Genomic DNA, 47127 nt, shown 5'->3' with positions numbered 1-47127 from the left:
GGGCCGCACCCCCCTCGGCCGAGGGGGGTGCGGCCCGTCCTGTGCCGCCGGCGGTCAGCCGGCGGCCCTGCTCACTTACGGATGAGCGAGCGCAGCACGTACTGCATGATGCCGCCGTTGCGGTAGTAGTCCGCCTCGCCGGGGGTGTCGATGCGGACGACCGCGTCGAACTCGACACCGCTGTCCGCGGTCACCTTGACGGTGCGCGGCGTGGTGCCCTCGTTCAGCTCGGTGACGCCGGTGACCGAGAAGGTCTCCTCACCGGTCAGGCCGAGGGACTCGGCGGTCTGGCCCTCCGGGAACTGCAGCGGCAGGACGCCCATGCCGATGAGGTTCGAGCGGTGGATGCGCTCGTAGGACTCGGCGACGACGGCCTTGACGCCGAGCAGCGCGGTGCCCTTGGCCGCCCAGTCACGGGACGAGCCGGAGCCGTACTCCTTGCCGGCCAGGATGACCAGCGGGGTGCCGGCGGCCTGGTAGTTCTGCGAGGCGTCGTAGATGAACGAGACCGGCGCGCCGTCCTGCGTGAAGTCGCGGGTGTAGCCGCCCTCGGTGCCCGGCGCGATCTGGTTGCGCAGGCGGATGTTGGCGAAGGTGCCGCGGATCATGACCTCGTGGTTACCACGGCGCGAGCCGTAGGAGTTGAAGTCACGACGCTCGACGCCGTGCTCGGTGAGGTACTGGCCGGCCGGGGTGTCGGCCTTGATCGCACCGGCCGGGGAGATGTGGTCGGTGGTGACCGAGTCGCCCAGCTTGGCCAGCACCCGGGCGCCGGAGATGTCGGAGACCGGGGTGGTCTCCATCGTCATGCCCTCGAAGTACGGGGGCTTGCGCACGTAGGTGGACTGCGGGTCCCACTCGAAGGTGTTGCCGGTCGGGATCGACAGCGCCTGCCACTGGGCGTCGCCCGCGAAGACGTCCTGGTAGGACTTGTTGAACATGTCCTCGCCGATGGCGTTGGCCACGACGTCGTTGACCTCGGCCTCGGTCGGCCAGATGTCCTTCAGGAAGACCGGGTTGCCCTCGGTGTCCGTGCCGAGCGCGTCCTTGGTGACGTTCACCTTCATGGAACCCGCGAGGGCGTACGCGACGACCAGCGGCGGGGACGCCAGGTAGTTCATCTTGACGTCGGGGTTGATCCGGCCCTCGAAGTTGCGGTTGCCGGAGAGCACCGAGGTGACGGCCAGGTCGTGCTCGTTGACGGCCTTGGAGACCTCCTCCGGCAGCGGGCCGGAGTTGCCGATGCAGGTGGTGCAGCCGTAGCCGACCAGGTTGAAGCCGACCTTGTCGAGGTACGGGGTCAGACCGGCCTTGTCGAAGTAGTCGGTGACGACCTTCGAGCCCGGGGCGAGCGTGGTCTTGACCCACGGCTTGCGGGTCAGGCCCTTCTCCACGGCCTTCTTCGCGACGAGCGCGGCGGCGACCATGACGTACGGGTTCGAGGTGTTGGTGCAGGAGGTGATGGCCGCGACCGTCACCGCACCGTGGTCGATCTCGTAGGTCGAGCCGTCGGGGGCGGTGACCGTGGTGAGACGGGTCGGCACACCGTTGCTGGAGGCCGGGGCGTCGGAGGCCGGGAAGGACTCCTTGCCCGCCTCGTCGTCGTCCTCGACGTAGTTGCGCACGTCCTGCGCGAACTTCTCGGCGGCGTTGGCGAGGACGATGCGGTCCTGCGGACGCTTCGGGCCGGCGATCGACGGGACGACCGTCGCCAGGTCCAGCTCCAGCTTCTCGGAGAAGTCGGGCTCGGCGGCCGGGTCGAGCCAGAGGCCCTGCTCCTTGGCGTACGCCTCGACGAGCGCGACCTGCTGCTCGTCGCGGCCGGTCAGGCGCAGGTACTTCAGGGTCTCGTCGTCGATCGGGAAGATCGCGGCGGTGGAGCCGAACTCCGGCGACATGTTGCCGATGGTGGCGCGGTTGGCCAGCGAGGTGGCGGCGACGCCCTCGCCGTAGAACTCGACGAACTTGCCGACGACACCGTGCTTGCGCAGCATCTCGGTGATGGTCAGCACGAGGTCGGTGGCGGTGGTGCCCGGCTTGAGCTCACCGGTCAGCTTGAAGCCGACGACGCGCGGGATGAGCATGGAGACCGGCTGGCCGAGCATCGCGGCCTCGGCCTCGATGCCGCCGACGCCCCAGCCCAGCACACCGAGGCCGTTGACCATGGTGGTGTGCGAGTCGGTGCCGACGAGGGTGTCGGGGTAGGCCTGGCCGCCTCGGACCATGACCGTACGCGCGAGGTGCTCGATGTTCACCTGGTGGACGATGCCGGTGCCGGGCGGGACGACCTTGAACTCGTCGAAGGCGGTCTGGCCCCAGCGCAGGAACTGGTAGCGCTCCTTGTTGCGGCCGTACTCCAGCTCGACGTTCTGGCCGAAGGCGTCCTTCGTGCCGAACTTGTCGGCGATGACGGAGTGGTCGATGACCAGCTCGGCCGGCGCCAGCGGGTTGATCTTCGCGGGGTCGCCGCCGAGCTCCTTGACGGCCTCACGCATGGTGGCGAGGTCGACCACACAGGGCACGCCGGTGAAGTCCTGCATGATCACGCGGGCCGGCGTGAACTGGATCTCCTGGCTGGGCTGGGCCTGCGAGTCCCAGCCGCCGAGCGCCCGGATGTGGTCGGCGGTGATGTTCGCGCCGTCCTCGGTGCGGAGCAGGTTCTCCAGCAGCACCTTCAGGCTGTACGGAAGACGGGCGGACCCCTCGACCTTGTCCAGCCTGAAGATCTCGTACGACTCGTCGCCCACCTGCAGCGTGCTGCGGGCGTCGAAGCTGTTCGCCGACACGACAGTCTCCTTCATGCATGAATTCGCGCGTACCCCCGCAATCCTGCCGTCACAGGTTCTTGCCCATCCGCTAAGGTGTGCCTAAGTTAGGTACGCCTTACTGGAGCGGCAGCGGTACGTCTCTCGCCAGATATCTCGATGTCGAGATAACTCTAGTACATCGTTGCGGCCGGGTCATGCCCTGACCGGTGTCGTCCCGTCTCGCCGAATCGAGTCGCTTTCCCGGCGAACCGAGTCGTTTCGGGGTGCTGCCCCAGCGAACCTGGTCGCGCAGCCCAGTCACGCCACCTCCAGGGTTCCGGCACTCCCCCTCAGGCGATCCGGTCCGAGGCGCCTGCGATCTCAGCCGAGCCGGCCGGCATCTCGACTGATCCGGCTCCGCCTCGTCCGACCTCCTGTCGTTGCGAGAAGCAGCACTGCCACCTGTAAGGAGTAGGAGTGGGCGCACCGCCCGACCGCTCGGCGCCCACCGGCCGAGAGAACGCCGGGCCCAGCAGGAAGAGAATCACTCGCGTACTAGTACCTCGCGCACCAGTGTCTCGTGTACGAGTGATCATTCCTTCTCGTGGAGGTACCCGTGAACATCGACGAGTGCGTCGTCTTCGCCCTCGGCAAGGCGTATCAACAGGTGCACGGCGAGCTCAAGCGCCGCCTCGCCCCGGCGGGCCTGACCGTGCCGCAGTACTCCGTACTGGCCGGGCTGTGGGAGCAGGACCACCGCACCTCTGCCCAGCTGCGCGAGCGACTGGTGATGGACAGCGCGACCATCGTCGGTGTCCTGGACCGCCTGGAGCGCGCCGAGTTGGTCAGCCGGGCCCCGGTCGCCACGGACCGCCGTCTGGTGCGGGTGGCCCTCACCGCGAAGGGTGCCGCGCTGCGCGAGGAGGTGGAGCGCATCGTCGACGGACTCAACACGGAGATCCTGCAGCCGTTCCGCGCGGACGAGGTGACACCGCTGCGCGCTGCGCTGCGCACGATAGCGAAGGGAGGCCGGTGAACAAGCAGGCCCCGCAAGCCAGGGGACGTGTCCACCCGGCCTGGGGCATGCTCGCCCTGGTCCTGCTCGGCCTGTTGACGGCACAGGGCACCCGCATCGCCTTCGGCGCCTTTGTTCCCGCCTGGCGGGACGGGCTGCACGCGGGCCTCGGCACCATCAGCCTGATCGGCATGGTGAGTTACCTGTTCTATGGGCTCACCCAACCGCTCGTTGGCACCCTGACCGGACGCTTCGGGCCGCGCGCGGTACTGTCCGCCGGCGTCTTCATCGCCGGCGCCGGCCTGCTTCTGGCCTCGGCCTCCACCTCCGTCCCCGCCCTGCTCGTCCTGTACGGCGTCGTCACCACGCTCGGCTTCAGCGCGGCCTCTGGTGTGACGGCCGGGCTCGTGGTCCGGCAGTGGTTCATCGCCCGGCGCGGCCTCGCCGTCGGCCTGGTCGAATCGGGCTTCGGGGCAGGGCAGTTCGTCTTCACGCCCCTCTCGCTCTTCCTGATCGACGTCTACGGCTGGCGCACCACCCTCGTCGTCGAGGGCGTGCTGCTGGTGGCGTTCGTGGGCCCGGTCACCGCCCTCCTGCTGCGGTCGACTCCCAGTGACGCGGGACATGAGCCGTATGGCGGACCGGACACGGAAGACGTGCAGCAGCAACAGAAGTCGAGCAAGGGGCAGATGGGGGCGGTGCTGCGGTCCCGGCTACTGTGAGGTCTGCTCGCACCCTTCTTCGTGTGCGGTGTGACGACGACCGGCCTGATGGACACGCACCTGATCTCCATCGCCCACGACCACGGTTCCTCAACTGCCTTGACCAGTACGGCAGTCAGCCTGCTCGCCGCCGCCAACGTTGCAGGTAGGCACGCGGCGCCGCCGGGCGGTCCTGCCGACGCTGTTGCCTTGCCGAGTTCGGCGCCGTCGCACATGGTCAGATGGGCGCCTCCACCGTTCGGGACCGAGAGGTGGGCGGCGTCCGCCGAGCAGGGTCATCCCCGGCACCCGATCCCAAGGGGCCCGATCTGCAGCGGGATGTGCTGCGCCGACGACGCTTGTTCGTTGTCATCGAAGGTGGGCGATCAATAGGCCCGCGTCGCCGGAGTGTGAGCGGCACAGGGTGCTGATGTGTCAGGGGTGGCGGGGGCCCGTGCGGTGGCGGGATCCGTGCGGTGGCGGGGATCCGTGCGGTGGTGGGAGCCCGTACGGTGGTGGGGACCCGTGCGGTGGCGGGAACCCGCGGCTGCGGCGACGCAGCCGGACCTTGGAATGCTTGACCTGGGACAGGAGCGGTGATGGTGGCCATGCGGGCGGTTCCGCTGGTGGGCGGGCCGGTGGAGTTACGGGGTGCGCTGGACCTGGAGGTCACGGAGGCGGGGGTGATGCCGCGCCGGTTGCCCGAGTGGACCAAGGAGCAGTACCAGGACCCGTCGGTCTACGGGGTGACCCTGATGCCTTCGGGCGTGCGGCTGGTGTTCCGTACCGATGCGTGTGCGCTCGAGTTCGAGGTGCTGACCTCTACCGGGCAACTCGACACCGACCCCCGGCCCCGCCCGACCGGGATGCTGGAACTGCTGGTGGACGGTGCCCCGGCCGGGCGCCGGCAAGCGCCCGTGGGCAATGTGCTGCGGATGGCGACCCCCGGGGCCGTGCAGCGGCTGATCCCGGGCGAGCCGGGGACCGTACGGTTCACCGGGCTGCCGGCCGGTATGAAGCACATCGAGCTGTGGCTGCCGCAGCAGACCCCCACGGAACTGGTGGCACTGCGCGCTGACGGCGAGGTGCTGGCGCCGCTGCCGGACGGGCGGCGCCGCTGGGTGCACCACGGCAGTTCCGTCAGCCACTGCATCGAAGCGGACGGCCCGACCGGCACCTGGCCGGTGGTGGCGGCTGCGCTCGGGGGCGTGGAGGTGATCAACCTCAGTCAGGCGGGCAACGAGCTGCTGGACCCCTATGTGGCCCGGACGATCCGCGACATGCCCGCCGACCTGATCAGCCTCAAGACAGGCATCAACATCGTGGGCCTGGCCGCCTTCCGGCTGCGGACGTTCGGCCCTGCGGTGCACGGATTCCTGGACACGATCCGGGACGGGCACCCGGACACCCCACTGCTGCTGATCTCGCCAGTGAGCTGTCCGGCCCTGGAGGAGACCCCCGGCCCGAGCGCGACGGGCCCGGACGGGCAGGTCACCGCCCTGGGCGACCCGGCCGATGTGGCCGCTGGGGCGCTGTCACTGACGGTGGTCCGTACCGAGCTGGCCCGGATCGTGGCGGCCCGGCAGGCACACGATCCCCACCTGCACTATCTCGACGGACGCGAGCTGCTCGGCCCGGACGAGGCGGACGACCTGGCCGACGGCCTGCACCCTGTCGCCGCCGCATACCGCCGGATGGGCAAACGCTTCGCCGCCCATGCCTTCGCGACCGAGGGTCCGTTCCGCTGACCGACGGGGGCTCGCTCCGCACCTGGAGGCGGGCGGTGGGGCGTCACCGTGGAGGACGCGTCCGGACGTGTGGAGTTCGCGTCGGGTGACCGGGGTGACCGCGCGCCGCTTGAGTTCCCGATGGGCCCAGGTGAGGTGCATGCGTGCGGGGTCGGCCGTCGCCTCGGCCGCCAGGTAGCTGCAGTGCAGCTTCGAGGCCAGGGGGTCGGTCCGGTCCAGGGTCTCGTGGAGCGCGCCCAGTTGCCTTTCCTCCTCCGGCGTACACGGGCGGTCGACGACCGCGATCAGGTCGAGATCGCTGCGGCCTTGCTGGTAGTCGCCACTGGCGAGGGAGCCGTGCGCCCGGAGCGCCCGGAGCGGGAGCCGGGGCGGAGGGCGGCCAGAAAGCGGTCCAGGAGGCGGGCCGGCCGTTGCCTGGTCGGTGGCCCGCCTCGGACGGGACGGGACCGGGGAGTCGGGCGGGATCGGAGAGCCGGGCAGGACCGGGGAGCCGGGCAGGACCGGGGAGCCGGGCGGGACCGGGGAGCCGGGCAGGATCGGAGAGCCGGGCAGGACCGGGGAGCCGGGCGGGACCGGGGAGCCGGGCAGGATCGGAGAGCCGGGCAGGACCGGGGTGGAGGTCAAGAGCCGACAGTCCGGCCCCGGTCCGGAGGCGGCGGCAGCGGGCGTCCCCGCGCACCGCACCTCCCCGGCCGATGTGCGGAATTCCGCACGCGGACGGACCTCCGGTTCCTACGCTGACGCCGTGACGGCCACTCCGGAACCCGCGCCCCCCTGTCCGTCCCCGCCCGCCGCCACCGCCCCACCGCCTGCCGACCCGCCCCTCTGGCGCGACCGGCGGTTCGTCCTGCTGGCCTCCGCCCGCACCCTCTCGGTCCTCGGGAACGGCTTCGCCCGGGTGGCGCTGTCCTTCGCGGTGCTGGCACTGCCGGGTGCGGGCCCCGGGCAGCTGTCGCTGGTGCTGGCCTGTCAGGCGGTGCCACAGCTGGTGTTCATCCTCGCGGGCGGGGTGATTGCGGACCGGATGTCGCGCTCCCGGCTGATGATCGCCTCCGATCTGGTCGGCGCCGCCGCCTACGCCGGTCTCGCCGCCATGGTGCTGACCGGCCATGCCCCCTTGATGGCGCTCTGCGCACTGGCGGCGCTGGCGGGAACGGCGACCGCGCTGTTCTCCCCGGCGATGGACGGTGTCATTCCGCTGCTCGTCCCCGCCAAGCGGCTGCAGCAGGCGAACGGGCTGCTGCGGGTCGGTATGAACAGCTCGATGCTGCTGGGACTCGCGCTGTCCGGTGTAACCGTCGCCGTCGTCGGCGCGGGCTGGGCCCTGGCGCTCAACGCCGCGTCGTTCGTGGTGAGCGCGCTGCTGATCCGAGGCCTCCGGCTGCCCGCGCGGGCCCGTACGGGGTCGTCGGGGTGGGCCGATCTGCGGGACGGCTGGCGGGAGTTCGCCGGACGGCAGTGGCTGTGGGTGGTCGTCGCGCAGTACTCGGTCGTCGTCGCCGCGCTCAACGCCAATGCCGGAGTGCTGGGGCCGCTGATGGCCGAGAACGAGCTGGGCGGGGCACGGTCCTGGTCGCTGATCGTCGCCGCGCAGGCACTGGGCACCATCACGGGCGCCGGGCTGGCCGCCCGTATCCGGGTGCGCCGACCGGTGCTGATCGCCGTGCTGTCCACCTTCCCGCTGGCCCTCCCGATCGCGCTGCTCGCCGTGCGGGCGCCGGTACCGTGGATCGCGCTCGCCATGTTCGGCTCGGGCATCGCCGCCGACATCTTCGGTGTGCTGTGGGCGACCACCATCCAGCGGGAGGTCCCGGAGGCGGCGCTGTCCCGCGTCAGCTCGTACGACTGGTTCGGCTCGCTGGCCTTCGCGCCGCTCGGCCTGCTGATCGCCGGCCCGGTCGCGGCACGGATCGGCGTCGGCCAGGCCCTCGCCGGCTGCGCCGCGCTGATCGTCCTCGCCTCGGCTGCCGCCCTGCTCTCCCCTCAGGTACGCGGCGTCCGCGCGCCGGCGCCGGCGCCGGCGCCGGAGGCCGAGGCGGAGGCGGCGCCTCCGCCGGAGGCGGCGGGCGAGGAGAGCGGCGCGCGCGCAGCCGAGCGGCCCCGCTGAAGTCCGGTGCGGTGGGGCTGCGTCCCGACCGCTGCGGTGGGGCTGCGTCCCGAAGGGGCGCGGGGAACTGCGCGACCGGCCACAACACCGCCGAACCGCAGGCCGGGACCTCCCGGCACCTCCCGCGGAGCGCTTGGCGCAGCCGCGAAGCGACGGAACGCGCCGAGCGGTCAAGCGGCGAAGAGGCGAAGAGGCTGAGCGTCGGAACGGCGGGACGGCGAAGCGACGGAACGGCCGAGCATCGGAACGACGAAGCGGCGGAACGACGGAACGGCCAAGCAGCCGAGCCCCGACCGTCCTACCTACCCATGCCCGCGCCGCCTCACCGTCCCGCGAGCCCCACCCGCACCACCGTCACGATCTCCTCGTCGGAGAGCCCCAGTTTGCGGGCCTCGGCGATCAGCCGCTCGGCGGTTTCCCCGAGGCGGGCGCGGGCGGGGGCGGCGGCACCGATGACCACCGCACCGCGGCCGCGGCGGAGTTCGATCAGCCCCTCCTCCCTGAGGCGCTGATAGCCGCGCAGCACGGTATGGACGTTCACACCGAGGGACGCGGCGAGTTCGCGGGCGGCCGGCAGCCGCTCCCCGGTGTTCACCGTGCCGTCGGCGATGGCGCCGCGGACCGAGGCCGCGATCTGGTCGCCGAGCGGGACGGACGACCCGGAGTCGACCCGGAAGAGCACCTCAGCCTCCTTGCCGCATATGCGCGCGGTCCGCATACGTATTGAGCAGCGCGGCGGCCGTCGCGGCATCGTCGACCGTCACCGCGAACTCCCTGCCGTTGGTCAGCCGTACCACGATGCCCTCCCCCGAGCGCAGTACGAGGCCGCTGGCACCGGACCGGATGCGGTAACCCCAGCCGCCGAACTCGGCGAAGCAGGAGATCCGGCGGCTGCGGGCCTCGGCGATGCGGTCCACGGGGATGCGCCGCAGACGGAAACGACCGGGCAGCAGCGTCGGCGACAGGGCCAGCCCACGCCGGTCCACGGTCACCCGTACGGAGGCCAGGGGCAGTACCGCGGCACCGCCCAACAGCAGTCCGGCGGCGGAGAGCCAGCCGGCGAGGGCGCCCACGACGAGTCCGGCGCCGAGCAGCAGGACACCCAGCACGATCAGCGGGGATGAGCTGATGGTGCGTGACCAGCCGGCGGTCGTACCGGCGGGGAGGTCGAGCCGGGGCGTCGCACCGCGTGCCCGCCGGGGCTGCGGGGGTGCCGCCCCGGCGAGCAGCCGCCCGACTGCGCCCGCGAGCAGCGCCACACCGAGGCCCACGGCCAGTTGCCACCGCGGTCCCCGGACGGCCGAGGCGTCACCGACGCCGGCGTTGGCGAGCAGAATCCCGCAGAGGGAGTGACCGAGCCCGGCGGCGGTGGCGAAGCAGCCGGCGATCAGCCACGGCACGTCGGGGACCGGGACCCGCACCTGGAAGAGCAGGCCGAAGACGCAGCCGAGGACGAGGAGCACGGCGAGGGACTCGGTCAGAAAGCCCTGAACCGAGGAGAAGCCGTCCGCGCGTGCACCTCGGAAGTGGGTGGCCAGCGGATCAGGCAACCGGTCGGCCACCCCCACATAAATACCGACGAAAGCCACGGTCACGACAACGAAGGGAACGGCGGCGAGCCAGGTCCGCGCGGAGCCGCCCGAGGGTACATCTGCGGACGAAACGGAACGTAATGCACTCTTCATGACTACCTCTCAGTTGTTCGCATAGTAGTAGAACAACTCGACACGTCGCAATGCGGCATCCATCTCATATCTGAGATACGGTCACCCCATGGCAGACGACTACCTCGTACGCATCGGCAGGCTCATCCGTGACGCCCGGCAGCACCGTTGCTGGACACAGACGCAGCTTGCGGAGGCTCTGGGCACCAGCCAGAGTGCGGTCAACCGCATCGAACGCGGGAATCAGAACATCAGTCTTGAGATGATCGCCCGTATCGGCGAGGCCCTCGACAGCGAAATCGTCTCGCTCGGCTATGCCGGGCCGATGCATCTGCGGGTGGTCGGCGGACGCCGGCTGTCCGGCAGCATCGACGTGAAGACGAGCAAGAACGCCTGTGTGGCGCTGCTGTGCGCCACGCTGCTGAATGCGGGACGCACAACGCTGCGCCGGGTGGCCCGCATTGAGGAGGTCTACCGCATCCTCGAAGTGCTGGGCAGCATCGGCGTCCGGACCCGGTGGATCAACGACGGCAACGACCTGGAGATCGTCCCGCCCGCGGAGCTCGACCTCCACTCGATGGACACCGAGGCGGCCCGCCGCACCCGCAGCGTCATCATGTTCCTCGGCCCGCTGCTGCACCGGATGGACCACTTCAAGCTGCCGTACGCGGGCGGTTGCGATCTCGGCACCCGGACCGTGACCCCGCACATGACCGCGCTGCGCCACTTCGGTCTGGAGATCACCGCGACCGACGGCACCTACATCGCCGAGGTGGACCGCAGCGTCGCCCCCAAGCGCGCAATCGTGCTGACCGAGCGCGGCGACACCGTCACCGAGAACGCACTGCTGGCCGCCGCCCGGCACGACGGCATCACGGTCATCCGCAACGCCTCCTCCAACTACATGGTCCAGGATCTCTGCTTCTTCCTGGAGGAGTTGGGCGTCCGGGTCGACGGCATCGGCACCACCACACTCACCGTCCACGGCGCCGCACACATCGAACGCGATGTGGACTTCGCACCGTCCGAGGACCCGGTCGAGGCAATGAGCCTGCTCGCAGCGGCAGTTGTCACCGAGTCCGAGCTGACGATCCGCCGGGTCCCGGTCGAGTTCCTGGAGATCGAACTGGCCGTCCTGGAAGAGATGGGCCTGGATCACGAGCGCAGCGCGGAGTACGCCGCCGACAACGGCCGCACCCGGCTCATCGATCTGACGGTCCGCCCCTCCAAGCTCCAGGCCCCGCTCGACAAGATCCACCCGATGCCCTTCCCGGGCCTCAACATCGACAACGTCCCCTTCTTCGCGGCCATCGCGGCCAGCGCCCAGGGGCAGACCCTCATCCACGACTGGGTCTACGACAACCGCGCCATCTACCTGACGGACCTCAACCGCCTCGGCGCCCAGGTCAAACTGCTCGACCCGCACCGCGTCCTGGTGGACGGCCCGACCCGCTGGCGCTCCTCGGAAATGATGTGCCCCCCGGCCCTGCGCCCGGCCGTCGTCGTCCTCCTGGCCATGATGGCCGCCGAGGGCACCTCCGTGCTGCGCAACGTCTATGTCATCAACCGCGGTTACGAGGACCTGGCGGAGCGCCTCAACTCGATCGGGGCACAGATCGAGATCTTCCGGGACATCTGAGGGGCGGGTGCCGCCGCGCCCTGCCTGACCTGCGTGAATACGGGCCAGGAGGGCGTGCGGCGGCATGTCTGGGACTTCTCTGGGACTTTGCGCCAGGACCGAGCGTCTGCCGGTCGGCTTGCGGCTACGCGAAGACCGCGTCGATGGCGGCGCCGCCGCGTGCACCGGCGCGGGGCAGGAAGTGCGCGTACTTCCGAAGCGTGAAGCCGGGGTCAGAGTGCCCGAGCCACCTGGCCAGGGAGACGACCGACTCGCCGGCCTCCAACTGCTCGGAGGCGTAGAAGTGACGCAGGGCGTGATAACCGTGCTCCCGGGAGGGCTCCCAGGCTCGGGATCCGTCCGGTGCGCTCTCCTCCAGCGCGGCGATCACGCTGGCCTCGGCCAGGGCGGGCTTCCAGACGTAGGAGTTGAAGTAGTTCCGATTGATCGCCTTATGCTCGCGGCCCGTCACCAGGAGGTCGTACGTCCTGGGCCGACGTTGCTTGGCTTCTATCAGGGTCTGCGGCGGGCGCGGATCGTCCCACGGCATGGTGACCGGCACGGGTGCGAGGAACTCCACATGCTGCCGTAGTGCCTTGGGCACGTTTGAGGGCAGGGGCACCTCGCGGACCTTGCGCCCCTTGGGAAGCGCGAAGCACAGCTTCGTCCGCACCATCTTGACCTGACGCCGGACATGGACGATCTCCGCGTCGAAGTCGATGTCCTCCATCGACAGGCCGAACGCCTCTCCCTGCCGCAGGCCGAGTCCAGCACCAATCTCGACAAGCGCGCGGTAGCGGTCCGGGATGCCTGCGCGTACGGCCAGCACGCGTGACGTTTGGGAGGCTGGGGGTGAGCCGCAGTCCGTGGATAATGGAGTCGCGCAGGGCGACGTTGCGCAGGCTGCTGTTCTGCTTGCTCAGGGAAACGCGTCGCGGCAGCTCGGAGCGCCGAGCCAAATGCGGCACGACTGTCGCGATCGCGACGCGCAATACCAAGATCCGCCCCATCCACGCCGCTGTCCTCGGCGGGCGATCGTGAGTTTAGCGACCGATGTAGAGGAACCGTATATAGCGCACGAACGACAGTCCGTGCTGCCGGAGTTTGGCAGCCTCGACGGAGTCGCTCAGTGTCCCGTGGAGCGCGCTGTTCTGCTGGAGCGCGACCGTGCGCCGGCTGAAGTGCTGCCGCTGCTGTCGGGCCTGATCGCCTGCAAGGGAGTTTTCTCGGGTGAGTCGTTCCTGTCCGTCCTCCATCTGCTTCCGTGCCTTCACACGCAACGCATCGGTCTCGGAATCCACATCCTTACGCCGGGCGGTGAGCTGGGTCCGCCGGCGGGCGACGCCCTGTTCGATCGGCTGTCGCTCTGACGCACTGAGGGAGGTCGGTTGCCGTGCTTCAGCGGAGGCGACCAGGCGTTTGCGCCAGACATCGAGGGCTATGGCCTTGGCCTCGCCGATGCCGTGGACGTCGATGACCCGGCCGCTGCTCAGCACGAGCACGGCACCGGTGCTGTTGTAGTGGGTGTTCTGCACGGGCCGGTAGCCCGTGAAGTCGGCTGCTGTCCGGATGCCCGCCGCCGCCAGACGCGAGGCGAGTTTCGGCCCGATGCCGGTCGGCGGGGACTGAGCGATCAGCCGTCGGCCGAGCTGATCCCGCACATACGCCGACTGCTTGTCGGTAAGTGCCTTGGCCAGGGCTCTACGGAGTTCTTCCGCAAGTCCGTCGATCTTCCTGTCTATGTCGCGCTGATTGCGGACCTTGCGCTTCTCGGCCTCTTTGAGCTCGGCATGGTACTGAGCGGTGAGCTTGTCCTGGGCTCGCGGGAAGGCAGCGGTCCGCTTCGCCTCCGCCGCGTCGAACTTCGCCCGGTCCTTGTGCAGCTTCTCTGCTGCCTTGACCGGGTCATCGAGCTGGGCCAGTTCATTCGTCAGCTTGGCAAGGGCGGCCCGTGCATGTGTCCGCTCCGCGCGGCGGCTCCGAGCGAACGTGGTGAGCGCAACAGCAGCGAGAGCGGGCACCCCCGGCTCGATCGGTGACGCCGAGAACCCTACGACGACCATCAGGACGGTCGCGATCAGCATGAGCGGACAGAGCACGGCAGTGGCGACATCCAGCGACGTCCGGGTACGGAAGCCGTCCGGGGCAGTGGCCGAGGGCGCGGTCGGGGTCGGGGCGGCCTGTGGAGAGACGTGCCCAGTCATCCATCCGGGCAGTCCGCCTGTACCAGGAGCAGCGGTTGCAGCGCCGCGAGCCGGTGCCGCTGAGGTCGTCGCGGCGATCCGTTGCTTGGGGACGGCCAGGGCAAGCGGAGGCAGCACGTCCAACGGCTGGAAGGCCAAGGACTGCACTTGGTCGGCGAGTCCGCTCACCGTGCGATCGGGGTGGGCCAGCAGCGTCTGCAGTCTCGTGGAACCACCAGGACTCTTGAAATCTTCCTCGGTGAGCAGCAGGAACTCACCACTCGGCTCGTGCAGCCGGTTCCACAGGGCAGGGTCGGAGGCGATCGCCTTGAGCGACAAGAAGATGACCCAGGCGGAGAATCGGTCCAGCGCCGCCCCGAAGTCATCATTCCCGCGCATGGGCGACTGATAGTTGCGGTGCCCCCGCTCAGTGCTGCCCATTCCGGCCAGTGCCGGGACGTACATGCCGTCGTAGTCGACCAGGCGCAAGGTGTCATCGCCTGCGACGAGCAGGTTGCCGTGCTGAAGGTCGCCGTGGGCTATCTCGTGGGTGGCCAGATCACGGGTCAGGGCCTCGAACCGGTCGGCCATACGGTCGACGGCGAACCGGTGGGCATAGTTGTCGTCGAGCCAGGACGACAGGGTGACGGCCTCGGCCCATTCCATCTTCAGGACCGGATAGCGATCCCGCCCGACACTGATGGCGGAGGGAAGGTACTCGAATCCAAGATTCCACGGTTGCGAGAGTTCGGCCGGCTCCAGCCGCGCGAGTCGGGAGCTGATGGCCTGATAGCGGCGTTCCTGGTCCGGGACGTGGCGTGTGAAGCATTTGATCGCGTAACGCCGACCCGAGTCGGCCGAGGTCAGCGAGAAGACGCTCGCGAATGCGCCGGAGATGGCGCGAGGCAGACCGAGCTTGGTCAGGTCGGGCTGTGCGCCTTTGAGTTCGGGATGCTGGAAGCACAGCTGTGTGTGCTGCAGCGCTTCCGCGTACTCGGCACCGCTCGGAAATTGTCTCTGCGGACCGGTGGCCGGGCCCACGTTCACCGCCCCTCGAAATCGATCCGTACGAGCGCCACGTCGTCGTTGCGTAATTGCCGACGGTCCCGCAGACCATTCAGCCAGTTCTTGAACCCGTCCAGGTCGTCGGGTCCGGCGAATTCCAGCAACTGGTTTACAGCGTCTTCCTGATCCGGAACTGACAAGAGCCACGCGGCCAGGGCGTCCGTCATCAGGAGCAGCCGGTCGCCAGGACTGCACCGGCCTTCGGTGAACCGCGTGCGGCGAGCCAGCAATGCCACGTCGTGGTTGCGACTGCCGAAGAGATCGGGAGTTGTGCCGAATTCCTCCACGGTCGCCACCGGGAACGCCTGTACCAGACGGTTGTCGTGCAGGTGGAACAGGCAGCTGTCCCCGAGCGCGGCAGCGCGCCATCGCCAGGCCGGTTCAGCCGTGTCGGCGTCGGAATCGGCATCCGGGTCGACGCGCACGGTGAGGAGGGTCGCGTAGGCGCCCTCTGCGAGCTTGGTGTGCTCGTACCACTTCAACGGGCGCCCTTCCTCGTGGCGCGCCTGCGTGTACTGCCCGAGCCAGGGCTCCCACTGAGAAACCGCCGACGACGCGAACTCCTCGAAGGCGGTGCCGCCTGCCAACAGGTCCGGCAGTTCCATGGCACGTTCGGCCGCCGCGCAGGCCAGCAGACTGGCCCAGTCCTTGGCGAGTGCACTCTCCGTCGCCCCGTCGCAGACGCCCGCGGTGAGCGGCTCCCGCAGCATGTAGTCGTGTGGGCGGCTGGGAAGCACGGCGACGGCGTCTTCGCATTCCGCCTCCGTGCTTCCCTGCTTGGGAGCCACGAGGTGCGTGACATACACGCATGATGTGGAAGTCGTCACCGCAGTTCAGTGGCCCGGGTGCCGATGTCGAGGAACTGCACGACCGTGGTGATGTCCGCGTTGTAGACGAAGCCGCGGGTGGTCTCGCTGACCCGCTGGCCCTGTGAGGCGGCGTAAGAACGCATGTGGCTGGGCAGCGGGCTCGACATGGCGAACAGTGTCCGAGCATAGCTGTCGGGCAGGCCGTCAGCCGTGTCGGGGAAAGCGGTGGGGGTTCCGCCCGCGGCGGATACGTGCAAGTTGAACAGCAGCGCCGCTCCGTCGGCGGTGGCGTGCGAGGTGACGGCCTCGGCAGCCGCGGTGGGGTCGCCGTCGGTGGACTCGCCGTCCGTCAGGTTGATGACGATGGGCGGGAAACTGGCCGGGTAACGCTCGGTCCACCCCGCGACGAGGCTCTCAGCGTACTGAAGCGCGCGGTTCATCGGGGTTCCGCCGTGGGCGATCGGGTCCATCCACAGTGGGAAGTTGACCACGGTCTCCACCAGGCCACCGGCACCGTCGGGCACCTTCTTGCTTCGCTCATCGACGCGGGCCGGGTTGTCCGCCACCTCGCTGAGGGGGACGATGTCACGGCCCGCGAGCGATCCCGCGAACGCCGAGCCCACGGTAGCGCCGTAGCCGATGACCGCGACGTGGAAGTAGTCGCGTACGCCTTCCTCTTTTGCGCACTTGACCGAGAGCTCAGTGAGCAGCCGGTTAATGGCGTCAGCAACGACATCGGCCTTCTGCTGAGGGACTTCACCGCCGATGGGATCACTCATGGAGGTCGACTGATCGACGAGGAAGATGATGCTGGTCGGATTGCTGCGGCTGATCTCTGCCGTGTACGGCACGTTGGGCTCCCGGCGGACTGCGAAGAAGTCGGACGTCGGAGAAGCTCAAACGACATGCTGACGTGCCGGTGTCTGTCGCCGTCGCGCAGGCCAAGTCACTGAGATCCCCCAACTCCATGATAGTGCGCAGACATTGGCGTATGGGGCGTACTCAAAGTGCTCTCGAAGAAATCCCGCGCATTGCCCTCATGGGCCGCTGAGCCGATCCGTCACTCGCTCCGCACGGCCGGCCCATACGTGCCACGCAGGCAGCCGCACGCCGTTCGGCAGCAGTGCCGCGTGGGTGAGGGCCAGCCTCAGATGGCGTGCGTCATCCATGTCGGCGGACGCACCGTGGTCCAGCCGGACCTGGGCAGCGCCCGTGCCCCGGCGAACGTCGAAGTCGTAGGGATAGCCGTCAGTCGTGACGTTTCTGTCGAGCAGGACGCCGGAAATCCCATCGGCCAGTAGGAGTTGGAGCCGATCGCCGACAAGCTCATCCTGTCGGTCGGAGTTCACGCCGAACGAAGGCAGCGCGGCTTTAGCCTCGGCCGCGTCCAGCAGCGCACGCGGCATCCCCGCACGGACCGACCAGAAATCACGGTCGCCGAAAACAATGAGATGCGAACGGGCACGGGTGATGGCCACGTTCCACAGGTTGACCTCGCGGCACAGCCAGTTGACCGCGCTGGGGCGCATTCTTGCGCCCGCAACAAGCGACAAAAGGATCACATCCTGCTGTCCACCCTGGAACGTGTGCACCGTGCCAACTCGTACGCGCGCCTCGTGCTTCCAGCGCTCGGCGATCAGGTCTTTCTGGGCCCGGAAGGGGGTGACGACCCCTACCGTCGAGCCTTCAGGCAGCCGCATGAGCAACCGCTCCACCGAGAGATGGACGCGATCCGCCTCCTCGTAATTCATCCAGGACCCCGTGCCACCTCTGCGCGCCGTTCCTGCGACATCGAGCCACTGAACCGCGTCGACTCCTTCGAGACGTCGCAACGACCTGGGTTCGGTGAGGACGGTCAGCCGGTCGCCATAACAACGCCGGTTCGAGATCCCGACGATGTCCGGATGGCAACGGAAGTGCTCGTCCAGCAACAGGGTTTCCCCGGTCGCGTGGGCACCCGCGTGGAACGAGGAGTAACGGCGGTGTTCGAGCCTGTGCTCGTCGAGCCAGCTCGCCCGCAGCCTCGCCCCGCGGTGCGCCGCAGCCTCCTGCCGAGGCTGGAGTGTGGTGATGTGCTGCAACTGCATGGGGTCGCCGATCACCAGGGCGCGCCGTGCGCGGAAGAGCAGAGGCAGCACATCCGGCGTGGAGCACTGGCTCGCTTCATCGACGATGACCAGGTCGAAGAGGGCAGCGCGGTCCCGGAATCGCCGGGCGGACCTGGCGGTGACGGCCCAGCCGGACACCTGCGGCAATATCCGCTCCAAGGACGACCACTGCCGCGGTGACCGTGACTTCACGGCTTCGACGCGGTCGTGGATGGCCGCGCGCGCGGAACTTGCCTGTTCCGCCACCGACGCCTGCAGCAGTGCTACCGCCGTCTCCCGGACCCGTCGATCGGCCTCCCGGAGCATCGTGAGGAGTTGGGCGTCGTCCGCTGCCGCGTCGGCTTCGGTGCCTTTCCGTCGCCAGGCGAACTCGGCTTCCGCGAAAGAGAGCAGGTCAGCGAAGCCCTGACGCCCTGCTGCCGGTACGGACAGCGGGGCGAGACCGCGAAGGCATCGGCTCCGCAGCCACCCTCCGAAGATTCCGAGGCGGATTGCCGTGCGAGCCCGGCGCAGCCACCGGCCGAGAGAGACATCGTCGCCCAGGGCCGTAGCGAATGCCTGCGGGGTGCCGTGGTGTTGTTCGGCGTAGGAGAGACGCAGCCGGCCGAGGTCCGCGAGTTCCCGCTCCCGGCGCGTGATGTCAGCAAGCTGGCGACGCAGCGTCTCTTGCACCCGGAGGTGGTTCCGCAGTTCGCCCCGGTGCGTCTGGGAAGTCTGACGGGGATGGACGCTGCGGGTCAGCTGCTCCAGTGTCCGCAACTCATGCTCGACGGCTGCCTGGTTGCCCGTGCGCACGAGAAGTCCCGGCACCAGTGCTTCGCAACGCTCCCAGACCTCGTCGACTGCCTTGTTGTTGGTCGATGCGACGAGCACGGTCTGGCCGGCTGCTCTGGCTGTTGCGATGGCGTTGACGATGAGCTGGCTCTTCCCGGTGCCGGGCGGGCCGGTGGCGACAGTGAGCCTGCGGACCATAGCGGCCCGGATGACCGCCTCCTGTCCTTCGTTCAGTTCCAGCGGAGCGACGAGCTGCACGTCCTGCTCCGCGCTCTCGTCCGCTCCTGGACCTCCGCGCCCCGTGAATGCCCCGAGCGCGGTGCCGGCGAACTGCCCGACACTGTTCTGCAGCGTGCTGTAGTCCTTCATGAGCTGTGCGGTGGCGGCCGAGTCCGGCCGTGCGGCGAAGACCATTGCCACATTGCGGGCCCCCTCATGCGCGGCGTACAGCGAGCTGCCGTCGCCGAGAGCTCCAGGATCGAGGTGCTCCGTGTCGGACAGTCCTAGTTCCTGCAACAGACTCCGCAGGTCGCGGACCATGTCCTCCCGGAAGCCCGGCCGCCAGTTGGGCTGGTAGGCGGCCAGCAACTCCTTGCCTTCGTCCTTGCCCAATCGATCGAGGACGAGTTTGGGATGCAGCACGATCGGCCCTGTCGGCGTGACCACACTGCGTGCCTGCGGATCGCGTTCGACCTCGATCTGACGCATGGCGAGCGGGGCGCACACCTGCCGCTTGCCGTCATAGAGGACAGCGACGGGATATCCGTACCAGAGGTCGGCGCCGTCCTCACGGACACGCTCTGCGAGGTCCGCGACGCGTTCCGGCGCTTGTACCGTGGCTTCCGTGCCGGAGAGCAGGACTTCTTCCCCTGCGGACCAGACCGCACGTGGAGGATCGCTGCCCACTAGGGGGAGCAGTTGGTCGGTGGAGTTCTCCGCTTCCAAACAGTGCTGGTAGTACGTCAGCAGTGGGGCCCAATCGGCCTCCGTGAAGGCGGAGTCGTCGTGTACTTCCTCAGTGGACTTGACCGGTGCCGGCGTCACCTCTCCGGTTCCGTCGGTGACTGCGATGAGCCCGGCAGGCAACGACTTGAGGGCAGGGATCTGCCGCCCGGCGGCGGCACGAGCCAGATAGATGTCGCCGGTCACGTGAAGACTGGACTGAGTCGGCGTCTGCCGACGTCCGTCAGGTGCTCTCTGCAAGTCACGGCTGATGTGCCGGAACAGATCGTTCGCCGAGACCTGCCCGTCACCGTCCAGGTCCGCTTGTCCTGAGTGCAGACCCTCGACTATCGCTTTGGTGAACTGCGAGGGCTGGTCCGCATCGGCGGTGAAAGCCTGCTCCCAGTGCTGCGACGCGGTGATGACGTGCACGCCACCGGCCTCAACGACCGGTGCGGTGGCCGAGTGCGAGGCCCCCTTGCTGCGGAAGCCCTGCACCGCACTGCCGCTGAAACAGCAGTCGAGCAGCAGGACTTTGCGCCGAGCGGCGCATTTCTCCAACTGGTCGGTCACATAGGAGGCTTCGAGGGCAGTCTGCTGAATCCGCTCTGCCTCGGTGTCCGTGGTGACGTAGTAGAGCTGCCCGTCCTCACGGTCGTACGTCCCGTGGCCGCTGAGATAGAGCACAACCAGTTCGTCCGGCTCGCGCTCGCTCAGAAAACGCTCTACCGCCTGCTTGATCGCCGCCTTCGACGAGTCCTCAACCCGCACGCACTTTTCGTAGCCTCCAACCGCAGGCATCTCCAAGACCTGGCTCAGGTAGTGAACGTCCGCGCGCACGGAGGGCAGGGAAGGGAAGTCCACGTCCTCGTAGAGAGCGGTGCCCACGAGTAAGGCATGCTTGCGGCTCATCGTTCGCCCCCCGGACCGGTGCCCGGCCCGTCGCCCTGGCCGTCCCGCATCGCTTTCACCTCACGGCCGGATACTCCGCCCTGGAACTCCGTGACGGTGCCGTCGGAATGCACGACGCGCACCTTGCGGCTTTTGCGGACCTCGACCCATGCCTTGATGGCGGTCCCCGCCAACGCGAAGCTTCCTGTGGTGAGGACGAGTACGACCTCCGGAGTGAGCAGCTCCGGCCCTTTCGCGCCCTCCGTGTTTCGCGGCGCTTCAGGCGCGACGAAGCGCACCTGGGCGTCATCCAGCCGATGCAGAACCTCACGAAGCTCTCGCGCTTCAACCTCCGCGTGCCGCGGATCGGCGCCGAACACCTGGATCCGTGCGGACTCGACCTCGTTAAGCATGTTTCCCCTCGGAACGTCAACTCGCCTACCAGGAGGCGCATTACGAGCTTGGCTGATTTACCGTCACCCTAGTGGGATCCTCGTCCGCAGCGACCCGGGCGACCAGCGTCTGCGTCGTGTGCCCTCGTCGGGCACACGAAGGATTCGGTAGAGCGGCTCACCCAGGTCCGCCCACCTCTCCAGGGCGCCCCGGTCCACCAGGTGAATTCCGTAGCGTGGGCCACTTGCTCGCGCGGCTGCCGTAAAATCTCCGGTGGTGACGATCACTGCGAAATGGGCACCGTGGTCGTGGCGGTACGTGCCGTTGACCCGCTGCACATCCTGGTCCCCGACCTTCCGGTCCGGTCGCAGCCGTTTGCACTGCACGACGACCCGTCGCTGCGAACTATCGACGACGAGCACGTCGGCGCCCTTGTCCCCCGCTCTGCCCACATGTTCCGCGGTCAGTCCGTCCCGGCGCAGCAAGGAGCAGCATGCCAACTCGAATGCCTGGGGGTCCAGGGCATCGAGATGCGCCAGCGAATAGCGCACGGGACCCGTGGGAAGCACCGAGCGCCCGGTCCATCTCTGTACGGCCAGCCGCCCCGGCTTAAGGCCCAGCCCCACTGCCACGGCGGTCAGCACCATGCCCGTCCACGCCGGCCGCTCCTCGGCCGCCTGCCACAGACCAGTGACCCCAGCCAGGGTGCCCACACCCCACGCCCACCAGGGAACCGCAGCCCATCCTCCTTGGCTCCGCCTGCGCCGCATCAGGCGGCCGACCCGAAGAGCGCCCACACACCGAAGGCCAGACCGAACAGCGCGAGGCCCGCCAGGTCGGTGATCGTGACCAAAGTGAAGGCATGGTCTCGGCAGCGCGCGAACAGCCCCCTGCGCCTGCGGCGACACGGCCGGTGGAAGGCTGTCGGCCCCCCGCAACGCGACACTAGCGCGACCCCGCCGATCACCAGTAATGCCATGACAAGCAGCATCGGACCCCCCGTTCCCCGACCTAGCCTTCATGAATATCGGGAATGCCCCCGCCCCGACCAGTACGTCTTCGGCCGAACCAGCAGGAGAGCAGGGGGCGTGTGGGTGCGCTGGGAGCGGACTTCCCCTCGTGTGTCCCTCTGCGCGCCCCCGGGCTGACGACTGCGGCTTCGTGGAACTAGGAAAACCAGTCGCTCGACCAGCTCCTGCGCCTTCGCCCGCCGAGCGCGTGCGATAGGCCGTTCGTTGTAGGGCGTCGGACTGCGCTTTCGATCTGTTGCTTCCGCCGTCCTCCCTCTTTCGCCGCGTCGGAGATTCCACGGGCGCCACCTGAGTACCGGCATCTGCGAACGCGGGGTCGTCGGGATGGTACCCATGCCGAAGGCAGAAGTGGCCAGCCTCCGCCACCTCCACGCGGACATCCGCATCCCTCCTGCTGACCGCCAGAAGCCCTCGGTCACGCAGGGCATAGGCCGAGCGCCAACCCCCTGATGCCCAGGCTCCAGGTTTCACTCCGGCAGCGTGAAACAGCCGAAAGATCGTCTGCACAGGTCAGCGCCCCACAGCCACCCATCGCAGCAGGTCACAGGGCCGCCTGGTCCCTTCCGGGACATCTGAGGGCAGGAGCCGCCGCAGCCCGTACGACCTGCACGAACGCGGGTCTGGAAGGGTGCGGCGGCCCCGGCGCATTACGGCCGTGCAGGGGAACGGACCGAGTCCGTGTTTGAGGGTGCCCGTACCCCCTCCGTCGCGAGGGCACGGGCACGGCCAGAGCGCGAACCGCATCCCCCCGCTACGTTGCCGCAACGACAGTGCCCGCACCTGGGCGGAACCCGTTGTCACGGCTGCGTGTCAACGCTCGGTTGGGACGGGTGCCACGGGGCTTCGGGGTGGGTGGGACGTGCGTCGGCGGAGACCCTGAGGGCGTACACGTTCCTGTCCTCGTCGTTGAGGCGAGAGCCGAGGTAGTGATGGCCGGTCATATGGCACCGGGCTGCCAGGTCGAGTGGAGCAGCCGGATCGGTCGCGATGACATGCACGACAGTATGTGGTGTGGCTTGGGCGATCTCGGCGCGCAGCCGCAAGAGGAGGGCGACGCAGAGCAGTCCGGTGCCGTCGACGGTGATGTCCGGTACGGGTACGGGTACGGGTGTGGGTACGGGGTCCGGGGGCGAGCCGGTCATGCGCGTGTCATTCCGGTCAGCGGCATCGGCGTGCTCCGGTCCGGCCCTGGGGCGCTGCGCGCCAGAGCGCCTGCGGAGACCCTCTCCGCTCCGGCTTCGGCGAGCTGCCGGAGCCGATCGAGGGGCATCTTTCCGGAGGCTTCAAGGACTACTCCGGAACCGGGGGCGGTCTCTTCCCCGACCTGCGCGACCTGCCTGATTCCGGCCACACTCATGGTGTCGAGTTCTCCTTCTCGATGGGCTCGTTCGGGCGGGTTACGCGGTGGCGCGGGCTGCCGGGGCCATCCGGGCGAGGGCGGTGCGCAGCGCGGCGTTGAACCGGTCGGGGCGCTCCTGGTGCGGCATATGGCCGGCGCCCGCGATCACGCTGACCTCGGCACCGGGCGTGAGAGCGGCGCAGGTCCGGGGCACTTCCACGGGGATCGCGGTGTCCAGCTCACCGTGGAGGTAGTGGATCGGCACCTGCAGCCCGGGCAGCGCCGGGCGCGGGTCGTAGCCGACGGCCGTGGCCTGGTGCTCGTCGATGTAGACGCCGGAGTCCAGGATCTGACGGACCGTCCAGTCGATGAGCGCGGGCGCGGTGCCCGGTGCGTACCACCCCGGCACCCAGCCCGCGACCGTACCGGCCCGGTCGCGGCGCAGATGGGCCACGAGCTCCGCCTGGGTCTCCGTCGACGGCCAGTACCCCGGCGCGCCCACCGGAACGACACCGCCGGTCAACTCGGGGCACCGCAGGCCCAGTTCAGTGCCGAAGACCCCGCCGATCGACGAGCCGACGACCACCGGCCGGTCCAGCCGCAGCGCGCCGATCAGCGCCATCAGGTCGCTGACCACCCCGGCGGTGGTGTTGCCGCGGGCGGGGCGGGCCGACCGGCCGCAGCCCCGCCAGTCGACGGTGACGACCCGGTGGTCCCGGGTGAAATCGGGCAGCTGGGCGCCCCAGGTCCGGCCGCTGGTGCCCCAGCCGTGCAGGAACAGCAGCGCCGGTCCTGTCCCCTCGTCCTCGTAGTGGAGCGTGGTGTCGTTGATGTCCAGGCTGGGCACAGTGGTTCCCCTCTGCCTCGTGGGCCGTTGCGGGCCACGCGGTTCGTGATGCCCCCAGCCAACCGCGGTCTCCCCCGCCGGACAATGAGCCATCCGCGCCTACACTGATCGCGAACGGTGATCAATGCCGGTCTCGACGAACAGGGGGACCCGGGGGCCATGGAGCTGCGTCAGCTGCGCTACTTCCTCACCGTGGCGGAGGAACTGCACTTCGGCCGGGCCGCCGAGCGGCTGCACATCGTGCAGTCCGCGGTCAGCCAGCAGCTCCGCCGGCTCGAACGCGAACTGGGTGCCGAGCTGTTCGCCCGCTCCACCCGCGTCGTCCGGCTCACCGAGGCCGGCAACCGGCTCCTCCCGTACGCCAGGGAGATGCTCGCCCTCCAGGCACGCGCCCGGGAGGCCATCGACGAACTGCGCGCCGAACAGGCCGCGACGGTGCGCCTCGGCACCAGCTCCGGGCTGGGTGGCTGGCTGGACCTCGTACTCACCGCGCTCCCCCGGCACTCCGGCCACGCCCAGTTGGAACTCGTCACCGGCAGCACCGAGGAGCGCCTGGCGCAGGTGCGTGCCGGTGACCTGGACGCCGCCCTGCTGCGCGGTGAACGGACCGACCCTGGGCTGGAGTTCCTGCCGCTGTGGCAGGACGCACTGATGGCGGCGCTGCCCGCGGGCCACGAGCTGGCCGCGCGGGAGACCGTCGAACTGGCCCGGCTCGCGGAACTGCCGCTGCGGCTCTCCCCGCGCTCCCGCAATCCCGCGCTCCACGATCTGATGATGCGCTCCTGCCGGGCGGCCGGCTATGTGCCCGTCCTGGGCCCGGAGTTCACCAACGACCAGGACACCCTCGCCGCCATCGGCCACGGCAAACCGTCCTGGACGGTCTTCTACGCCCCGCACGCCGACCAGCTCCCCGTTCCCGGCGTGGTGTTCCGTCCTCTGAGCGGGCCGGCGCCGGTCATGCGGACCTACCTTGCGGTGCGGAGCGGTCCGCCCCGGGCCGCGCTGCGTGCCCTGATCGAAGCCTGCTACGAGGCAGCCGACGGCGGCACGGAGGGCGCGGCTCGCCGCTTGCCCGGGAGGTAACCGGTGCCGGCCCTTGATTTGCCCGCTTCCGGCCTTCCTGGGGATCCCTGGCGGTAGGGAATGCCCTGCCCTGCCCACCTCAGCCGTTGCGAGGTTATGAGATGCGTAGACTCCTGTGCGCGCTTTAACCATCCGACGCCGGCCTCTTGACCGACCGCCACCGCACGTATCGCGACCAGGTCAGCCATGTGCTGGAAAGCCTCGGCTACAGCATCCCGGAATGGCACTGCTAGTGAAAGCGCATGAGCGGTCACTGGCCCTCACCGAGTGCCCTTCTTCGGGAGTGGCCTACGGGTGAGCCGTCAGTGGAGCGCGGGAACCGCCCCCGCCACGTCGGTCGGTTCGGACTGGAAGGCCAGGAGAATCAGCCCGGAGACTTGGAGGGCGGCGTGCCATTCGTCCTGGTGCAGGTCCGGGAAATCCGCAAGCACGGAGGTAGGTACGGAACAGCCGTCGGCGCTGAGCAGTACTTGCCCGAGCGAGCAGCCCGAGCGGCTCAGGCATATGCGCACCGTCGGCTGCGGTGGTTCTGTGGACCGTACGGCGATGTGCCGGGCGGCCTCCTGGTTGTCGGGTGTCTCGGACGCGAAGTCCAGGAGTGTGGTGCGTAGTTGGGCGGTGAGTTCGTCCTGCGGTGGGTCGTGTTCCGCGATCGCGGTCAGCGACCGGCAGAAGCGCTCTCTGCCCGGCGTTCGGCGCGGCCTCGGGAGGAGTTGAGGGTGCGGTACGGCATCCCTGCGCACGGGTTCGGGCTCCGACTCGAGCACCGTGAGGATCAGCTTGCAGACCAGTAGCGCGGCTTCCCACTCGTCCTGGCGCAGCGCCGGGTACCTCTCGTGCACCTGTGCCGGGAGAGCGCTCCCGTCCGCCTTCCAGAGCAGGTCCGGCAGCGCCACGTCATAGTCGGCGAGTCGCAGACCGAGGCTCCGTCCCCAGGTGTGGTCCGCGCTGCCGAGGGTGACCGAGCCGACGAGGGAACGCTCGCCCAGTGTCTCCTCGGCCAGGCCGGACAGCGCGTTCTCCACTTCGGTACGGAGGTCGGCCTCGGGTACGTGCCGCTCCCCTCCGATGCGCAGCAGGGCAGCGCGCAGGCGTCCGCGCGGCGATCGCGGATTCATCGTCCCCTCCAGGCGTGTGCGTCCGGTGCCGGTCCTGGCCGCGTCCCGTGAGCCTATTCGCCTCGCGTCGGCCGCCCTTGCCCTTGCCCTTGTTGCGAATGAGTCGCAAGAGCTACTCCATGGCAATTAACCTGCTCGCAGTACGCGAGAGGAGTAGGGCATGCGTGGGACACCCGTGGTGCTGGGCATTGAGTCGTCCTGTGACGAGACGGGCGCCGGGCTGGTGCAGAACGGCCGGCTGCTGGGGCATGCGGTGGCGTCGAGCATGGACGAGCATGCGCGGTTCGGTGGCGTGGTGCCGGAGATCGCGGCCCGCGCCCACGTCCACGCATTCACTCCGGTCGTGCAGCGGGCGCTGGAGGAGGCCGGGATGCGGATGTCCGACGTCGATGCGGTCGCGGTGACGACCGGTCCGGGGCTGTCGGGTGCGCTTCAGGTGGGGCTCGCGGGGGCGAAGGGGCTGGCGTATGCACTCGGGGTGCCGTTGTACGGGGTGCACCATCTGGCGGGCCATGTCGCGGCCGACACGCTGGAGCACGGGCCGCTGCCCGACCCCTGTGTGGTGCTGATCGTCTCCGGGGGTCACACCTCCCTGCTCCTCGTCCGCGACCTGGCCCGCGATCCGATCGTGCATCTCGGCGACACCCTGGACGACGCCGCCGGCGAGTGCTTCGACAAGGTCGCCCGGGTCTTCGGGCTGCCGTACCCCGGCGGCCCGGCCATCGACCGGACGGCGCGCGAGGGTGACGCCCGCGCCGTGAGCTTTCCCAGGCCGCTGACCGGCCCGCGCGATGATCCGTACGGCTTCTCCTTCTCGGGTCTGAAGACGGCGGCCGCGCGGTGGGCGGAGCGGCACCGCGGTCAGGTCCTGCCGGTGGCGGACGGGGCGGCCTCGTTGCAGGAGGCGGTCGCCGATGTGCTGACCCGTAAGGCGATCGCCGCCTGCACCGCCAACGGGGTCGGCACTCTCGTCGTGGTGGGCGGGGTGGCCGCCAACTCCCGTGTCCGGAGCCTGGCGGAGGAGCGGTGTGCCGCTGCCGGCATCGCGCTGCGGGTGCCGCCGCTGCGGCTGTGCACGGACAACGGCGCGATGATCGCCGCCATCGGCGACCTCCTGGTCCGGGCAGGCGCCGAGCCGGCCCCGCTCGATGTCTCGATCGACCCCTCGGCGCCCCTGGAGTACGCCGCGCTGCACCCCGTCGGCCGCACCGCCGCGCCGGTGTCCTGACGGCTGACAGGGGCGGGCCGGACCGTTTATGAGGCGGCGCGGGGCGGTCGGTCCGGCTGGGCAAGGAACGGTGTCGGCCCCACCTCGTCCCCGGCGCCTACGCCCATCCCCCCAACGCCTACACCCCTCACCTCGTCCGGACGAGGTCCGGCGCGCGGAGGTCAGAAGTGCGCCCGTATCGCCGAGGTGTGCGCGCGGACCGGCCCGGACCGGACGCCGGCGCCGGTCAGGCCGGAACACGGGTGACTGCTCCGGCCGTTGCGGCGAGTTCGGGCAGGGTGCCGACGAACGTCGGGAGCAGCCGGAGGAAGACGGACCAGGCTTCGACGTCCGTGCCCAGATGTTCCTGGACGAGCGCCGCGGCCCGCTCCCGCAAGGGCCGCCACTTCTCTTCGGGGAACCGGTCGTCGGGGTGCCCGTATCGGTAGCGGTGCAGGAGGTCGAGGGCCGCCCCGGCGGGGGCCGTGTGGTCGAGGAGGTCCTCCAGGGTGAGCGATCCGTTCCGCAGGGCGGCATCGGTCCAGCTTCCCCAGCGCTCGGGGTCGTCACCCAGCCCCGCCAGCAGCAGCTCGCGGGGGCAGTCCGGGCGCTCCGTCACGAGGGCGTTCACCAGGCCCGTGGAGAGCGGGCCGGTGCGGTGCGCCGCCACCAGGGCCGGCCAGGGCGGCTCCATGCCCTCGCTGAGGAGCCGGTTCAGCCGTATGTCGGGCCGGTCGCCCGGCCCGGTGAGATACGCCACCAGCCGCTCCGGCGCCGCCTCCTCGGCGAGCCGGGCCCGCAGTTGCTCCAGGCCGTCGGGGACGTCCAGCAGTTTCTCCGTCCTGCGGCGGAGGGTGACCGGGAGGCGGTTCATGGCCAGGATCTCCCGTACGGCGTCCGACCCGCCGCGCTCCCACACAGCGATCAGCAGCCGCAGCCGGCTGGCCGGCAGATACAGCCGCAGCCGGCCGAGGATCCGGCGGGCCACATTCAGATCGCCGGATTCCAGGCCGGTCAGCAGCCGGTCGCGGTCCTGGCTGATGACCAAAGCGTCCAGCTCGGCGAGCAGCTCCTGGGAAACCGGGCGGGTGCCGCCGCCGCGCAGCCGCCCGGCGAGCAGGCGCGCCCGTTCGGAGCGGTCGAGGAAGTGTTCGCGGAACAACTCGGCGTCCACCGCCGGTTCGTCGAGATCGAGGAGGTATTCCCGCTTGTCCTCGCGGAGATGTCCGGCGGCCATCGCCAACTGGGCGGGAAGGCCGTGGGCGGCCGCCACCGCGTCGCGGACCGCGGGGGGCGGGTTCCCGTCCAGGAGGAATTGCTGGACGGCCAGCGGATCGAAATACGGGACGACGGCGATCTGGACCTCCTCCGGGGCACACTCGAACATCGCGAGGAAGGCCGCCCGGGATTTCTCGGGGGTCTCGCCCGGCGGGAACTGCGCCTTCCGCGGCCGTGGCCAGCTGGTGCAGCGCCTTTTGCGGGAGCCCGGGTCGGTGACGTCCGCGACCAGGGCGGCGACGCTGTTACGGGGGAAGCGCCGCATCCGGTCGTAGTACGTCAGCCAGTTGACGGGGTCCGCACCGAGTGGGGCCACCAGATCGGCGACGGCCTTGCGGGTCGGTTCGTGGTCGTACGGCAGCGCGCGCAGGATGGCCGCCGCCGGTGTCAGCTCGGTCAGGACCTGGTCCAGGGACAGCCGGCCCTCGCCGATGCTGCGCTTGAGGAGGTGGCTCAGCGGGATGTCGTCCGTCGCGGCTTCCGCGAGGATCTCGAAGGGGAGTTCGGCGGCCTGCCAGGCGGTCTGATAGGCGTTGTGGCGGAAGCTCTCCCACACCAGGTCGGCGGGGCAGCCCTCCCACCCGGCGAGCCGGAGCAGCCCCGGGCCGTAGTTGCCGGAGTACTCCGGTCCCTTTCCCAGGGGCAGTCGTTCGTGTTCGCGCCGGATCAGGTCCCAGTCGAGGCCGTCGGGCCGCACCGCGGGGCCGTCCCCGTAGCGGAGCTCCAGCAGCGTGCGGAGGTGGTCGGGGTCGGCCCACTCCCCGGCCGGCCGGTGCGCCCTCAGGAGGGACTCCGGGTCAGGGGCGTCGATGGCCTGCCGCAACAGATCCGGCAGCCATGGGTGCCCGAATTTCAGCGCCGGCAGGTCCTCGGACAGCTCCAGGAGCTGGGTGAACGGTTCGGTGCTGCCCCAGAGCTCCAGGAGGCTGAGGCAGGCGTCCACGACGACCGGCGGGGGCAGATGCACGCCGAACACGGCCAGACCGACGACGTTCACCCCGGGGAATCCGCTGGTGAGGAGGGGGACGAGCGAGTAGCCGACGGGCTCGTTGCACAGGACCGGGAACAAGCCGTCGTCGTCGTACCAGCGCGGATCCGTGAGGTCGGCAGCCTGCAGCAGCGTCTCCGGCAGCCCGGGGACGTGGTGCATTGCGCGCCGGCGATCCTCCTCGTCGTCGCGGAACACCGCGTACCACAGCGCCCGGCCGACGGCCGGATCGCCGAGCTCGGCCGCCCCCAGGAGCCATTCCCCGGGCTCGATGAACAGCGCGGCCCGCATCTGCGCTGCGTCCCCGCCCAACAGCTCCTCGACCATCCCCTCCGGGAGCCCGAACCGGTCGGCGAGAACGGCCAGGAGCTCGGGGCGCAGCCGCTCGGCAAGCTCATCGGCGGTGGCCGGATCGGCGAGGCTCAGCGCGCGGCGGAGCGCGAAGCGCGTGGTGTGGTTCACGGGTGGTTCCCTTCACGAGCGGCGGCCGGGCCGATGGTCGGTACGCGCACACCGGCCGTACCCGAGCGATCGTCACATGGACCACTGACAACGCCGCCCCCTGCCGCAATCGCTGACGCCTCCGCAGCAGGAACCCGCGGCCCTGCTGTCCGTTCTTGGACTTGGATCTGACCACACGTCATCAGACGATGCGTCATCAATCTGATGGGTGCCACGAGTTCGGGCCTGCCCTCGCGCGTCGGGGAGCTGCCGACGCGCGAGCGGAACAGGTTTCGGCATCCGCCCCGTGGCTGTCGCCGTCGCCTCCAAAAACCTGGGGGATCAGGGCAGGCTCGGCACCCGGCCCCGTGCACACCGAGGTCGCCGCCGCCGCGTCGTCAGAGCGGCGCCTCCGGCGTGAGCACCACGAACTCCGCGCCCGACGGGTCCATGCAGACGGCGAGGCGGCCGACGCCCTCGGCGGTTTCCGGGCCCATCGACAGAGTGCCGCCGTTGCCCGTCGCCAGGCCGACGGTGGCATCGCAGTCCCGGGAGCCGAACACCGGGTGCCAGTACGGCGTACCGCCGGGGCCGAGCAGATCCGCCGGGACACCCATCAGGCCGCCGTGCATCCGCTCCTCGCCGCAGCCCGCGGGCGTCAGCAGGGTGTAGGTGCCCCCGCCGCCGGGGAGCGGCATGTCCTGGGTGCTCCAGCCGAAGACGGACTTGTAGAAGGTCTGCGCGGCGGCCGGATCGGTGGTGTAGAGCTCGGTCCAGACCAGCGTGCCCGTCCCGTCCGCGGCCTCGAAGCCCGGGTAGGAGGCCGGTTCCCAGACGGCGAACTCCGCCCCCTGCGGGTCCGTGAGCTGGGCGAACCGCCCGTCGCCCGCACCGGCTCCGGCCGGCGCCACACGGACCGTGCCGCCCGCCCGCTCCACCGCCTTGGCCGTGGCATCCGCGTCGGGGGTGTGGAAGTAGACCGTCCAGGCGGAGCGGGCGCCGTCCCCGGTGAGCGGGCCGACCGCGCCGACGGCCTTGCCGTCCAGCCGGAAGAGGGTGTATTCGCCGGAGTCCCGGCCGCCGTGCGGTTCGGCCTGCCAGCCGAACACGGCCCGGTAGAAGGCCGTTGCGACCTCGACATCCGGGGCACCGAGATCGAGCCAGCACGGGGAGCCGGGAACGAAGTCAGTAGTGATCATGGCGAGTCCCTTCGCGGATCCTCTCTGATGTCAGCCTGACATCCGGCACCGGCCCTCGCCCGTCGGCCGGAATTCGGCGTCCGTGCCCGCGCTTGCTAGCCTGACGCGCGCTCGTCAAGAACACCTGGCGAGTGCATCATCAAACGGATGCGCGTATGGGTACGCGCACAGAGCGGCCGCCCACCGGGGCGGCCGTCACACGGGGGAGAAATAGCTATGCAGTTTCGCCATGTCCGCGCTGTCGCCGCGTGTGCACTGGTGGTCGTCGCGCTGACCGGTGCCCGGCATTCGCACGGCGGGGGCTGCGGCAGCAGCCACAGCTCCAGCACCAGCGGCGGCTCCAGCACCAGTTCCAGCGGCGGCTACAGCAGCAGCGACGGCGGCTACAGCAGCTCCGGCAGCACCACCAGCAGCGGCACCACGACGGGCGGTTCGCCGACCGCCGGGTCCACCACGCCGCCCGAGTCGGACATCCGGATCACCGACTGCCAGGTCGACAGCGCGGCCGGGACGCTGAGCGCCAAGCTGAGCGTGACCAACGGCAACTCACAGGGCACGGCGACCTACAACGGCACCGTGCGGTTCACCGACGAGACCGGCGCCACCTTCGGCTCGGCGCAGATCTCCGTCAGCGGTGTGGCCGCCGGCCAGACCCGGCCCGCCTCGGTCTCCGGCACCTTCATCACGAACCCCAACGACCAGGGGCCGAAGTCGGGCCAGTGCAAGCTGGGCCAGGTCTGGAAGTCCAACACCTGAGGCGCACAACGGGCGGACACCGTCGCGGAGTTCAGGACCGCGCCCGGTACAGCTCCTTGGCGATGATCGAGCGCTGCACCTCCGTGGCGCCCTCGTAGATGCGCGGCGCGCGGACCTCGCGGTAGAGGTGCTCCAGCAGATGGCCGCGGCGCAGTGCGCGGGCGCCGTGGATCTGCACGGCGGCATCGACGACGTACTGGGCGGTCTCGGTCGCCAGCAGCTTGGCCATGGCCGAGCGGCGGGCGAGGTCCGGGGCCCCCGCGTCGTACGCGGAGGCCGCCGCGTAGACCAGGAGGCGGGCGGACTCGACCCGGGTGGCCATCTCGGCGAGCTGGTGGCCGACGGACTGGAGGTCCTTGAGGGGCCCGCCGAACGCGGTGCGCGCGCCCGCATGCGTCAGCGCCGCGTCCAGCGCGGCCTGCGCCATACCGACCGCGAAGGCGCCGACGCTCGGCCGGAAGAGATTCAGGGTGGCCATCGCGACGGCGAAGCCGCCATCCACCTCGCCCAGCACATCCGCCCTGGTCACCGGCGTGCCGTCGAAGACCAGTGTGCCGATCGGATGCGGGCTGAGCATGTCCAGGTGCGCGCCGGTCAGGCCGGGACGGTCGGCGGGGACGAGGAAGGCGGTGACACCGCGCGCCCCCGCCGCGCCTCCCGTCCGGGCGAAGACGGTGGCGAAGTCGGCCTCGGGGGCGTTGGAGATCCAGCACTTCTCGCCGGTGAGCCGCCAGCCGTCCGGGCCGTCCGGCTCGGCGGCCAGGGACAGCGCGGCGGCGTCCGAGCCCGCGCCCGGCTCGCTCAGCGCGAAGGACGCGACCGCCCGGCCGGCGGCCACCTCCGGCAGCCAGCGGGCGCGCTGGGCCACGGTCCCGGACTGCACCACCGGATAGGCGCCCAGGCCCTGCAGCGCCAGCGCGGTCTCCGCCTCCGTGCACTCCTGGGCGAGGGATTCCCGCAGCAGACACAGGTCCAGGGCGCGCAGCGCGCCCTCGGCGGGGAACAGACGGCGCAGCAGGCCCAGTTCACCGAGGGCGGCGATCAGCGGGCGGTTGACCCGGCCCTCCTCGCCCTTCTCCGCCAGCGGGCTCAGCCGTTCGGCCGTCAGCGCGCGCAGTTCGGCGCACCATTCCTGCTCGTCCGGTCCCAGCGCGAATACGGTCACGAGGCGGCTCCCTGGTAGCGGTCCTCTATCGCGGTCTGTTGACTGCCGTCACGAACACGTTACGCTGACGACGGATCCGAACGGCAGTCCTCGACCGCAGAACGAGCAGCCAACCGAGCAGTCCCCGACCGGTTTCCGCACCGGCCTCCACAGTCCCCCATTCCTCTCCCGGCCGCCCGTCGGCCACCCCCGGCCCACCGGACACGCCCTAGGGGGCACCCGTCATGGAGCTACGGTCCTCGGCCCATACCGACACCTTCGCGCGCGACCGGCTGCCGCCCCGCGACCATTGGCCGCACCTCACCGATCTGGGCTATCCCGACCGGCTGAACTGCGGCGCCGAGCTGCTGGACGGCACCATCACACGGCTCGGCGCCGACCGGCCCGCGGTCCGCGACGCGAGCGGACCGGTCTGGACGTACGGGCAGCTGCGCGCGCAGGTGGACGCGATCGCCCATGCGCTCACCGACCGGCTGGGGGTGCTGCCGGGCAACCGCGTCCTGCTGCGCGGCCCCACCACGCCCTGGCTGGCGGCCTGCTGGCTCGCCGTGATGAAGGCGGGGGCGGTCGCGGTGACGGTGCTGGCCGCCCAGCGCCCCGAGGAGCTCGCCACGATCTGTGCGATCGCGCAGGTGCGGTATGCGCTGTGCGAGGTGCGGGCCGTCGACGATCTCGTCAAGGCCGAGGTCCCGGGGCTGCGGATCACCACGTTCGGCGGGGACGGTCCGGGCGATCTGCGGCAGCTCGCCCGGCCGGGCGGCGCGCCGTACCCGGCCGTGGCGACCGCGGCCGATGATGTCGCGCTGATCGCCTTCACCTCGGGTACCACCGGGCGCCCCAAGGGCTGTATGCACTTCCACCGCGATGTGCTGGCCATCGCCGACACCTTCTCGGCGCAGGTGCTGCGCCCGGAGCCGGACGATGTGTTCGCCGGCAGTCCGCCGCTCGGCTTCACCTTCGGCCTCGGCGGACTGGTCATCTTCCCGCTGCGGGCGGGCGCCTCGGCCTTTCTCGCCGACTGGGGCGGGCCGGAACAGCTGCTCGGCGATATCGCGGCGCACCGGATCTCGGTGCTGTTCACCGCGCCGACCGCCTATCGCGCGATGCTGCCCAGGCTCGCCGGGCACGACGTCTCCTCGCTGCGCCGGTGTGTGTCGGCCGGGGAGAACCTGCCCGCCGCGACCTGGCAGGCCTGGAACGAGGCGACCGGTCTGCGGATCATCAACGGCATCGGCGCCACCGAGCTGCTGCACATCTTCATCTCGGCCGCCGACGACGCGATCCGGCCCGGGATGACGGGGCTGCCGGTCCCGGGCTTCGAGGCGCGGGTGGTGGGCGCGGACGGCGCACCCCTGCCGGACGGCGCTCCGGGGCTGCTGGCCGTCCGCGGGCCGACCGGCTGCCGCTATCTGGCGGACGCCCGGCAGACGGAGTACGTACGGGACGGCTGGAACATCACCGGCGACACCTATGTCCGTGAGCCCGACGGCTACTTCCGCTATGTGGCCCGCGCGGACGACATGATCATCTCGGCCGGGTACAACATCGCGGGTCCCGAGGTGGAGGACGCGCTGCTGCGGCACCCCGATGTGACCGAGGCGGCGGTGGTCGGACGGACAGACGAGGACCGCGGGCAGGTGGTCGTCGCCCATGTCGTGCTGCGGGCCGGCGTCCCCCCGGGCGACGACACCGTCGCCGCGCTGCGGGCCTTCACCAAGACCCGCATCGCGCCCTACAAATGCCCGCGCGAGATCGTCTTCCACACCGCGCTGCCGCGGACCCCGACCGGCAAGCTCCAGCGCTTCCGGCTGCGGGGACCCCATCTAGAGTGACCCGGTGAACGACCAGCAAACGCAGCGCACCCCACGGTCCCTGATCGTCACGTTCTACGGCGCCTACGGCCGCGGCGGACCCGACGCACCGGGAGGCACGGCCGCTCCGGTGCCGGTGGCCGCCCTGATCCGGCTGCTCGGTGCACTCGGGGTCGATCCGCCGTCGGTGCGCTCCGCGGTCTCCCGGCTCAAGCGGCGCGGGCTGCTGGTCCCCGCGCGGACGGCCACCGGCGCGGCCGCGTACGGCCTGTCCGACGCGGCCCGCCAGCTGCTGGAGGACGGCGACCGGCGGATCTTCGGCCGGCCCGCGGCGCGGCTGTCCGACGGCTGGGTGCTGGCCGTCTTCTCCGTGCCCGAGGAGGAGCGGCACAAGCGGCATCTGCTGCGCTCCCGGCTGGCCCGGCTCGGTTTCGGCACCGCCGCGCCGGGTGTGTGGATCGCCCCCGCGCAGCTCTACGAGGAGACCCGGCACACCCTGGAGCGACTGCAACTGGACCCGTACGTCGATCTGTTCACCGGTACCCACGCCGGCTTCGCCCCCACGGCCGACGCGGTCGCGCGCTGGTGGGACCTGGACGCCATCGCCGCACAGCACCGCGCCTTCCTCGAAGAGCAGGAGCCGGTCCTCCAGCGGTGGTCGCGGCGCCGCTCGGTACCCCCCGAAGCGGCCTACCGCGACTATCTGCTGGCGCTGGACGCCTGGCGCCGGCTGCCCTACGCGGATCCCGGACTGCCCTCTCCCCTCCTGCCGGAGGACTGGCCGGGCGGCCGCGCGGCGGAGGTGTTCGGCCGACTGCACACCGAACTCCGGGCCGCCGGGGCCCGCTACGCGCACGAGGCGATGACCGGGGCGTAGCGCCCCCGCCCACCGGTCTCAGCGGCGGCGCTGCTGGGCCCCCACCGTGACGCCCGAGCGCGGCCGGGCGGCGGCGATCACGGAGACCACGTCCTTGAAGGAGCCGCACATCCGGGTGCCGGCGACCGCGGCGAGCTCGCCGAACGTGCCGACGCCGTAGGTCACCGCGACCGGCTCCATGCGCGCGGTGACCGCCATCCTCATGTCCCCCACGGTGTCCCCCACATACGCGCTCTGCCACGCCGCGACACCGAGCCGGCCGGCCGCCCGCAGCACCATCTCCGGGTGCGGTTTGCCGCGCCGGACCATGTCCTGGCCGATGACCGGGCCGACCAGGTCACGGATGCCCATGACGTCCAGCAGCGCCTCCGCGCTGCGGGTGGTCTTGGACGTGGCGACGGCCAGCTCGACCCCGTGGGCGCGCAGCGCGGACAGCCCCGCGGTCACGCCCGGGAAGAGCAGCTGCGGCCCCAGACACAGCACTTCGTAGGCGAACAGTTCGCGGTAGCGGGAGATGGCGGCCTGCACCCGGCCGTCGTCCTCGGGCTTGCCCAGCAGCCGGCCGAAGGCGGGGCCGGGAGGCTTGCCGATGGCGGCGGCCGCCTGCCGGGCGGTCACCGAACATCCCTGCTCCGAGGCCACCTTGATCAGCAGCTTGCTGATCGCGGGGAGGGTGTTGGCGAGAGTGCCGTCCAGGTCGAAGACGGCGGCCCTGATCGTCTCACCTCCGGCGCCCCGTACACCTCTCACGGGACGTTCGACTTCCGTTGCTACGCGCATGGCTGGAGACCTTTCCGGATTGCGATGGGGGGTGCAGGGGCTCGGGTGGCGTTGCTGGCTCGGCTGATGGGGGCGGCCTGCGGTCGACGACTGGTAACGGCAGAGGCGGTCTCGCCATGGCGCACCGCTGTCCAAGGCGGTACGCAACCGTCGAGGCGGCGCCACGGAAGGGAACGTCCCGTTTACCGCCTTCGGAGATTTAAAAACCGCCTGCGCTGTTTGTCAATGCATCCTCGTTGCCCCTGACGGGTCGACAACACCCCCCTGCAGAGCCAGACTGGAAGGCGCCCGCCCCCGTGAGGCGCCGAGCGACGGAACGAGCGGCCGAGCGTCGCCTTCACGTCAGGGCCCGCCAGTTCCAGCCATTCCCATGGAGCATATCGAACCGCATGGTTGGTTTTCTATGTAGACTGCACGGAGCTCGCAGCCGTACTAGAGACGGGACGGACACCGTGCCCACCCAGCATCGCGCCATCCAGAGTCGCCAGGCACTCATCCGCTCGGCCGCAGAGACCTTCCTGGAGAAGGGGGTTCCCGCAGCGGGCATGGTCGAGATCAGCCGGCGGGCCCGGCTGAGCAAAGGGGCGCTCTACTTCCACTTCACCTCCAAGGACGACCTCACGCTCGCGGTGCGGGACGCCGCGCTGGAGTCCCTGCAGGAGCTCGAGGACGCCTTCACCCGCTCCCCGCAGCCGCTGGCCACCGCCGTACGGGACTTCACCGTCGAGCTGTTCGGCCGGGTGGAGTCGGACGCCGTACTGCGCGCCGGACTGCGGCTGCGGCCGGAGACCGCGCCGGGGCTCGGCATCTACGCCCTGGAGCAGCGCTGGTATGCGCTGTTTCTCGACAAAGCGGTGACCTGCGGGACCGGCGGGCCGGCCGGTCCGCACGCATCGGACACCGAACCGCGGCGTACGGCCCAGCTGTTGACCTCGATCGTGGTGGGTCTGCTGCATCTGGGCAGCGAGGACGGGACGTGGTGGGACCAAGAGGCCGTCGTCGGCCTGTGGGCGCTGCTGCCGTCCGCACCGGGCCGGATCCCGGCCGCGGTGCCGGCGCCGGCGCAGCTCCCGGCGGCCGGCTGATCCGGCGCCCCCGGCCCGCCCCGGCCCTCGTAACCCGGCCTTACAACTCGACCAGCACGGCCCCGATATGACGCCCCTGCGTAAGTTCACTCAGCGCCCGCGGCGCCTGCTGAATCCCCTTCAGAAGGGCATGCGGGAAGACCAGCGAGCCCTCCCGCAAGCCCTGGCCGAACTCCTTGGTCCACTCCTGCGGCAGGTCCGGATGCGCATGCAGCCCGAACCCGCGCAGTGCCACCCGCCGCGAGATGATCAGCCCCGGGTCGAGCTCCACCGGGGCGATGGCACCGCCCCCGTCGCCCAACTGGCTGGAGAGCGCGCCGACCAGCGCGAACCGCGCATCGGGGCGGGCCACCGCCAGCGCCGCGGTGAGCTGCTCACCGCCCACGGTGTCCAGCAGCACATCGATGCCGTCCGGCGCCGCCCGGCGCAGCTGCCGCTCGATCGGCCCGGCACCGCGCACGACCGTGTCGTCGTAACCCAACTCGGCGCGCAGCCGCGCGGCTTTGCGCTCCGAGCCGGTGCTGCCGACGACCCGCCCGGCGCCCAGCCGCCGCGCGAGCTGTCCGGCCAGGCTGCCCACACCGCCCGCCGCTCCACTGATGAACACGGTGTCCCCCGGCCTGACCTCGGCGGCCACCCGCAAGGCGCCCCAGGCGGTCGCGCCCTGCGACAGATGCGCGGCAGGGGTCGGCAGCGGATCCGCGGCGAGGCTCCGTACCCGCGACTCCTCGACGGCCGCGAACTCCCGCCATCCGCAGGGATGATGGACCAGTTCGCCAGGGGTGAAACCGCCTCCGGGCGCCGCTACCACCTCACCGACCGCCGAGCCCCACAGCGCCTGACCCGGCACAAATGAGGCCATGGGCAGACGGATTCCGGTCATCTGTGTCCGCATCGCCGCGGTCACCGCCATCACACGGTTGCGTACCAGCACCTCCCCCGGCCGTGGCTCCGGCACCGGCACCTCGGCAATCATGAAATGGTGTGCGGTCAGTTCGCCTTCCACCCGGGCGGCAAGCCGGATCTCGCGGTGTGCAGCAGGTATGCCGGGGACGACGGTGGGGGACATCGGGCAGCTCCTCAGGCTCGTAGCACTCGATGGCGTCGCACCGGAGGGGCGACGCCGGTTCACGCCCGCCGGGCCCGCCTCCGGACCAGGCGCAAATTCAATACCGCATGGTTGGCTTCTTTATGATGCGGAAATAGACTGCGCGGCCACAGGCGGCGGGTCGCACTCAGGCACAACAACTCCAAGAGAGCATACGGAGGATGATCGGTGGTCAAGCAGGAACGCGCAGTGCGCACCCGACGCGCCGTCCTCGAAGCAGCGGCTCATGTCATCGGCACCCGCGGGTACCAGGCCGCCACGATGGCCGAGATCATCCAGCGCGCCGGGGTCACCAAAGGGGCGGTGTACTTCCACTTCACGTCCAAGGACGCACTGGCCCGCGCGGTCATAACGGAGCAGACCGATCCGTTTCTGCCGCAGGTCAGTGAGTCCCGGCTGCAGGACGCCATCGACTTCACCCACCAGGTGGCGCTGGCCCTGCGCAGCGATCCATTGCTGCAGGCCGGCACCCGTATCGCGGTGGAGACGACCTTCAGCGAAGATCCGCTGGTGCCGTACCAGGCCTGGACCGACATCATCACCACGATGTTCACCGAGGCCCGGGACAACGGGGAATTGCTGCCCGGTGTGGCACCGGGCCGGGCGGCCGAGTTCTTTGTCGCCGCCTACATGGGCGTGCAGTTGTTCTCACGCGCCGCGACCAACCGCGCCGATCTCCCGGAGCGGGTCACGGCCCTGTGGAAGCACACGCTTCCGGGTCTCGCGTCGCCCGGTGCGCTGAGCCATCTGGACGCGCACGGCCGCTGCGTGAAGATCCCGGCCTGACGCCACAAGCCATCGCCCTGACGAGCCGTCGGCTCTTGGCTGGCTGGAAAACAAACCACATGGTCCGTATCTTAGTGATGCAGGACTGTCACCAAGCCTCAGCCCGTCAGGGCGCTGAGTGCCGCACTTCAGAAAGGAACCACCTATGGCCAGCGCCACCCTCACGCCGTACTTGCGCGATCGGCACCACGACATCGAAGGCCGGTCCGCCGACGGAAGCCGATCGTCGCAGCTCACCACGACCGTGCCGCGTGAGTACGTCCACCGCAACGCGTTGTCCGAGGTGTTCCTGACCAACTGGCGGCAGGGTCCCGACGACAGCTGGGTGGTCAGCGCCCAGTGGCCGCGCGCCCACACCTTCTACGGCCCGCTCCACGGGCTGCACGACCCGATCCTGCTGATAGAGACCGTGCGGCAGGCCGGCATATTACTGAGCCATGTCGTGCACGAGGTGCCGCTCGACCACCCGATCATCTGGCAGCGGGTCCGCTACGACCTCGCGCCGCAGGCGCTGCGCACCGCGCAGCACCCCGCCGAGGTCGAACTGCACGTCACCGACCACGAGATGGTTCACCGCGGCAAGCGGCTGGTCAGCGCCCTCCAGGAGTTCCGGATCGTGTGCGACGGCGCCGAGCTGGCCTCCGCGACGCTCGACTACTCCTGTCACAGCCCGGCCGTCTACCGTCGGCTGCGCGGCGAGTACAGCGATGTGGCACTCGCCAACTCCCGTGCGCTGCCGCTGCCCGAGGCCGTGAGCCCGCAGCTGGTCGCCCGGGAACACGACCGTGATGTGGTGCTCTCCCCCACCGACCGGGCCGACCGCTGGCAGCTGCGGGTGGACACCTCGCACCCGGTCCTCTTCGACCACCCCGTGGACCACGCCCCCGGCATGCTGATGGTCGAGGCCGCCCGGCAGGCCGCGCAGGCGGCCACGCCCGGTGTCACACTGCCGGTCTCGATGGAGTGCTCCTTCTCGCGGTACGCCGAACTCGACGCGCCGTCCTGGGTTGAGGCGCGGACCACCGGCCCGGACGACGACGACCGCCGGCAGGTCGAGGTCACCGTCGAACAGCACGGCCAGCCGGTCGTCGCGGCGCAGATCACCAGCGTGCCGACGCCCTGACCGGCGTCTGACCGGCCGCCGCACCGGCCCTCCGGCCCCCTGACAGTGTGCGCCGCCGGCCCGCCCAGGCCCGCCGACGTCCCGTGCGGACCGGCCCCGTAACGGCCCCGCCCCGCTGCCCGTGCCTCCCCGTCACCGCAGCGTGAGGCGGGGCTTCGGCGCATCCGTGCGCCCGGAGGGCGGGGTGCGGCTGCCTGCCTGATAGGGCAGCGGCCAGGGCGCGCCCGGCCCCGTGTACCCCTGCTCCGCGGCGGCGTGCAGCGTCCAGTGCGGGTCGTACAGATGCGGTCTGGCCAGCGCGCACAGGTCCGCGCGCCCGGCCAGTACCAGGGAGTTGACGTCGTCCCAGGAGGAGATGGCGCCGACCGCGATGACCGGCACACCGAGGGTGTTGCGGATGCGGTCGGCGAACGGGGTCTGATAGGAGCGGCCGAAGTCGGGGCGCTCCTCGGGCACCACCTGTCCGGTGGACACATCGATGGCGTCGGCGCCGTGCTCGGCGAAGGCCTTCGCGATCGCCACCGCGTCCGCCGCGGTGGTGCCGCCGTCCGCCCAGTCGGTCGCGGAGATACGGACCGTCATCGGGCGCCCGGCCGGCCAGACGGCGCGGACCGCGTCGAAGACCTCCAGCGGGAAGCGCAGCCGGCCGGTGAGATCGCCGCCGTAGGCGTCGGTGCGGTGGTTGGTGAGCGGCGAGAGGAACCCGGAGAGCAGATAGCCGTGCGCGCAGTGGAGTTCGAGCAGGTCGAAGCCGGCCCGGGCGGCGGACGCGGCGGCGCGGACGAACTGCTCGCAGAGAGTGGTGAGTTCGGGTTCGGTCAGGGCGTGCGGGGTCTGGTTGACGCCGGGGCGGTAGGGCAGCGCGGAGGGCGCCACGAGGGGCCAGTTGCCGTCCGGGAGCGGCTGGTCGATGCCGTCCCACATCAGCCGGGTCGAGCCCTTGCGTCCGGAGTGGCCGAGCTGGACACCGATGGCGGTGCCGGGTGCTGAGGTGTGCACGAAGTCGGTGACCCGCCGCCAGGCCGTCTCGTGCTCCGGCGCGTACAGCCCCGTACAGCCGGGCGTGATCCGCCCCTCGGGGCTGACACACACCATCTCCGTCATCACCAGTCCGGCACCGCCCAGCGCGCGGGCGCCGAGGTGGACGAGGTGGAAGTCGCCGGGGGTGCCGTTGCCGTCCGCGGCGGAGTACATGTCCATCGGGGAGACCACGACCCGGTTGCGGAGGGTCAGCCCGCCCAGCCGGAACGGTGTGAACATGGGGGGTGTGCCGGGCGGGGTGCCCGCCTCGTCCTCGACGGCCGCGACGAATCCGGTGTCGCGCAGCCGCAGATTGTCGTGGGTGACCCGGCGGCTGCGGGTGAGGAGGTTGAAGGCGAACTGGTGCGGCGGCTGGTCCAGGTAGGTGGCCAGTTCCTCGAACCAGGCGAGGCTGGCGCGGGCGGCACGCTGGGTGGACGCGACGACGGGTCGGCGCTCCTCCTCGTACGCGGCCAGGGCGGCGGCGGTGTCGGGCTGCTCCTGGAGACAGGCCGCCAGCGCCAGGGCGTCCTCGACGGCGAGCTTGGTGCCGGAGCCGATGGAGAAGTGCGCGGTGTGCGCGGCATCGCCGAGCAGCACGGTATTGCCGTGTGACCAGCGCTCGTTGACGACCGTGCGGAAGGCGGTCCAGCTGGAGTTGTTGCCGCGCAGCGACCGTCCGCGCAGGGCGTCCGTGAAGACCTTGGCGCACCATTCGGCCGACTCGCGCTCATCGCAGCGGTCGAGTCCGGCCGCCCGCCAGACCTCCTCGCGCATCTCGACGATGACCGTACTGGCACCAGCGGAGCCCTCGGGCGGGGCAGGCGGTGGCGCGGGCCGGGCATCGGGCTCCGGGCGGGCGAAGGGGTAGGCGTGGAGCTGTACGACGCCGTGCTCGGTCTCCGCGATCTCGAAGCGGAAGGCGTCGAAGGCGAAGTCGGCGGCGAGCCAGATGTAGCGGCAGTGGTGGGTGGTCAGCCGCGGGCGGAAGGCATCGGCGTGCGCGGTGCGGGTCGTGCTGTGCACCCCGTCGGCGGCGATCACCAGGTCGTACGCGCGCGCCAGTTCGGCGGCGGGCGGGGCTTCGGTGCGAAAGCGCAGCTCGATGCCGAGGTCGCGGCAGCGCCGGTGGAGTACGGCCAGCAGGCGGCGCCGGCCGAGCGCCGCGAAGCCGTGCCCGCCGGAGGTCAGGGTGCGGCCCCGGTGGACGATGTCGATGTCGTCCCAGCGGACGAACTCCGCCTGGAGGGCGCGGTAGACCTCCGGATCGGCGTGCTCGATGCCGCCGAGGGTCTCGTCGGAGAGCACGACGCCGAAGCCGAAGGTGTCGTCGGGCGCGTTGCGCTCCCAGACGGTGATCTCGCGGGCGGGGTCGAGGCGCTTGAGCAGGACCGCGGCGTACAGCCCGCCCGGCCCGCCGCCGATGACGGCGACCCGCATGGCTATTTCCCCTGCCACTTGGGGGCCCGCTTCTCGGTGAAGGCGGCGTGGAACTCGGCGTAGTCGTCGCTGTTCATCAGCAGCGCCTGGGTGGCGGCGTCCATCTCCACGGCGGCGGCCAGCGGCATGTCGAGCTCGGCGGTGAGCAGCGCCTTGGTCTGGGCGTGCGCCATCGCGGGGCCCTCGGCGAGCCGCCGGGCGAGCGCCGCGGCCGTCTCGTCGGCCCGGCCTTCCTCGGCCAACTCGCTGATCAGGCCGAGCCGTTCGGCCTCGGGCGCGCGGACGGAGTCGCCGAGCATCAGCAGCCGGGTGGCGTGGCCGAGGCCGATGACGCGGGGCAGCAGATAGGCCGCGCCCATGTCACCGCCGGACAGTCCGACCCGGGTGAAGAGGAAGGCGAAGCGGGCGGACGGGTCGGCGACCCGGAAGTCCGCGGCGAGCGCGAGCACCGCGCCCGCCCCCGCCGCGACCCCGTGCACCGCCGCGATCACCGGGAACGGACACTCCCGCACCGCCCGGACGACCTGCCCGGTCATCCGGTTGAAGTCCAGCAGCTGCGCGGAGTCCATGCCCAGGGTGGCGCCGATGATCTCCTCGACATCGCCGCCGGAGCAGAATCCGCGTCCCTCCCCCGCGAGCACCAGGGCGCGTACGGAACGCTCCCTGGACAGCTCCGCGAGCAGGTCGCGGAGGTCGGCGTAGGCCTCGAAGGTGAGCGCGTTGAGCTTGTCCGGGCGCGCCAGGGTGACGGTGGCGACCCCGTCCTGCCTCGTGACGCGGAGGTGCTGCCAGGTCTCTGTACTGCGAGCGGATCCTGCGAACGGGCTCATCGGACTGCCTGCCCCCTTTGGCCGGTCGGCCGGTGGATGCTGTTCCGGATGCCCTTCGAAGTTATCACTCCTCCATGACTGTCGTCATGAGGACGCGATACGAGCGCCATCTGGCGTCGGCAGCGCCCCGTTGACTGTCGGGGCTGTCGGGGCTGTCGGGGCTGTCGGGGCTGTCGGGGCTGTCGGGGCTGTCGGGGTGAGCCTGCCGAAGGTCCCGGCCGCCGCATGACTTAGGTCATGCCGTCCCCGGCCACTCGCCCCTGATCCCCCGCCTCCGCGCTTTCTACGGTGGAGGTATCCGATCCGGTCTCAGGCCGCCGACCCGGCCTTTTTGCGAACGGACGCCGCACATGCTGGAACCGCCCACCCCTGCGACCTGGCGCATCGCGCTGCCGCGCGGTGCGACCGCGGTCCCCATCGCCCGTGCGATGGTCCGGACCGCCATGCAGGATCTCCGGGCGACGGCCGACCGGACCACCGCACAGCTGCTGACCGCCGAACTGGTCACCAACGTGCTCAAGCACACCCGCGGTGCCGACCCCATCGAGCTGGTGGTGGAACTGCGGTCCGCGGGCTGCCGGATCGAGGTGCACGACGACAATCCGAGGCTCGTGGAGGGACTGGGCGATCCGGTCCCCCTGGTGGAACCGGACAGCCCGGTGGTGGTGGCCGCACCGGCCGGTACCGCGCCGGTCCGCACGGCGGACGGCCCTTCGCCGGCCGACGGCCACGTCCCGACGCAGCGCGCAGAGAACACCGGGCAGCAGTCGGGGCACGGCGATGACCCGGACGACGACCGGCAGACCGGGCACGGCGGGCACGGCGAGGTCGACAGGGGGCCCGGCGGACACGGCGAGGTCGACAGCGGACCCGGCGGACACAAGGAGCACGACGCGGACGAGCAGGATGACCAGGACTGCCGGGGCGACCAGGGCAACGGGCACGAGGGTGCCGCTCCCGACGACTACGCCGACCCCGACTCCGACTCCGACCCCAACCCCGACTCCGAAGACGCCAACGGTGCGGATATCTCCGACGACTCCCCCGGTGCGGACGACGCCGGTACCGCTGACGACACCGGTACCGCGCACGACACCGGCGCCCGCGCCGACGCCCCCTCCGCCGACGCCCCGGGCTGCGGTGACCACGACGGCCGCGGTCTGCTGCTGATCCGGTCCCTCAGCGCCGCCTCCGGCTGCCGTCCGACACCGCGCGGCAAGGCCGTCTGGTTCACCCTTCCCGAGCTGCGGCGCCCGCGGCGAGACTGACGGCGGTCGCACCGGCCGCACCGGCCTCGTCGGCCTCATCGGCCTCGGCCGCCGGGTTCTGCGGCGTCGCGCCGAGCCGCGAGCGACGGCGCCCGTAGCACGCGTAGACCAGCGCACCGGCCGCCAGGAACCCGGCGAACTGGAGCCAGGTCGCCGGACCGGTGCCGTAGATCAGATAGAGGCAGAAGCCGATGCCGAGCACCGGGCTGACCGGGAAGAGCGGGACACGGAACCGGCGCGGCAGATCGGGGCGGGTGCGGCGGAGCACCATCACACTGAGGTTGACCACCGCCATGACCGCCAGCGTCCCGATGGTCGACAGGTTCATCACCGCGTCCAACGGGACGACCGCGGCCGGCACAGCGAAGACGACCGTGACGATCCAGGTGTTGGCGGCGGGGGTGGACGTCCGGGGCGAGACCCGCTCGAAGATCCGCGGGACCAGTCCGTCCCGCGACATCGACATCAGGATGCGGGTCTGGCCGTACAGAACCGCGAGGACGACCGAGGCGATGGCCACGACGGCGCCGAACGCGATCACTCCGCCGCCCAGCGTCGAGTCGGTGACGTGGTTGACGATCAGCGACAGCGCGGCGGGCTGGCCGGCAACCTGGTCGGCGGAGAGCGCACCGATGGCGGAGACCGCGACCAGGCAGTACAGGACGGTGACGACACCGATGCAGACCATGATCGCGACGGGGATGTTCCGCCGCGGGTCCCGGACTTCCTCTCCGGCCGTGGTGATCGCGTCGAAGCCGATGTACGAGAAGAACGCGAGCGAGGCGCCGGAGGTGATGCCGGCGACGCTCTCCGGGGCGAACGGCGAGAGGTTGCCGGCCCGGAAGGCGCTGAAGCCGATCACGCAGAACAGGACCAGGATCGCGAGCTTCAGCACGGCCATCGCGGCGGTCGCCCGGGCGCTCTCCCGGATGCCGCGGACGAGCAGCAGCGCGGCGAGCAGCATCACGACGACGGCCGGGATGTTGACGATGCCGCCGTCGCCGGGCGGCTGGGAGAGCGCGGCGGGCAGCTGCCAGCCGATGAGGCTGCCGAGCAGTTCATTGAGGTACTGGCCCCAGCCGACGGCGACCGCCGAGACCGAGATGCCGTATTCGAGCAGCAGGCACCAGCCGACGAGGAAGGCGATGCGCTCGCCGAGAGTGGCGTAGGCGTAGGAGTAGGCGCTGCCGGACACCGGTATCGCCCCGCCCAGCTCCGCGAAGGAGAAGGCGGTGAAGACGCAGGTGACGGCCGCCAGGATGAAGGACACGATGACGGCGGGGCCGGCCTCGGCGACGGTGTCGGACAGGCCGACGAAGATGCCGGTGCCGACGATGGCGCCGATGCCGAAGCAGATGAGCTGGAAGAGCCCCATGCTGCGCTGGAGGCCGTTGCCTTCGAGATCCGCGCCGGATTCGGCGACGAGGAGGTCGGGCGACTTGATGCGCAGTCCGGACGGACGGAAGACGGGCGGGCGCACGGTGGGGTTCTCTCTCTGGTGGTGCGGTGCGCGCGGCGGGGGTGGGCCGCACACAGCAGAGCGGGGTCCGGACCGGTGGGTCCGAACCCCGCGAGCGGCTCGATGGTAACCGCTGACCCCGAATGATCGCCCATTTGTGCGTATGGCTATGCAGTGCGCTGTTGTGTGCGGGTGTGCGCCCGGGCGGCGAACGCCCCCAGGGAGACGCCCCCTAGATGAATGAGTCCGATGTTTGTGCTGGCCGCGACCATGGCGAAGGGCGCCCGTTGACTCGTGTGTGACTACCAGCCTGGACGCCCTTC

Annotated in this window: 36 protein-coding genes and 4 pseudogenes; 15 read left to right on the top strand and 25 right to left on the bottom strand. The window is 70.5% G+C overall.

Annotated elements, in window-relative coordinates; translation table 11 throughout:
- Window positions 1-71: 71 nt before the first annotated feature.
- Window positions 72-2801, bottom strand: coding sequence for an aconitate hydratase AcnA (gene acnA, locus AB0C46_RS37155; protein WP_362833525.1), 2730 nt, complete (start codon window positions 2799-2801; stop codon window positions 72-74).
- 562 nt (window positions 2802-3363) lie between these two features.
- Here acnA and AB0C46_RS37150 point away from each other — a divergent pair.
- Together AB0C46_RS37150 and AB0C46_RS37145 are read left to right on the top strand one after the other, a co-directional pair.
- Window positions 3364-3783, top strand: coding sequence for a MarR family transcriptional regulator (locus tag AB0C46_RS37150; RefSeq protein ID WP_362833523.1), 420 nt, complete (start codon window positions 3364-3366; stop codon window positions 3781-3783).
- On the top strand, window positions 3780-4484 hold the full coding sequence (locus tag AB0C46_RS37145) for an MFS transporter (protein ID WP_362833521.1): 705 nt from the start codon (window positions 3780-3782) through the stop codon (window positions 4482-4484). The genes AB0C46_RS37150 and AB0C46_RS37145 overlap by 4 nt, the downstream gene beginning before the upstream one ends.
- Window positions 4485-4663: 179 nt before the next feature.
- On the opposite strand, the pseudogene AB0C46_RS37140 reads toward AB0C46_RS37145, so the two are convergent.
- A pseudogene (locus AB0C46_RS37140) lies at window positions 4664-4781 on the bottom strand (FAD-dependent monooxygenase); the annotation flags it as partial.
- A gap of 290 nt (window positions 4782-5071) precedes the next feature.
- Between AB0C46_RS37140 and AB0C46_RS37135 the strand changes: the two are divergent.
- Entirely contained in the window at window positions 5072-6211 is a 1140-nt protein-coding gene (locus tag AB0C46_RS37135; RefSeq protein WP_362833529.1) for a lipase, read from the top strand.
- 36 nt (window positions 6212-6247) lie between these two features.
- Here the strand turns inward: AB0C46_RS37135 and AB0C46_RS37130 are convergent.
- Window positions 6248-6606 (bottom strand): annotated as a pseudogene (locus tag AB0C46_RS37130) (nucleotidyltransferase domain-containing protein); the annotation flags it as partial.
- Window positions 6607-6956: 350 nt separating this feature from the next.
- Between AB0C46_RS37130 and AB0C46_RS37125 the strand changes: the two are divergent.
- Window positions 6957-8318: an MFS transporter gene (locus AB0C46_RS37125; protein ID WP_362833519.1), complete on the top strand. Its 1362-nt coding sequence runs from the start codon at window positions 6957-6959 to the stop codon at window positions 8316-8318.
- A gap of 322 nt (window positions 8319-8640) precedes the next feature.
- On the opposite strand, the gene AB0C46_RS37120 is transcribed toward AB0C46_RS37125, so the two are convergent.
- Together AB0C46_RS37120 and AB0C46_RS37115 are read right to left on the bottom strand one after the other, a co-directional pair.
- Window positions 8641-9000, bottom strand: a complete 360-nt coding sequence (locus AB0C46_RS37120; protein WP_362833517.1) for a GntR family transcriptional regulator — start codon at window positions 8998-9000, stop codon at window positions 8641-8643.
- A 1-nt stretch (window position 9001) separates the two neighbouring features.
- Window positions 9002-9913, bottom strand: coding sequence for a DUF1648 domain-containing protein (locus AB0C46_RS37115; RefSeq protein WP_362833516.1), 912 nt, complete (start codon window positions 9911-9913; stop codon window positions 9002-9004).
- Window positions 9914-10091: 178 nt separating this feature from the next.
- Between AB0C46_RS37115 and AB0C46_RS37110 the strand changes: the two genes are divergently transcribed.
- Window positions 10092-11621: a UDP-N-acetylglucosamine 1-carboxyvinyltransferase gene (locus tag AB0C46_RS37110; RefSeq protein WP_362833514.1), complete on the top strand. Its 1530-nt coding sequence runs from the start codon at window positions 10092-10094 to the stop codon at window positions 11619-11621.
- Window positions 11622-11745: 124 nt separating this feature from the next.
- Here the strand turns inward: AB0C46_RS37110 and AB0C46_RS37105 are convergent, their stop codons facing one another.
- From AB0C46_RS37105 to AB0C46_RS37055, 11 genes are all read right to left on the bottom strand, one after another.
- Complete coding sequence (locus tag AB0C46_RS37105; protein WP_362833513.1) at window positions 11746-12429, bottom strand: tyrosine-type recombinase/integrase; 684 nt, start codon at window positions 12427-12429, stop codon at window positions 11746-11748.
- A gap of 214 nt (window positions 12430-12643) precedes the next feature.
- Window positions 12644-14824: a hypothetical protein gene (locus AB0C46_RS37100; protein WP_362833512.1), complete on the bottom strand. Its 2181-nt coding sequence runs from the start codon at window positions 14822-14824 to the stop codon at window positions 12644-12646.
- 2 nt (window positions 14825-14826) lie between these two features.
- Window positions 14827-15654, bottom strand: coding sequence for a hypothetical protein (locus AB0C46_RS37095; protein WP_362833511.1), 828 nt, complete (start codon window positions 15652-15654; stop codon window positions 14827-14829).
- Between the two features lie 17 nt (window positions 15655-15671).
- Window positions 15672-16508 (bottom strand): vWA domain-containing protein, encoded by an 837-nt coding sequence (locus tag AB0C46_RS37090; protein ID WP_362833509.1) that lies wholly within the window; start codon window positions 16506-16508, stop codon window positions 15672-15674.
- A 186-nt stretch (window positions 16509-16694) separates the two neighbouring features.
- Complete coding sequence (locus tag AB0C46_RS37085; RefSeq protein WP_362833508.1) at window positions 16695-20393, bottom strand: AAA domain-containing protein; 3699 nt, start codon at window positions 20391-20393, stop codon at window positions 16695-16697.
- On the bottom strand, window positions 20390-20785 hold the full coding sequence (locus tag AB0C46_RS37080; protein WP_362833506.1) for a hypothetical protein: 396 nt from the start codon (window positions 20783-20785) through the stop codon (window positions 20390-20392). Before AB0C46_RS37080 ends, AB0C46_RS37085 begins: the two co-directional genes overlap by 4 nt.
- Before the next feature lie 63 nt (window positions 20786-20848).
- Entirely contained in the window at window positions 20849-21478 is a 630-nt protein-coding gene (locus AB0C46_RS37075) for a restriction endonuclease (RefSeq protein WP_362833505.1), read from the bottom strand.
- 56 nt (window positions 21479-21534) lie between these two features.
- Window positions 21535-21744 (bottom strand): hypothetical protein, encoded by a 210-nt coding sequence (locus tag AB0C46_RS37070; protein ID WP_362833504.1) that lies wholly within the window; start codon window positions 21742-21744, stop codon window positions 21535-21537.
- An 849-nt stretch (window positions 21745-22593) separates the two neighbouring features.
- A complete protein-coding gene (locus AB0C46_RS37065) occupies window positions 22594-22938 on the bottom strand; it encodes a sulfurtransferase TusA family protein (RefSeq protein WP_362833503.1) in 345 nt (114 codons plus the stop codon).
- A complete protein-coding gene (locus AB0C46_RS37060) occupies window positions 22935-23153 on the bottom strand; it encodes a hypothetical protein (RefSeq protein WP_362833502.1) in 219 nt (72 codons plus the stop codon). The genes AB0C46_RS37065 and AB0C46_RS37060 overlap by 4 nt, the downstream gene beginning before the upstream one ends.
- Window positions 23154-23193: 40 nt before the next feature.
- Window positions 23194-23982, bottom strand: a complete 789-nt coding sequence (locus tag AB0C46_RS37055; RefSeq protein ID WP_362833500.1) for an alpha/beta hydrolase — start codon at window positions 23980-23982, stop codon at window positions 23194-23196.
- A gap of 159 nt (window positions 23983-24141) precedes the next feature.
- Between AB0C46_RS37055 and AB0C46_RS37050 the strand changes: the two genes are divergently transcribed.
- Complete coding sequence (locus AB0C46_RS37050; protein ID WP_362833528.1) at window positions 24142-25065, top strand: LysR family transcriptional regulator; 924 nt, start codon at window positions 24142-24144, stop codon at window positions 25063-25065.
- 302 nt (window positions 25066-25367) lie between these two features.
- On the opposite strand, the gene AB0C46_RS37045 is transcribed toward AB0C46_RS37050, so the two are convergent.
- On the bottom strand, window positions 25368-26183 hold the full coding sequence (locus AB0C46_RS37045; RefSeq protein WP_362833499.1) for a hypothetical protein: 816 nt from the start codon (window positions 26181-26183) through the stop codon (window positions 25368-25370).
- Window positions 26184-26343: 160 nt separating this feature from the next.
- Between AB0C46_RS37045 and tsaD the strand changes: the two genes are divergently transcribed.
- Complete coding sequence (tsaD, locus tag AB0C46_RS37040) at window positions 26344-27411, top strand: tRNA (adenosine(37)-N6)-threonylcarbamoyltransferase complex transferase subunit TsaD (RefSeq protein ID WP_362833498.1); 1068 nt, start codon at window positions 26344-26346, stop codon at window positions 27409-27411.
- Window positions 27412-27637: 226 nt separating this feature from the next.
- On the opposite strand, the gene AB0C46_RS37035 is transcribed toward tsaD, so the two are convergent.
- Window positions 27638-30118 (bottom strand): hypothetical protein, encoded by a 2481-nt coding sequence (locus tag AB0C46_RS37035; protein ID WP_362833496.1) that lies wholly within the window; start codon window positions 30116-30118, stop codon window positions 27638-27640.
- Between the two features lie 377 nt (window positions 30119-30495).
- Complete coding sequence (locus tag AB0C46_RS37030; protein ID WP_362833495.1) at window positions 30496-31296, bottom strand: VOC family protein; 801 nt, start codon at window positions 31294-31296, stop codon at window positions 30496-30498.
- A 216-nt stretch (window positions 31297-31512) separates the two neighbouring features.
- On the opposite strand from AB0C46_RS37030, the gene AB0C46_RS37025 reads away from it, so the two are divergent.
- Window positions 31513-32052, top strand: coding sequence for a hypothetical protein (locus tag AB0C46_RS37025; RefSeq protein WP_362833493.1), 540 nt, complete (start codon window positions 31513-31515; stop codon window positions 32050-32052).
- A gap of 31 nt (window positions 32053-32083) precedes the next feature.
- Here the strand turns inward: AB0C46_RS37025 and AB0C46_RS37020 are convergent, their stop codons facing one another.
- Entirely contained in the window at window positions 32084-33217 is a 1134-nt protein-coding gene (locus AB0C46_RS37020; RefSeq protein WP_362833491.1) for an acyl-CoA dehydrogenase family protein, read from the bottom strand.
- Between the two features lie 224 nt (window positions 33218-33441).
- On the opposite strand from AB0C46_RS37020, the gene AB0C46_RS37015 reads away from it, so the two are divergent.
- Both AB0C46_RS37015 and AB0C46_RS37010 read left to right on the top strand, forming a co-directional pair.
- Window positions 33442-35049, top strand: a complete 1608-nt coding sequence (locus AB0C46_RS37015) for an AMP-binding protein (protein WP_362833489.1) — start codon at window positions 33442-33444, stop codon at window positions 35047-35049.
- A 4-nt stretch (window positions 35050-35053) separates the two neighbouring features.
- The gene (locus AB0C46_RS37010; protein ID WP_362833487.1) at window positions 35054-35905 is read left to right on the top strand and encodes a PaaX family transcriptional regulator C-terminal domain-containing protein; all 852 of its coding nucleotides are present in this window, start codon (window positions 35054-35056) and stop codon (window positions 35903-35905) included.
- Between the two features lie 18 nt (window positions 35906-35923).
- On the opposite strand, the gene AB0C46_RS37005 is transcribed toward AB0C46_RS37010, so the two are convergent.
- On the bottom strand, window positions 35924-36655 hold the full coding sequence (locus tag AB0C46_RS37005) for an HAD family hydrolase (RefSeq protein WP_362833485.1): 732 nt from the start codon (window positions 36653-36655) through the stop codon (window positions 35924-35926).
- A gap of 482 nt (window positions 36656-37137) precedes the next feature.
- Here AB0C46_RS37005 and AB0C46_RS37000 point away from each other — a divergent pair, with 482 nt between their 5' ends.
- Complete coding sequence (locus AB0C46_RS37000) at window positions 37138-37770, top strand: TetR/AcrR family transcriptional regulator (RefSeq protein ID WP_362833483.1); 633 nt, start codon at window positions 37138-37140, stop codon at window positions 37768-37770.
- A 40-nt stretch (window positions 37771-37810) separates the two neighbouring features.
- Here AB0C46_RS37000 and AB0C46_RS36995 read toward each other — a convergent pair whose 3' ends face one another.
- Window positions 37811-38839 (bottom strand): NADP-dependent oxidoreductase, encoded by a 1029-nt coding sequence (locus tag AB0C46_RS36995; protein ID WP_362833481.1) that lies wholly within the window; start codon window positions 38837-38839, stop codon window positions 37811-37813.
- A 228-nt stretch (window positions 38840-39067) separates the two neighbouring features.
- On the opposite strand from AB0C46_RS36995, the gene AB0C46_RS36990 reads away from it, so the two are divergent.
- Together AB0C46_RS36990 and AB0C46_RS36985 are read left to right on the top strand one after the other, a co-directional pair.
- Complete coding sequence (locus AB0C46_RS36990; RefSeq protein WP_362833479.1) at window positions 39068-39664, top strand: ScbR family autoregulator-binding transcription factor; 597 nt, start codon at window positions 39068-39070, stop codon at window positions 39662-39664.
- Window positions 39665-39809: 145 nt separating this feature from the next.
- A complete protein-coding gene (locus AB0C46_RS36985) occupies window positions 39810-40787 on the top strand; it encodes a ScbA/BarX family gamma-butyrolactone biosynthesis protein (protein ID WP_362833477.1) in 978 nt (325 codons plus the stop codon).
- 132 nt (window positions 40788-40919) lie between these two features.
- Here the strand turns inward: AB0C46_RS36985 and AB0C46_RS36980 are convergent, their stop codons facing one another.
- A complete protein-coding gene (locus tag AB0C46_RS36980; RefSeq protein WP_362833526.1) occupies window positions 40920-43247 on the bottom strand; it encodes a bifunctional salicylyl-CoA 5-hydroxylase/oxidoreductase in 2328 nt (775 codons plus the stop codon).
- Between the two features lie 2 nt (window positions 43248-43249).
- A complete protein-coding gene (locus AB0C46_RS36975) occupies window positions 43250-44077 on the bottom strand; it encodes an enoyl-CoA hydratase family protein (protein ID WP_362833475.1) in 828 nt (275 codons plus the stop codon).
- A 350-nt stretch (window positions 44078-44427) separates the two neighbouring features.
- Here AB0C46_RS36975 and AB0C46_RS36970 point away from each other — a divergent pair.
- Both AB0C46_RS36970 and AB0C46_RS36965 read left to right on the top strand, forming a co-directional pair.
- A pseudogene (locus AB0C46_RS36970) lies at window positions 44428-44682 on the top strand (ATP-binding protein); the annotation flags it as partial.
- Between the two features lie 546 nt (window positions 44683-45228).
- Window positions 45229-45345, top strand: a pseudogene (locus AB0C46_RS36965) (ATP-binding protein); the annotation flags it as partial.
- On the opposite strand, the gene AB0C46_RS36960 reads toward AB0C46_RS36965, so the two are convergent.
- Window positions 45308-46825 carry an amino acid permease gene (locus tag AB0C46_RS36960; RefSeq protein ID WP_362833473.1) on the bottom strand — a complete coding sequence of 506 codons (1518 nt, stop codon included), beginning with the start codon at window positions 46823-46825 and terminating at the stop codon, window positions 45308-45310. The pseudogene AB0C46_RS36965 and the gene AB0C46_RS36960 sit on opposite strands and share 38 nt — an antisense overlap.
- Between the last annotated feature and the right edge of the window lie 302 nt (window positions 46826-47127).

This window comes from Streptomyces sp. NPDC048637 (assembly GCF_040650675.1).
In the GTDB taxonomy this organism is placed as follows: domain Bacteria; phylum Actinomycetota; class Actinomycetes; order Streptomycetales; family Streptomycetaceae; genus Streptomyces.
Note: the sequence above shows the minus strand (reverse complement) of the source record. Positions and strands in the feature narration are given on the sequence as shown.

Coding starts and splice junctions, on each gene's coding strand:
- acnA (WP_362833525.1), bottom strand. CDS start 2,801: ATGAAGGAGACTGTCGTGTCGGCGAACAGCTTCGACGCCCGCAGCACG.
- AB0C46_RS37135 (WP_362833529.1), top strand. CDS start 5,072: ATGCGGGCGGTTCCGCTGGTGGGCGGGCCGGTGGAGTTACGGGGTGCG.
- AB0C46_RS37110 (WP_362833514.1), top strand. CDS start 10,092: ATGGCAGACGACTACCTCGTACGCATCGGCAGGCTCATCCGTGACGCC.
- AB0C46_RS37085 (WP_362833508.1), bottom strand. CDS start 20,393: ATGAGCCGCAAGCATGCCTTACTCGTGGGCACCGCTCTCTACGAGGAC.
- AB0C46_RS37080 (WP_362833506.1), bottom strand. CDS start 20,785: ATGCTTAACGAGGTCGAGTCCGCACGGATCCAGGTGTTCGGCGCCGAT.
- AB0C46_RS37070 (WP_362833504.1), bottom strand. CDS start 21,744: ATGGCATTACTGGTGATCGGCGGGGTCGCGCTAGTGTCGCGTTGCGGG.
- AB0C46_RS37065 (WP_362833503.1), bottom strand. CDS start 22,938: ATGACCGGCTCGCCCCCGGACCCCGTACCCACACCCGTACCCGTACCC.
- AB0C46_RS37060 (WP_362833502.1), bottom strand. CDS start 23,153: ATGAGTGTGGCCGGAATCAGGCAGGTCGCGCAGGTCGGGGAAGAGACC.
- AB0C46_RS37050 (WP_362833528.1), top strand. CDS start 24,142: ATGGAGCTGCGTCAGCTGCGCTACTTCCTCACCGTGGCGGAGGAACTG.
- AB0C46_RS37045 (WP_362833499.1), bottom strand. CDS start 26,183: ATGAATCCGCGATCGCCGCGCGGACGCCTGCGCGCTGCCCTGCTGCGC.
- tsaD (WP_362833498.1), top strand. CDS start 26,344: ATGCGTGGGACACCCGTGGTGCTGGGCATTGAGTCGTCCTGTGACGAG.
- AB0C46_RS37030 (WP_362833495.1), bottom strand. CDS start 31,296: ATGATCACTACTGACTTCGTTCCCGGCTCCCCGTGCTGGCTCGATCTC.
- AB0C46_RS37025 (WP_362833493.1), top strand. CDS start 31,513: ATGCAGTTTCGCCATGTCCGCGCTGTCGCCGCGTGTGCACTGGTGGTC.
- AB0C46_RS37015 (WP_362833489.1), top strand. CDS start 33,442: ATGGAGCTACGGTCCTCGGCCCATACCGACACCTTCGCGCGCGACCGG.
- AB0C46_RS36995 (WP_362833481.1), bottom strand. CDS start 38,839: ATGTCCCCCACCGTCGTCCCCGGCATACCTGCTGCACACCGCGAGATC.
- AB0C46_RS36985 (WP_362833477.1), top strand. CDS start 39,810: ATGGCCAGCGCCACCCTCACGCCGTACTTGCGCGATCGGCACCACGAC.
- AB0C46_RS36980 (WP_362833526.1), bottom strand. CDS start 43,247: ATGCGGGTCGCCGTCATCGGCGGCGGGCCGGGCGGGCTGTACGCCGCG.
- AB0C46_RS36975 (WP_362833475.1), bottom strand. CDS start 44,077: ATGAGCCCGTTCGCAGGATCCGCTCGCAGTACAGAGACCTGGCAGCAC.